58 protein-coding genes (2 of these 58 only partly in view) are annotated in these 55279 nt (G+C 72.2%); 22 read left to right on the forward strand and 36 right to left on the reverse strand.

Annotated features, from left to right (window positions below; all coding sequences use genetic code 11):
* Both ACBJ32_RS14720 and ACBJ32_RS14725 read right to left on the reverse strand, forming a co-directional pair.
* Positions 1–542, reverse strand: partial view of an ABC transporter ATP-binding protein gene (locus ACBJ32_RS14720; RefSeq protein WP_357868961.1) — the 5' portion only. Its footprint begins 223 nt before the window's first position; only the first 542 of its 765 coding nucleotides appear in the window; its start codon is at positions 540–542; its stop codon lies off the left edge, out of view.
* Entirely contained in the window at positions 530–1291 is a 762-nt protein-coding gene (locus tag ACBJ32_RS14725; protein WP_357868958.1) for an ABC transporter ATP-binding protein, read from the reverse strand. The genes ACBJ32_RS14720 and ACBJ32_RS14725 overlap by 13 nt, the downstream gene beginning before the upstream one ends.
* Before the next feature lie 127 nt (positions 1292–1418).
* Between ACBJ32_RS14725 and ACBJ32_RS14730 the strand changes: the two genes are divergently transcribed.
* Complete coding sequence (locus ACBJ32_RS14730) at positions 1419–1676, forward strand: UBP-type zinc finger domain-containing protein (protein WP_375127183.1); 258 nt, start codon at positions 1419–1421, stop codon at positions 1674–1676.
* 3 nt (positions 1677–1679) lie between these two features.
* On the opposite strand, the gene ACBJ32_RS14735 is transcribed toward ACBJ32_RS14730, so the two are convergent.
* Positions 1680–3242, reverse strand: a complete 1563-nt coding sequence (locus ACBJ32_RS14735) for a Na+/H+ antiporter (protein WP_375127184.1) — start codon at positions 3240–3242, stop codon at positions 1680–1682.
* 110 nt (positions 3243–3352) lie between these two features.
* The gene (locus ACBJ32_RS14740) at positions 3353–4399 is read right to left on the reverse strand and encodes a hypothetical protein (RefSeq protein ID WP_375127185.1); all 1047 of its coding nucleotides are present in this window, start codon (positions 4397–4399) and stop codon (positions 3353–3355) included.
* A 374-nt stretch (positions 4400–4773) separates the two neighbouring features.
* On the opposite strand from ACBJ32_RS14740, the gene ACBJ32_RS14745 reads away from it, so the two are divergent.
* A complete protein-coding gene (locus tag ACBJ32_RS14745; RefSeq protein ID WP_375127186.1) occupies positions 4774–6768 on the forward strand; it encodes an ATP-dependent DNA helicase in 1995 nt (664 codons plus the stop codon).
* A gap of 425 nt (positions 6769–7193) precedes the next feature.
* Here the strand turns inward: ACBJ32_RS14745 and ACBJ32_RS14750 are convergent, their stop codons facing one another.
* The 10 genes from ACBJ32_RS14750 to ACBJ32_RS14795 form a co-directional block, all read right to left on the reverse strand.
* Entirely contained in the window at positions 7194–7949 is a 756-nt protein-coding gene (locus tag ACBJ32_RS14750; protein ID WP_375127187.1) for an SGNH/GDSL hydrolase family protein, read from the reverse strand.
* Positions 7946–8380: a type II 3-dehydroquinate dehydratase gene (aroQ, locus tag ACBJ32_RS14755; protein ID WP_375127188.1), complete on the reverse strand. Its 435-nt coding sequence runs from the start codon at positions 8378–8380 to the stop codon at positions 7946–7948. Before aroQ ends, ACBJ32_RS14750 begins: the two co-directional genes overlap by 4 nt.
* On the reverse strand, positions 8377–9471 hold the full coding sequence (gene aroB, locus ACBJ32_RS14760) for a 3-dehydroquinate synthase (protein WP_357868939.1): 1095 nt from the start codon (positions 9469–9471) through the stop codon (positions 8377–8379). The genes aroQ and aroB overlap by 4 nt, the downstream gene beginning before the upstream one ends.
* Complete coding sequence (locus ACBJ32_RS14765) at positions 9468–9968, reverse strand: shikimate kinase (RefSeq protein WP_375127189.1); 501 nt, start codon at positions 9966–9968, stop codon at positions 9468–9470. Before ACBJ32_RS14765 ends, aroB begins: the two co-directional genes overlap by 4 nt.
* On the reverse strand, positions 9965–11146 hold the full coding sequence (gene aroC / locus ACBJ32_RS14770; protein WP_375127190.1) for a chorismate synthase: 1182 nt from the start codon (positions 11144–11146) through the stop codon (positions 9965–9967). The genes ACBJ32_RS14765 and aroC overlap by 4 nt, the downstream gene beginning before the upstream one ends.
* A 43-nt stretch (positions 11147–11189) precedes the next feature.
* On the reverse strand, positions 11190–11783 hold the full coding sequence (locus tag ACBJ32_RS14775; protein WP_375127191.1) for a prepilin peptidase: 594 nt from the start codon (positions 11781–11783) through the stop codon (positions 11190–11192).
* A 140-nt stretch (positions 11784–11923) separates the two neighbouring features.
* Complete coding sequence (locus tag ACBJ32_RS14780; protein WP_375127192.1) at positions 11924–12460, reverse strand: SseB family protein; 537 nt, start codon at positions 12458–12460, stop codon at positions 11924–11926.
* Between the two features lie 74 nt (positions 12461–12534).
* A complete protein-coding gene (locus ACBJ32_RS14785) occupies positions 12535–13590 on the reverse strand; it encodes an HD domain-containing protein (protein ID WP_375127193.1) in 1056 nt (351 codons plus the stop codon).
* Positions 13587–13928, reverse strand: a complete 342-nt coding sequence (locus tag ACBJ32_RS14790) for a PadR family transcriptional regulator (protein ID WP_375127194.1) — start codon at positions 13926–13928, stop codon at positions 13587–13589. Before ACBJ32_RS14790 ends, ACBJ32_RS14785 begins: the two co-directional genes overlap by 4 nt.
* A gap of 84 nt (positions 13929–14012) precedes the next feature.
* Positions 14013–15104 (reverse strand): ring-opening amidohydrolase, encoded by a 1092-nt coding sequence (locus ACBJ32_RS14795; RefSeq protein WP_375127195.1) that lies wholly within the window; start codon positions 15102–15104, stop codon positions 14013–14015.
* Positions 15105–15309: 205 nt separating this feature from the next.
* On the opposite strand from ACBJ32_RS14795, the gene ACBJ32_RS14800 reads away from it, so the two are divergent.
* The 3 genes from ACBJ32_RS14800 (at position 15310) to ACBJ32_RS14810 (ending at position 18325) form a co-directional block, all read left to right on the forward strand.
* Positions 15310–15963: an alpha/beta fold hydrolase gene (locus ACBJ32_RS14800; RefSeq protein ID WP_375127196.1), complete on the forward strand. Its 654-nt coding sequence runs from the start codon at positions 15310–15312 to the stop codon at positions 15961–15963.
* Between the two features lie 86 nt (positions 15964–16049).
* A complete protein-coding gene (locus ACBJ32_RS14805; RefSeq protein WP_375127754.1) occupies positions 16050–17198 on the forward strand; it encodes an aromatic acid exporter family protein in 1149 nt (382 codons plus the stop codon).
* A gap of 20 nt (positions 17199–17218) precedes the next feature.
* Positions 17219–18325 (forward strand): aromatic acid exporter family protein, encoded by a 1107-nt coding sequence (locus tag ACBJ32_RS14810; RefSeq protein ID WP_375127197.1) that lies wholly within the window; start codon positions 17219–17221, stop codon positions 18323–18325.
* 15 nt (positions 18326–18340) lie between these two features.
* Here the strand turns inward: ACBJ32_RS14810 and ACBJ32_RS14815 are convergent, their stop codons facing one another.
* Both ACBJ32_RS14815 and ACBJ32_RS14820 read right to left on the reverse strand, forming a co-directional pair.
* Positions 18341–18712: a type II toxin-antitoxin system death-on-curing family toxin gene (locus ACBJ32_RS14815; protein ID WP_375127198.1), complete on the reverse strand. Its 372-nt coding sequence runs from the start codon at positions 18710–18712 to the stop codon at positions 18341–18343.
* Positions 18709–18912, reverse strand: coding sequence for an Arc family DNA-binding protein (locus ACBJ32_RS14820; protein ID WP_375127199.1), 204 nt, complete (start codon positions 18910–18912; stop codon positions 18709–18711). The genes ACBJ32_RS14815 and ACBJ32_RS14820 overlap by 4 nt, the downstream gene beginning before the upstream one ends.
* Positions 18913–19116: 204 nt before the next feature.
* Here ACBJ32_RS14820 and ACBJ32_RS14825 point away from each other — a divergent pair, with 204 nt between their 5' ends.
* On the forward strand, positions 19117–19455 hold the full coding sequence (locus ACBJ32_RS14825) for an Atu4866 domain-containing protein (RefSeq protein WP_375127200.1): 339 nt from the start codon (positions 19117–19119) through the stop codon (positions 19453–19455).
* Positions 19456–19509: 54 nt separating this feature from the next.
* Here ACBJ32_RS14825 and ACBJ32_RS14830 read toward each other — a convergent pair whose 3' ends face one another.
* Both ACBJ32_RS14830 and ACBJ32_RS14835 read right to left on the reverse strand, forming a co-directional pair.
* On the reverse strand, positions 19510–20025 hold the full coding sequence (locus tag ACBJ32_RS14830) for a GNAT family N-acetyltransferase (RefSeq protein ID WP_357868902.1): 516 nt from the start codon (positions 20023–20025) through the stop codon (positions 19510–19512).
* 147 nt (positions 20026–20172) lie between these two features.
* Positions 20173–21339 (reverse strand): pyridoxal phosphate-dependent aminotransferase, encoded by a 1167-nt coding sequence (locus ACBJ32_RS14835; RefSeq protein ID WP_375127201.1) that lies wholly within the window; start codon positions 21337–21339, stop codon positions 20173–20175.
* Between the two features lie 25 nt (positions 21340–21364).
* On the opposite strand from ACBJ32_RS14835, the gene ACBJ32_RS14840 reads away from it, so the two are divergent.
* Genes ACBJ32_RS14840 through ACBJ32_RS14870 form a run of 7 tightly spaced genes read left to right on the forward strand, consistent with a single transcriptional unit; the run spans position 21365 to position 28099 of the window.
* Entirely contained in the window at positions 21365–23095 is a 1731-nt protein-coding gene (locus ACBJ32_RS14840) for an alpha/beta fold hydrolase (protein WP_375127202.1), read from the forward strand.
* Positions 23071–24027 carry a DUF418 domain-containing protein gene (locus ACBJ32_RS14845; RefSeq protein WP_375127203.1) on the forward strand — a complete coding sequence of 319 codons (957 nt, stop codon included), beginning with the start codon at positions 23071–23073 and terminating at the stop codon, positions 24025–24027. The genes ACBJ32_RS14840 and ACBJ32_RS14845 overlap by 25 nt, the downstream gene beginning before the upstream one ends.
* Positions 23987–24763 (forward strand): carbon-nitrogen hydrolase family protein, encoded by a 777-nt coding sequence (locus tag ACBJ32_RS14850; protein WP_375127204.1) that lies wholly within the window; start codon positions 23987–23989, stop codon positions 24761–24763. The genes ACBJ32_RS14845 and ACBJ32_RS14850 overlap by 41 nt, the downstream gene beginning before the upstream one ends.
* 46 nt (positions 24764–24809) lie before the next feature.
* Positions 24810–25256 (forward strand): hypothetical protein, encoded by a 447-nt coding sequence (locus tag ACBJ32_RS14855; protein ID WP_357868890.1) that lies wholly within the window; start codon positions 24810–24812, stop codon positions 25254–25256.
* Complete coding sequence (locus tag ACBJ32_RS14860) at positions 25253–25648, forward strand: hypothetical protein (protein ID WP_357868888.1); 396 nt, start codon at positions 25253–25255, stop codon at positions 25646–25648. Before ACBJ32_RS14855 ends, ACBJ32_RS14860 begins: the two co-directional genes overlap by 4 nt.
* 34 nt (positions 25649–25682) lie before the next feature.
* On the forward strand, positions 25683–26180 hold the full coding sequence (locus ACBJ32_RS14865; protein ID WP_357868886.1) for a sigma-70 family RNA polymerase sigma factor: 498 nt from the start codon (positions 25683–25685) through the stop codon (positions 26178–26180).
* The gene (locus ACBJ32_RS14870) at positions 26177–28099 is read left to right on the forward strand and encodes a hypothetical protein (RefSeq protein WP_375127205.1); all 1923 of its coding nucleotides are present in this window, start codon (positions 26177–26179) and stop codon (positions 28097–28099) included. Before ACBJ32_RS14865 ends, ACBJ32_RS14870 begins: the two co-directional genes overlap by 4 nt.
* Here the strand turns inward: ACBJ32_RS14870 and ACBJ32_RS14875 are convergent.
* Positions 28096–29580, reverse strand: coding sequence for a carboxyl transferase domain-containing protein (locus ACBJ32_RS14875; RefSeq protein WP_357868881.1), 1485 nt, complete (start codon positions 29578–29580; stop codon positions 28096–28098). The genes ACBJ32_RS14870 and ACBJ32_RS14875 overlap by 4 nt on opposite strands.
* Before the next feature lie 74 nt (positions 29581–29654).
* Positions 29655–30812 (reverse strand): CaiB/BaiF CoA transferase family protein, encoded by a 1158-nt coding sequence (locus ACBJ32_RS14880; protein WP_375127206.1) that lies wholly within the window; start codon positions 30810–30812, stop codon positions 29655–29657.
* A gap of 78 nt (positions 30813–30890) precedes the next feature.
* Here ACBJ32_RS14880 and ACBJ32_RS14885 point away from each other — a divergent pair, with 78 nt between their 5' ends.
* A complete protein-coding gene (locus tag ACBJ32_RS14885) occupies positions 30891–31421 on the forward strand; it encodes a uridine kinase (RefSeq protein ID WP_375127207.1) in 531 nt (176 codons plus the stop codon).
* Here ACBJ32_RS14885 and ACBJ32_RS14890 read toward each other — a convergent pair.
* Complete coding sequence (locus ACBJ32_RS14890; RefSeq protein ID WP_375127208.1) at positions 31411–32079, reverse strand: histidine phosphatase family protein; 669 nt, start codon at positions 32077–32079, stop codon at positions 31411–31413. The two genes, ACBJ32_RS14885 and ACBJ32_RS14890, sit on opposite strands and share 11 nt — an antisense overlap.
* Before the next feature lie 39 nt (positions 32080–32118).
* Here ACBJ32_RS14890 and ACBJ32_RS14895 point away from each other — a divergent pair, with 39 nt between their 5' ends.
* On the forward strand, positions 32119–33057 hold the full coding sequence (locus tag ACBJ32_RS14895) for an NAD(P)-dependent oxidoreductase (protein WP_375127209.1): 939 nt from the start codon (positions 32119–32121) through the stop codon (positions 33055–33057).
* Between the two features lie 8 nt (positions 33058–33065).
* Here the strand turns inward: ACBJ32_RS14895 and ACBJ32_RS14900 are convergent, their stop codons facing one another.
* Genes ACBJ32_RS14900 through ACBJ32_RS14910 form a run of 3 tightly spaced genes read right to left on the reverse strand, consistent with a single transcriptional unit; the run spans position 33066 to position 37257 of the window.
* Positions 33066–34874 (reverse strand): hydantoinase B/oxoprolinase family protein, encoded by a 1809-nt coding sequence (locus tag ACBJ32_RS14900; RefSeq protein WP_357868867.1) that lies wholly within the window; start codon positions 34872–34874, stop codon positions 33066–33068.
* Positions 34867–36867 carry a hydantoinase/oxoprolinase family protein gene (locus ACBJ32_RS14905; protein ID WP_375127210.1) on the reverse strand — a complete coding sequence of 667 codons (2001 nt, stop codon included), beginning with the start codon at positions 36865–36867 and terminating at the stop codon, positions 34867–34869. Before ACBJ32_RS14905 ends, ACBJ32_RS14900 begins: the two co-directional genes overlap by 8 nt.
* A gap of 6 nt (positions 36868–36873) precedes the next feature.
* Entirely contained in the window at positions 36874–37257 is a 384-nt protein-coding gene (locus tag ACBJ32_RS14910) for a hypothetical protein (RefSeq protein WP_357868861.1), read from the reverse strand.
* 78 nt (positions 37258–37335) lie between these two features.
* On the opposite strand from ACBJ32_RS14910, the gene ACBJ32_RS14915 reads away from it, so the two are divergent.
* Positions 37336–38055: a thymidine kinase gene (locus tag ACBJ32_RS14915; protein WP_375127211.1), complete on the forward strand. Its 720-nt coding sequence runs from the start codon at positions 37336–37338 to the stop codon at positions 38053–38055.
* On the opposite strand, the gene ACBJ32_RS14920 is transcribed toward ACBJ32_RS14915, so the two are convergent.
* From ACBJ32_RS14920 to ACBJ32_RS14935, 4 genes are read right to left on the reverse strand one after another with little or no spacing between them, the layout of a single operon-like run.
* Positions 38044–38466, reverse strand: a complete 423-nt coding sequence (locus ACBJ32_RS14920; RefSeq protein ID WP_375127212.1) for a MarR family winged helix-turn-helix transcriptional regulator — start codon at positions 38464–38466, stop codon at positions 38044–38046. The two genes, ACBJ32_RS14915 and ACBJ32_RS14920, sit on opposite strands and share 12 nt — an antisense overlap.
* A gap of 26 nt (positions 38467–38492) precedes the next feature.
* Positions 38493–39161: a DsbA family oxidoreductase gene (locus ACBJ32_RS14925; protein ID WP_357869677.1), complete on the reverse strand. Its 669-nt coding sequence runs from the start codon at positions 39159–39161 to the stop codon at positions 38493–38495.
* 41 nt (positions 39162–39202) lie between these two features.
* On the reverse strand, positions 39203–40099 hold the full coding sequence (locus ACBJ32_RS14930) for a hypothetical protein (RefSeq protein ID WP_357868852.1): 897 nt from the start codon (positions 40097–40099) through the stop codon (positions 39203–39205).
* Between the two features lie 50 nt (positions 40100–40149).
* A complete protein-coding gene (locus ACBJ32_RS14935; protein ID WP_375127213.1) occupies positions 40150–40851 on the reverse strand; it encodes a carbon monoxide dehydrogenase subunit G in 702 nt (233 codons plus the stop codon).
* Positions 40852–40924: 73 nt separating this feature from the next.
* Here ACBJ32_RS14935 and ACBJ32_RS14940 point away from each other — a divergent pair, with 73 nt between their 5' ends.
* The 4 genes from ACBJ32_RS14940 to ACBJ32_RS14955 all read left to right on the forward strand — a co-directional run bounded on the left by ACBJ32_RS14940 (position 40925) and on the right by ACBJ32_RS14955 (position 45298).
* Positions 40925–41770, forward strand: coding sequence for a polysaccharide deacetylase family protein (locus ACBJ32_RS14940; protein ID WP_375127214.1), 846 nt, complete (start codon positions 40925–40927; stop codon positions 41768–41770).
* 226 nt (positions 41771–41996) lie between these two features.
* On the forward strand, positions 41997–43343 hold the full coding sequence (locus ACBJ32_RS14945; protein WP_375127215.1) for a cytochrome ubiquinol oxidase subunit I: 1347 nt from the start codon (positions 41997–41999) through the stop codon (positions 43341–43343).
* 13 nt (positions 43344–43356) lie between these two features.
* The gene (gene cydB / locus ACBJ32_RS14950) at positions 43357–44238 is read left to right on the forward strand and encodes a cytochrome d ubiquinol oxidase subunit II (RefSeq protein WP_375127216.1); all 882 of its coding nucleotides are present in this window, start codon (positions 43357–43359) and stop codon (positions 44236–44238) included.
* 85 nt (positions 44239–44323) lie between these two features.
* Positions 44324–45298: a 5'-nucleotidase C-terminal domain-containing protein gene (locus ACBJ32_RS14955; protein WP_375127217.1), complete on the forward strand. Its 975-nt coding sequence runs from the start codon at positions 44324–44326 to the stop codon at positions 45296–45298.
* A 48-nt stretch (positions 45299–45346) separates the two neighbouring features.
* Here the strand turns inward: ACBJ32_RS14955 and ACBJ32_RS14960 are convergent, their stop codons facing one another.
* Genes ACBJ32_RS14960 through ACBJ32_RS14980 form a run of 5 tightly spaced genes read right to left on the reverse strand, consistent with a single transcriptional unit; the run spans position 45347 to position 49873 of the window.
* Positions 45347–46078, reverse strand: coding sequence for an ABC transporter ATP-binding protein (locus ACBJ32_RS14960; protein ID WP_375127218.1), 732 nt, complete (start codon positions 46076–46078; stop codon positions 45347–45349).
* Positions 46071–46799, reverse strand: coding sequence for an ABC transporter ATP-binding protein (locus ACBJ32_RS14965; RefSeq protein WP_375127219.1), 729 nt, complete (start codon positions 46797–46799; stop codon positions 46071–46073). Before ACBJ32_RS14965 ends, ACBJ32_RS14960 begins: the two co-directional genes overlap by 8 nt.
* Positions 46796–47785 (reverse strand): branched-chain amino acid ABC transporter permease, encoded by a 990-nt coding sequence (locus ACBJ32_RS14970; RefSeq protein WP_375127220.1) that lies wholly within the window; start codon positions 47783–47785, stop codon positions 46796–46798. Before ACBJ32_RS14970 ends, ACBJ32_RS14965 begins: the two co-directional genes overlap by 4 nt.
* Entirely contained in the window at positions 47769–48650 is an 882-nt protein-coding gene (locus ACBJ32_RS14975; RefSeq protein ID WP_357868830.1) for a branched-chain amino acid ABC transporter permease, read from the reverse strand. Before ACBJ32_RS14975 ends, ACBJ32_RS14970 begins: the two co-directional genes overlap by 17 nt.
* A complete protein-coding gene (locus ACBJ32_RS14980) occupies positions 48644–49873 on the reverse strand; it encodes an amino acid ABC transporter substrate-binding protein (RefSeq protein WP_375127221.1) in 1230 nt (409 codons plus the stop codon). The genes ACBJ32_RS14975 and ACBJ32_RS14980 overlap by 7 nt, the downstream gene beginning before the upstream one ends.
* A gap of 174 nt (positions 49874–50047) precedes the next feature.
* On the opposite strand from ACBJ32_RS14980, the gene ACBJ32_RS14985 reads away from it, so the two are divergent.
* Positions 50048–51043, forward strand: a complete 996-nt coding sequence (locus ACBJ32_RS14985) for a LacI family DNA-binding transcriptional regulator (RefSeq protein WP_375127222.1) — start codon at positions 50048–50050, stop codon at positions 51041–51043.
* Positions 51044–51120: 77 nt separating this feature from the next.
* The gene (locus ACBJ32_RS14990; protein ID WP_375127223.1) at positions 51121–53430 is read left to right on the forward strand and encodes a PQQ-dependent sugar dehydrogenase; all 2310 of its coding nucleotides are present in this window, start codon (positions 51121–51123) and stop codon (positions 53428–53430) included.
* Here ACBJ32_RS14990 and ACBJ32_RS14995 read toward each other — a convergent pair.
* The 3 genes in view from ACBJ32_RS14995 to ACBJ32_RS15005 are tightly spaced (at most 43 nt apart) and all read right to left on the reverse strand, a layout consistent with a single transcriptional unit that may run on beyond the window.
* Positions 53427–53846 carry a hypothetical protein gene (locus ACBJ32_RS14995; protein ID WP_375127224.1) on the reverse strand — a complete coding sequence of 140 codons (420 nt, stop codon included), beginning with the start codon at positions 53844–53846 and terminating at the stop codon, positions 53427–53429. The two genes, ACBJ32_RS14990 and ACBJ32_RS14995, sit on opposite strands and share 4 nt — an antisense overlap.
* Positions 53847–53889: 43 nt before the next feature.
* Complete coding sequence (locus ACBJ32_RS15000) at positions 53890–54315, reverse strand: hypothetical protein (protein WP_357868817.1); 426 nt, start codon at positions 54313–54315, stop codon at positions 53890–53892.
* A gap of 32 nt (positions 54316–54347) precedes the next feature.
* A protein-coding gene (locus ACBJ32_RS15005; RefSeq protein WP_375127225.1) for a leucine-rich repeat domain-containing protein crosses the window boundary here: on the reverse strand, positions 54348–55279 show its 3' portion. 70 nt of this gene lie beyond the right edge of the window; the window shows 932 of its 1002 coding nt (coding positions 71–1002); its start codon lies beyond the right edge, outside the window; the stop codon is at positions 54348–54350.

Genomic DNA, 55279 nt, shown 5'->3' on the forward strand with positions numbered 1-55279 from the left:
CCGGCCACGGGCTCGTCCAGCAGGAGCAGCCGGGGCTCCATGGCCAGCGCCCGGCCCAGCTCGACCCGCTTCTGGATCCCGTACGGCAGCAGCCGCACGGGATGGCGGCGCCACGCCTCCAGCTCCAGGAAGTCGATGATGTCCTCGATCCTGGCGCGGGCGGCCAGCTCGGCCCGCCTGGCTCGGCCGTACCAGGCGAGCGCCGGCAGCACGCCGTAGCGGAAGTGGTGGTGGCGGCCGAGCATGAGGTTGTCCAGGACGGTCAGGTTGTGGAAGAGCTCCACGTTCTGGAACGTCCGGGCCAGGCCCATGGCGGCGATCTCGTGCGGCCGGCGGGCCAGCAGGTTCTCGCCGAGGAACGTGACCCGCCCGCGCTGCGGCCGGTAGACGCCGGACAGCACGTTGAAGATCGAGGTCTTGCCCGCGCCGTTCGGGCCGATGAGGGCCAGCAGCTCCGCCTGCCGCACCTCGAAGGAGACCCCGTCGATGGCCTTCACCCCGGCGAAGCTCAGATGCACGTCCTCGAACGTCAGGAGAGCCATCTTTTTCTCCGCTTGTAGTGCTTGACCTCGCGGAACGACCGGACGGCCCCCAGGTAGAACTCCTTGATGTCCTCGTCGGCGAGCAGCTCGCGCGACGGCTTGTCCATCACGATCTTCCCGGTCTCCATGACGTAGCCGTGCGAGGCGATGGACAGGGCCATCGTGGCGTTCTGCTCGACCAGCAGGACCGTCGTGCCCTGGCGGTTGATCTCCACGATGAGGTCGCGCACCTGGCCCACCAGCGACGGCGCCAGGCCCAGGCTGGGCTCGTCCAGCAGCAGGTACTTCGGGCCCGCCATCAGGGCGCGGCCGACGGCCAGCATCTGCTGCTCGCCGCCCGACAGGTAGCCCGACACGCTCCTGCGCCGCTCCCGCAGCACCGGGAACAGGCCGTAGACGCGGTCCAGGTGGGACTCGGCGGCCGTGTGGCCGCCGACCTTGAGGTTCTCCTCGACGGTCAGCTCGGCCAGGATGCGCCGGCCCTCCATCACCTGGCTGACGCCGCGCCGGACGATCTGGGCGGGCCGCAGCTCGTGGATGGGCTCGCCCTCCAGCGTGACCTCGCCCTTGGTGATCTCGCCGTCGTGCACGCCGAGCAGCCCCGACAGGGCCCGCAGCAGGGTGGTCTTGCCCGCGCCGTTCGCGCCGAGCAGCGCCACGACGGAGCCGGGCGGCACGCGGATGCTCACACCGCGCAGGACGAGCATCACGTCGTCGTAGACGACTTCGAGATTGCGTACCTCCAGCACGCGCGGCTCCCCGGGATCGTGTGGCCTACATCACTCCCCCCGATGAGGCCAATGTCCACGCTTGCTCAGCGACCGACAAGAGGCCCGGCCGAAATTCGCACGGCACGGTGCGCCTAGGATTTCCGGTATGGCAATTTGTGAGCATCTTTCCGAGGCCGACGACCCCGCCGCGAAGACTCCGGAGGGCTGCGAGGAGTGCCTGGCCGTGGGGGGCCGCTGGGTGCACCTGCGGCGCTGCCTGGAGTGCGGGCACGTCGGATGTTGCGACTCCTCCCCGGCCAAGCACGCCACGGGGCACTTCCACGAGACGGGTCACCCGGTCATGCAGTCGTACGAGCGCGGCGAGGACTGGCGGTGGTGCTTCGTGGACAACCAGATGGGGTGAGGATCACCTTTCGAGGATCGCCTCCTCGAAGTCGAGCTGCGCCATCACCTCGCGCAGCACCTCGTCGTCGAGGCGGCGCTCGTCACGCAGCCGGACGAACACCTGTCGCTCGGCCTGCAGCATGTCGCGGCGCAGGCGGCGGTAGAGGGCGCTCGGCGTCTCGGCGCCGCCCGCGCCCGTGCCGCCGCCCAGGCGCTCCCACGCCGACAGCGAGCGGCGCCACGACTTCTCCCTGAGCTGGTCGATCACCTGGCGCTGGATCTCGTCGGGCTCGCCGTCGAGCTCCCCGACCAGCCGCTCCAGCTCCGCCAGGCCCGACTCCAGCGCGGCCTGCTGCGCCGCCGCCTCGGCCAGGCGGTCCTCGTACTGCTCCTGCTCGCTCGACACGCCCAGCCGCCTGATCAGCGCGGGGAACGTGGTGCCCTGGATGAGCAGGGTGCCGATCACGGTCGTGAACGTCAGGAACAGCAGCAGCGCCCGGTCCCGCGGGGCCACCCCCGAGATCGAGAACGCCGCCGCCAGCGACACCACGCCCCGCATGCCCGCCCAGCCGAGGATCACCGACTCGGCGGAGGACGGCGCGCTCCCCCTGCGCCACACCTTGATCACGAGTGTCACCGTGAACACCCACACGAACCTGCTGACGATCGTCACCGCCAGCACCGCCACCGCGTACCCGGCGACCGCCCAGGCGCTGTAGCCGGTGATGCCCTCGATCACGGTCACGAGCTGCAGCCCGATGAGCGCGAACACGATCGCCTCGAGGAAGAAGTCGGTGACCTTCCACACCGCGTCGGACACCAGCCGGGTGCCGAACCCCCGCAGATGCATGCGGTTGCCCAGGTAGAGGCCGACGATCACGACCGCGATCACGCCCGAGGCGTGCACGCTCTCCGCCGCCAGGTAGGCGGCGAACGGGATCAGCAGCATCAGCGTGTTCTCGACCAGCGAGTCACGGGTGCGCTGGAAGATCCAGGCGAAGGCGAACGCCAGCGCCAGCCCGATCACCACCCCGCCTGCGGCGGCGAACAGGAACTCCCCCAGCCCCTCCCACAGGCTGACGGCCCCGCCCACGGCCGCCCCGATGGCCACGCGGTAGAGCGTGAGCGCGGTGGCGTCGTTGAACAGGCTCTCGCCGATGAGGATGGTCAGCGACCGGCGCGGCAGCCCCAGCCGGCGGCCGACCGCGACGGCCGCCACCGCGTCGGGCGGGGCGATGATGGCGCCCAGCGCGAACGCCAGCGCCAGCGGCAGATCGGGCAGCATGAGGTGCACGACCAGCCCGACGACGGCCGTGGTGAACAGCACCAGCCCGATCGACAGCAGCCCCACGGCCCGCTTGACGTCACGCAGGCGCAGGTAGGAGCTGTCGAGCGCGGCGGAGTAGAGCAGCGGCGGCAGGAACACGTACAGCACCAGCTCCGGCTGCAGCGGCACCGACGGCACCAGCGGCGAGACCAGCAGCCCGGCCGCCACCAGCAGCAGCGGCGCCGGCCAGCCCTTGCGCCGCGCGATGGCCGCCACGCCGACCGCACCCCCGGCAAGCAGCAGCAACTGCAAACCCATGCTCGGATCCACCGGCGCCCCTCCAGCCCCCAGCCGGGCGATCGCGAGCCGACGACCGCCTCAGCCCAATCGTCCCGCCGAGAGCGTACCTGCCGCGCCGAGGCGGGGCGTCACCACTCCCTGCGGTCGCTTCTCTCGTGGTAGTCGGGCTGCTCGGGGCGCAGGCGCTCGCCCGTGGAGAACATGGGGTCCCCGACGTACGGGCGGGACATGCCCGCGTCGGGCTGCTGCGTGTACTGGTCCTGCCCGTACTGGTCCTGCCCGTACTGGTCCTGCGGCGGGTACTGCTCCTGGCGGCCGAGCGCCAGCAGCGGGTCCACCGGGTTGGGGGGCTGCTGCGGGCTCTGCTGCTGGTAGGAGCCGTAGTCCTGGACGGGCTGCTGCGGCTGCTGGGGAGCGGCGCGGCGGCGGCCCGCCCCCGGGATGCCGTGCATGGGCGTGCCCAGCCCCGCCGTGCTCGGCTGGGGCTCTGGCTGGGCCGGCTGGTAGCCGTCGGAGCGCCGGCTCCCGTACGGGTCGGAGGAGTACGGGTCCTGCTGGTACGGCTGCTGCTGCGCGGCGGGCTGGTACGGCTCGGCGGCCTGGGAGGGGAAGCCGAGCGGGTCGGTGCTGATCGGCGACTGCCTGCGCTGGTCGCCGCCGGGCATCTGGTAGACGGGCTCGGCGCTGTCGATGTACTGCGGGCCGGTGAACGGCTCGGCGGCCGGCGGCGGCTGCTGCGTGTAGTGGGGGCCGCTCAGCGGGTCGGAGGTGTACTGGGGGCCGCTGAAGGGGTCGCCGGTGTACCTCGGCTGCGGCCCCGTCGTCTCCACGTACTGCGGGCCGGTGAAGGGCGTGCGGGGCTCGCCGTACGCCGGGGTGGTGTCCCTGGGGGCCGCGGTCTCGCCGTACGAGGCCACCAGCTTGTCCTGCGGGGCCGGGCCCCTGGCCACGAGGACGTCGTTGGGCGACAGGGCGGCCGTGGGCCGCTCGTCGAGCTGCGGCGGCGGCGGCGGTGGCTGCTGCTGGCTGTGCTGCTGGGGCCGGTGGTACGTGCCGGTGCCCGGCATGACCTCCGTGCCGGGGTCGTGCGCGGGCACGGCGGGCTGCTCGCCCGTCGCCTCCGCGAACCCCTCGTCGAGGGTGTCGAGCAGCCGGCCGACATCCTCCATCGGCATGCGGAAGCTCGCTGTGCACATCTCACCGCGCCACAGGCTGAGGACCAGTGTCCCCTCATGCCACGTGACGCGGAGGCACCGCTCCTGACCTCGTGCATCGAAGAAGACTTCGCCGAACGACGGCAACGGGACAACTTCCGACATGGCAGACATACTGCTTTAACCAGCCTTTATTCGTCCACTCAACCCCGGAAAACCCAGAGGAACCGGCCTGACCATCTACACCCGGACTCCCTCCGGTCACACCCTGTGAGGCACTTCCGCGACCAGTTGGAGTTCCGATCGCCCAGTGTGCCACGCAACCCGCCGGGAGTATCCGGGAACGCCGGGATGCGTCTGGCCGATCACACCGCGTTCGGCGCGGCGACCCCGGAATGCAGGTAGCGTTTACTGCCGTGCCGGACTCCCATCTCCCACCAGTGGACGAACTGCTCAGCATCGCGGTCAACGCTCTCGGCGGGAGCGAACGGCAGGGCCAGCTCACCATGGTCCGCGCGGTGCAGAAGGCCATCGACGACGGAGAGCACCTGGCCGTCCAGGCGGGCACGGGCACCGGCAAGTCCCTGGCCTATCTCGTGCCCTCGATCCGGCACGCCATGGACAGCGACTCCCCCGTCGTCATCTCCACCGCCACCATCGCGCTGCAGCGCCAGCTGGTCGACCGCGACCTGCCCCGGCTGGCCGAGACGCTGGCCAAGGAGCTGCCGCACGAGCCGACGTTCGCCATACTCAAGGGCCGCCGCAACTACCTGTGCCGCTACAAGGCGACGGCGGGCTGGCCCGAGGAGGACGAGCAGGACCAGCTCTTCGACCCGCGCGAGGTGAGCGCGACCGGCCGCATGGTGCAGCGCATCCAGGAGTGGGCCGAGCAGACCGAGACCGGCGACCGCGACGAGCTGGTGCCGGGCGTCAGCGAGCAGGCGTGGCGGCAGTTCTCCGTGAGCGCCCAGGAGTGCCTGGGCGCCACCCGCTGCCCCAGCGGGGCCGAGTGCTTCGCCGAGCTGGCCAGGGCGCGGGCCGGCGAGGTCGACGTCGTCGTCACCAACCACGCGCTGCTGGCCATCGACGCCATGGGCGACCTGCCGGTCCTGCCCGAGCACGAGGTCGTGGTGGTGGACGAGGCCCACGAGCTGGTCGACCGGGTCACCTCGGTGGTCACCGCGGAGCTGTCGGAGGCGTCGGTCATGCTGGCCGTGCGCCGGGTCGGCCGCCTGATCGACCAGCCCATCGCCGACCAACTCATGGAGGCCGGCGAAGACCTCAAGGCGCTGCTGGCCGCCGCCCCGCCCGGCCGCATCGACGAGCTGCCGCAGGTGCTCGGGCTGACCCTGCAGCTCATCCGCGACACGGCCTGGCGCTGCATCACCGCCATGGGCCCGCGCAACGCCGACAAGGACGACCCCGACAAGGCGGGCCAGCGCAAGGCCGCGTTCACCGCGCTCGACGAGGTGCACGACACGGCGGTGCGCATGCTCGACGCCTACGGGCACGCCTCCGAGGCCGACCGGGCCGAGGTGGTCTGGCTCGACGGCGCCACCGACCGCCGCCCGCCCTCCCTGCGCGTCGCGCCGCTCACCGTCAGCGGCATGCTCCGCGACAAGCTGTTCGGCGAGCGCACGGTGGTGCTCACCTCGGCCACCCTGGCGCTCGGCGGCACGTTCGACGCGCTGGCGGCGCAGTGGGGGCTCGCCGAGGGCAAGTGGCAGGGCATCGACGTCGGCTCCCCGTTCGACCACCCCCGCGCCGGCATCCTGTACGTCGCCAAACACCTGCCCCAGCCCGGCCGCGACGGGCTCCCGCAGCAGTACCTCGACGAGATCACCGAGCTCATCGAGGCCGCCGGCGGCCGCACGCTCGGCCTGTTCTCCTCCATGCGCGCCGCCAAGGCCGCCACCGAAGCGCTGCGCGACCGCCTGGACGTGCCGCTGCTGTGCCAGGGCGACGACTCGACGATGCTCCTGGTCAAGCAGTTCTCCGAGGACGAGCCGACCTGCCTGTTCGGCACGCTGTCGCTCTGGCAGGGCGTCGACGTCCCCGGCCCGTCGCTCAGGCTGGTCATCATCGACCGCGTCCCCTTCCCCCGCCCCGACGACCCCCTCACCTCGGCCAGGCAACGCCACGTGGCGGCCAGGGGCGGCAACGGCTTCATGGCGGTGGCGGCCAACCACGCCGCGCTCCTGCTGGCCCAGGGCGCCGGCCGCCTCCTGCGCGCCCAGGACGACAAGGGCGTCATCGCGGTCCTGGACCCCCGGCTCGCCACGGCCCGCTACAGCGGCTTCCTGCTGAACTCCCTCCCCCCGTTCTGGCGCACCACAGACCCGTCCGTCCCCCGCGCCGCCCTGAAGCGCCTCACAGCCGACCCCTCCTGACCCGCCGGGGCCTGGCAGGCCCATCGGGGCAGAGCGAGCACGCGCAGGGGCTCCACGGCACCGGCTCGAACAGCGGGCCGCGTTGTGTCGCACGACGGGCTTCGCACGCCACGCGGCATCACGCGTCTCAGCGTCGCGTGGCGGGTGCGGCGAGGCTCCGGGGCGTGCGTCCGATTGCGGAGCGAGCCGCGCCGCACGGCGACCACGGCACGACCGCGCGCCTCCCGGCGCCGGTACGGCGAGCAGCCGTACCGGCGGACCCGGCGCGACGTGTGCGGCGGGAAGGGGTTGAACCACGGACCCGGTCAACGACGCGCCGTGACGGCCGGCCGGCCCCGTGCGGGTCCAGAGGCGTCCCCCTGGAGGCCCTCAGCCCCGAACGGCGGGTGGCGCCACGCCGGCCTGCCGTAACAAAAGAAAAGGTTCTACGACCAGGGAGCGAGATCGGGACGCTTCGGAGACAGCCCATCCCCCGAAGACACCCCTCGGAGTCGGCGGGACACCCACGGCACCAGATGCTCGCGAAGCCACTGAGCGTCCTCGCGCCGCCGCGCCCGCGGATCCACCGCCCGGTCCGGCCACTCCTTGCGCCAGTCCTCGAACGGCACCCCCAGCACATCGAGCACCCGGGCGGCCACGAGCCGGTGCCCGTCCTCGTTCATGTGCAGCCGATCGGGGCTCCACGCCCGCCAGTCACGCAGCCCCTGCATGGACCACTGATCGACGAGCCGGCACCCGTACAGGTCGGCGATGGACCGCACGTGCAGGTAGAAGACGGCGAACCGGCCGCGCAGCCGCCGCATCAGCGGCGTGTCCCGCGGGTCCACGCCCGTGAACAGCACCACCTCCGCCCCGCAGCCCCGCAGGTCCCGCACGGCCCTGGCGAGCTTCTTGGCCATCACGTCGGGGTCGCTGCCGGGCCGCAGCAGATCGTTCCCGCCGGCGCAGAAGCTGACCAGGTCGGGCGCCATGTCCACGGCCAGCGGCACCTGCTCGGCCACGATCTGGTCGATCAGCTTGCCGCGCACGGCCAGGTTGGCGTAGCGGAAGGAGGGGTCGTCGGCGGCGAGCCGCTCGGCCACCCGGTCGGCCCAGCCACGGTAGTGCCCGTCCGGCCCGGGATCGTTCAGTCCTTCTGTGAAGCTGTCGCCGAGGGCGACGAAGGACTTGTAGTGCCTCATGAGGTGGTGTTCATCTCCGAGATAGCGTGCAGCGCAAGGACGTACGACTGTAGTCCGAACCCCGCGATGGTGCCCGTCGCCACCCCGGCCACGACAGAGGTATGGCGAAACTCTTCCCTGGCCGCGGGGTTGGAGATGTGCACCTCGATGAGCGGGGCGGTGCGCTGGGCGATGGCGTCGCGCAGCGCGTAGGAGTAATGCGTGAAAGCGGCCGGATTGAGCACGACCGGGATCTGGCCGTCGCACGCCTCGTGGATCCACCCGATCAGCTCGGCCTCGGAGTCGGTCTGGCGCACCTCGACGTCGTGGCCGAGCTTCCCGCCGGTCTCGCGGCAGAGGTCGACGAGGTCCTCGTACGTGCCGGCCCCGTAGACGGAGGGCTCACGCTTGCCGAGCCGGCCCAGGTTGGGCCCGTTGAGCACGAGGATCATGCCGAGATCTCCTTGTAGGCGGCTTCGAGCAGCTCTTCTGCCGGGCCTTCGAGGCGGCCCGGCCTGGCCAGGTCGTCGAGCACGACGAACCGCTGCTTGGCTCCGCGGTTCTTCTTGTCCAGGCGCATGTGGTCGCGCAGCCGGGGCCAGGCGTCGGCGTGGTAGGTGGTGGGCAGGCCGACGGCGGTGAGGATGGCGCGGGTGCGGGCGACGACGTCGGCGCGGCCGGAGAGCCTGGACAGCTCGGCGGCGTAGACCATGCCGATGGCGACGGCCTCGCCGTGGCGGATGCCGTAGTGCTGGTCGCGTTCGATGGCGTGGGCGAGCGTGTGACCGTAGTTGAGGATCTCGCGCAGCCCGGCCTCGCGCAGGTCGGCGCCCACGACGTCGGCCTTGACCTGGATCTTGCGTTCGATCAGCTCGCGGGTGTGGGGGCCGTCGGGGCGGGTGGCGGCCTCCGGGTCGGACTCGATGAGCCGCAGGATCTCGGGGTCGGCGATGAAGCCGCCCTTGATGATCTCGGCCAGGCCCGCGACGTAGTCGGCCTTCGGCATGCCGGCCAGCGTGGACAGCTCGCACAGCACGCCCGCGGGGGGCAGGAAGGTGCCGACGAGGTTCTTGCCCTCGGGCGTGTCGATGCCGTTCTTGCCGCCGACCGCCGCGTCGACCATGGCCAGCAGCGTCGTGGGCACGAGCACGACCTGCACGCCGCGCAGCCACGTGGCGGCCACGAACCCGGCCAGGTCCGTCGTCGCGCCGCCGCCCACGCCGACCACGGCGTCGGAGCGGGTGACGCCGTGGCGGCCCAGCTCGGACCAGAGCCGCGCGGCCACCTCGACGGTCTTGGCCTGCTCGCCGTCGGGCACGGGCAGCTCGACGACCTCGTAGCCGCTGCCGGACAGCGCCTCGCTCACCGGCCGGGTGATCCCGGGCAGGGTCTGCGGGCCGATCACCGCGACGGTGCGCACGCCGGGCTTGAACAGCGTGGTCAGCTCCGCCAGCACGCCGGTGCCGACCACCACGTCGTACGGGCTGTCGCCGCGTACGTGGATTCGCGTCGCGGCCGTCGCGCTCTCGTCCGGGGTCGTCATGCGGGCAGGCCCTTCATGATCTCGTCGGCGAGCTCTTCCGGCTCGCGCTTGTCCGTCACCACGGTCGTCACGGCCAGCCGCTCGTAGACCGGCCGCCGCTCCTCCATGAGCTTCTTGAGCTGGCTGCGCGGGTTGAGCACCAGCAGCGGCCTGGCCGCCGCGAGCCCGACCCGCTGGACCGCGTCGGACAGCCCGACCTGGAGGTAGACGACGTGGTGACCGGCGAGCAGGGCCTGGGTCTCCTCGTGCAGCACGGCGCCGCCGCCGAGGGACAGGATGCCGTCGTGCTCGGCCAGCGCGCGGCGTACGGCCTCGTGCTCCAGCTCGCGGAAGCGGGCCTCGCCGTCCTCGACGAAGATGTCGGCGACGGACTTGCCCGCCACGGCCTCGACGTCGGCGTCGGTGTCGCGGAATTCGACGCCGAGCCGCTCGGCCAGCAGCCGCCCGAGCGTGCTCTTGCCGGACCCGGGCGGGCCGATCAGCACAGCGCGTGTCATTTGATCACCATGGAAGAGAGGTATCCGGACAGGTTGCGGGCGACTTCCTCGACGGAGTCGCCACCGAACTTCTCGATCGCCGCGTCGGCCAGCACCAGCGCGACCATCGCCTCGGCCACGATGCCCGCGGCCGGGACGGCGCACACGTCGGAGCGCTCGTGGTGGGCCTTGGCGGCCTCGCCGGTCTTGACGTCGATCGTGGCCAGCGCCCTGGGAACGGTGGAGATCGGCTTCATCGCGGCGCTGACCCGCAGGATCTCGCCGTTGGTCATGCCGCCTTCGAGGCCGCCCGCGCGGTTGGTGATGCGGCGCACCCCGTCCTCGGTGGTGTACTCGATCTCGTCGTGGGCGCGGGAGCCGGGCCTGCGCGCGGTCTCGAAGCCGTCGCCGACCGCGACGCCCTTGATCGCCTGGATGCCCATGAGCGCGCCGGCGAGCCTGGAGTCGAGCCTGCGGTCCCAGTGCGTGTAGCTGCCCAGGCCGGGCGGCAGGCCGTAGGCGAGGACCTCGACGACGCCGCCGAGCGTGTCGCCGTCCTTGTGCGCCTTGTCGATCACGGCGACCATCGCGGCGCTGCCCTCGGGGTCGGAGCACCTGACCGGGTCGTCGTCGATCCTGGCCAGGTCGCCGGGGCCCGGCAGGGTCTCGGCCGGGGTGCGCGCGCCGCCGATCTCGGTGACGTGGCTGACGATGTCGACGCCGAGCGCCTGCTTCAGGAAGCGCCTGGCGACCTCGCCGAGCGCCACCCGGGCGGCGGTCTCGCGGGCGCTGGCCCGGTCGAGCACGTTGCGGGCGTCGTCGAAGCCGTACTTCTGCATGCCCGCCAGGTCGGCGTGGCCGGGGCGGGGGCGCGACCGCGGGGCGTTGCGGGCCAGGCCGTCCAGCTCGTCCGGGTCGACCGGGTCGGCCGCCATGACCTTCTCCCACTTGGGCCACTCGGTGTTGCCCACGCGGACCGCGACCGGGCTGCCCATCGTGCGCCCGTGGCGGACGCCTCCGACGATCGTCACCTGGTCCTGCTCGAACTTCATCCGCGCGCCGCGCCCGTAGCCGAGCCTGCGGCGGCGCAGGGCCTCGTCGATGGCGGCCGTGGTCACCTCCACCCCGGCCGGCAGGCCTTCGAGGATGGCGACGAGTTCGGGGCCGTGGGACTCTCCGGCGGTCAACCAGCGCAACATACGTACAAGTCTTCCACGTACGGCCTAGTGAGATGTCCCTCGGTCACGATGCGAGACAGAGTGTCGGCAGCGTCCCGAGCAGCATGAAGGTGCCGAAGGGGAACTGGGTGTGCCTGGTGGCGCGCCCCGTCACCAGCAGGCAGAGCGCGTAGAGCGCGCCGAGCAGCTGCCCGCAGAACGCCGCCGCCACCAGGGCCTGCCAGCTCAGCGCGGCGCCGGCCATGCCGATCAGCCCGGCGATCTTGACGTCGCCGAGGCCCATCGCCTCCGGTCGCAGGAGCCACAGCAGCCCGTACACCGCGGTCAGCGCCGCCCCGCCGGCCAGCGCCCTGGGCAGTTCTCCCGTCGGGAGCAGCGCCAGCGCCATGATCGGGTACGCCGGGAGCGTGATCGCGTCGGGCAGCGTGCTGGTACGCCAGTCGATGACGGCCAGCGCGACGGCGATCACGGCGAAGCACACGTACGGCGGCCCGGCCCGCCAGGCGACCAGCGCGGCCACGGCGGCGCTGACCAGCTCCAGGGCCGGCCACCGGCGGGCGGGGGCCAGGGCTTCGCCGTCGCCGGCTGAGTAGGAGGCGGCCAGGGCCCTGATGCGGTCTCCGCAGACGAGGCCGGCGAGCGCCATGAGTGCCACCATCCCGCCGACGCTAGCCGCGCCCGGCCGTCACCCTCGCGCCGCCATACACATCCGGCATGAAGATCCGGGAAAGAGACCAGGAGGCCGAGCGGCAGGGCGCGGGGATCGCCGCCCCGCCAAGGCCCCCGGGCGTGCCGCTGTCAGCGTCGCCGCGAGAACCAGCGGCGTTTGCGCGGCGGCGCGGCCTCCACCCTGGCCACCGTCACGCCGGACAGCTCGTTCACGGTGCCGGACTCGACCGCGGCCAGCGCCGCCAGCACCTCCCCCTCGATCACGAACTGCACCGGCCCCGCCACGTCCACCACGACGGCCGCCGCCCGCTCCTGCACGGCGGCCTGGCAGACCTGCAGCGTGGTGGCCTGGATCGGCCGCGCGTCGGGCCGCCACCGGGTGAGCGCCTCCGTGCCGGTGAACGCGAGCACCGCCTGCCTGCCGTCCTGCCCGACGAGCTTGGGCAGCGCCATCTCGCTCTCCTTCTCCTGCCGCAGCCCGTGCTCGCCCACCTCGGACTCGGTCAGCAGCGCGACGACGGGCACCAGCAGGCGGGCGCCGCCGAGCGCGTTCAGCACTTCGGCGGGGCCGGCCGTGCCGTCCTGGTAGGCGGCCAGCGCGGCGGCGACGGCGGGGGCGGCGCTGCCGTCGTCGTTCGGGTCAAGGGGTTGCGGGATGCTCGGCACAGCGTCCGAGACTACCCGCGCCCGCCACCGCCCCCGATCCCGGTCACCTTCGCGCCTCACCGCCTCGATTCGGGCTACCTGCGACCGGCACGGCCCCGATCCCGGTTGCTCACGCCGTCGCCGCCCCCGATCCGGGCCCGGATCGCGTGCACCGCCGCGGCCAGCACGGGCGGCACGGTGATCACGATCACCACGGCGTCGGTGATCCGCTCGGCCGCCGCGTCCAGCACCAGCCAGCCGAGCAGCGGCGCGAGCAGCGCCCACGTCCGCAGGTCCGACCGCACGACCCAGCGCAGGCACCGCGTCGCCGCCCGTCCGACCGCTGCGGCACGTTCCGCCACAGCGGTCCGCCGGTCCCGGACGGCCGCACGTCCCCCGCCCGCGAGGGCGGCTTGCCCGCGCAGCGTCAGCGCCATGCGCGGCATGCCCGCCAGCAGCCGGAACGTGAACCTGTACCGGGCTCTCCCGACGGGGAGTGCGAGCAACTCGCCCAGCCACTCCTCCAGCCACCTGGCCCGGGCCGCGGCCGGAAGCATGATCGCCCCCGCTGTGATGGCCCCGAAGAAGGCTCGGGCGCCACCAGCCCCGGACAGGTTCGCCATGGCCAGCCGCCGCAGCTCCTCCTCGACCTCTGGGAGCCCCAGCCGACCCGCAAGGGGAACGAGGACGTCCAGACTCTCCTGGGCCTTGACCCGCCGCTTCTCCCAGGACAGGCCACCGCTTGTGCGCTGGTTGTGCAGCCGGTCCGCGAGCTTCAGCGTGAGCACGCGTTCGTCCGTCGTGACAGGCCAGTCGGGCGGTCGGCGTCCGGCGTCATCGAGCGTCCACATGCCACGCACCAGGTTGGTGATCGACTCGCCGAACTCCGCCGCCAGCTCCTCCTCCGTGCAGGCGGTGTCGTCCAGCACGTCGTGGAGCAGCGCCGCGCAGAACATCTCGTGGTCCAGGTCCAGATCTGCCAGGATCACCGCGACCGCGACCGGATGGGTGATGTAAGGGCTCCCGTCGAGGCGGAACTGCCCGCTGTGCCAGCGGTCGGCGACCTCGTACGCACGTCGCACCAGACGCAGGCGTTCGCCTGTCAGCGAGCCGCCCACGGCCGTCAGCAGCGGCTGCAGGTGCCCGTTCACGACGAGCCTCCTACGGGGCCCGCCACCCAGCCCGGCACCCGCTGCCTGCGCGACCTGTAAGCCTTCGCGATCGCCTCGCGCGCCTGCTGCGCCCCGTCCGTGGTGACCCGGTAGTAGCGGCGCCGCGGCCGTCCCTCGGCCACGTGGGTCCCGGGGTCCTCCCACCGGCTCTCCACCCAGCCGGCCTGCTCCAGCCGCGCCAGGATCGGGTAGAGCGTGCCGCTGGGCAAGCCTGCGAGGTCGCACAGCTCCAGCCCGTAACGTTCGCACAGGGGATCGGCCAGGAAGGCCCGCAGGACCGCCTGTGTCGGCATGGTCATCCGTAACCCGGCCTGCATGTCCCGTACTCTACATAGGTAGATGTACGCAGACCGTCACCCGAACGGTACGAGTTGTGTGACCCCCGCAGCAGGGCCCAGGAGTCACCCCAGGTCGGCGATCGCCGCCACCGGCCCGCCCCCGGACGGCCCCTGGTGCACGGCCGCCACCGACACGAACACCGCGGGATCCCCGGTGACCGCGGCGGCCACCCCGCCCACGGCCGCCTTGATCTGCCGGTGCCAGTGCACGTCGGAGTCGTCCAGCATGATGTTGCGCCGCCCCCGCACCCGCCCCGACGGATCGGCCTCGCACTTCATGAACACGTTCACCAGCCGCCCCCCGAGGTCCGACGGATGCGGCCGCTCGGGCAGCGCGAGGCCGGAGTCGCGGATGGCCTCCCAGATCCCGTCGGCGTCCAGCGCGTCCTTCATCACGCTGTGCCCGATGCGGTACCGCCCGCCGATCCCGCGCACGTTCCCCACCAGGACGATCTGCGCCCGGTCCAGCTCGACCCCGGACGAGCACGAGGCGACGGACGAGTACAGCGACAGGTCCTTGTGGATCTGGCCGGCGGACGGCATCTCGATCTCGCCGAGCGCCACGGCGATGCCGAGGGCGGTGGTGGAGTTGGACAGGTCCATCGAGGGGCCGGTCTCCTCGATGGCGGTGTCCTGGCCGCGGCTCCTGGCGTCGGTGATGGTGGCCAGCGTGAGCAGCGGGGTCTTGGTCTGTACGTAGTGCACGTCGCGCGGGTCGTCGATGCCGGCGGTCTTCATGGCCTCGCGGACGCCGGCGGCGACCTTCTCGACCATGGCCGGCCTGCCGATGTCCTCGGGGAGGATGACCTCGCTCATCGCGACGCCGACCGACAGCCGGGGCTCCTCGGTGGCGGGGGCGTCGGCCGTGGTGGCGAAGATGGTGGCGTGCGGGCTGAGGATGCCGTCGGTGCCTCCGGACCACACCAGCGGCACGCTCTCCGGGGCGGGGTGCCCGTGCTCGGCCAGGACCTCGCGGAAGGCGCGGTCGGCGAGGATGCGCGTGTAGTCGTTCACGCCGCCGTTGCCCTCGGTCTTGCCGATGACGGCCAGCACCCGGTCCGCCTCGATCACGCCGTCGGCGATCAGCCTGGACAGGCCGGAGGCGTCGGTGACGCTCTCGATCGGCACCTTGCGTACTTCGATCGGTTCCGGCATGCGTACGCCCTTTCTGCTGGCGGCGGGTCCCCACGCTACCGAGCCGGCCGGCGGGGTTCATGGTCAATGTGTGCCCAGGAACCCCGCCGGCGATGTCAAGGTGCGCTGAGCGCGATCGTGGGCGGCAGGCGGGCGGCGTGGGCTCCGTGGACGATCGGGCCGCCCACCGATCGGCAACTCCGGATGAACGCCATAGGGTCGGGCTGTGATTCGCGAAGCGCACGTCAACGGGATCAGGCTCGTCTACCGGGAGGAAGGCGCCCCCTCCGCTCCTCCGCTGCTGCTGCTGCACGGCCGCACCGCCGACCACAACGACTGGAACGGCATCACCCAGCACTTCGCGGCCCGCTTCCACGTCTTCGCGCCCGACCTGCGCGGCCACGGGGCCAGCGACCATCCCGGCGAGTACGCGCTGCCCGGCATGGCCGCGGACGTCGTCGCCCTGCTCGACCACCTGGGCGCCGAGCGGGTCAGGCTGGTCGGGCACTCGCTCGGCGGCGTGATCGCCTGTCTCGTGGCGGCGGACCGTCCGGACCTGATCGAGCGGCTCGTCCTGGAGGACCCGCCGCCCGCGTACGCGCTCACGGGGCGCCCGCCGATCGTGGAGGACGGCTCGACCGGGTTCGACTGGCGGATGGTGCACGAGACCGAACGGCAGATGCTGGAGCCCGTGTGGGGCGAGGGGCTCGCGAAGATCACGGCGCCCACGCTCGTGCTCTCGGGGACGCTCAGCCCGTTCGAGCCGGACGTGGCGGCGCGGATCCCGGGGGCGGCGCTGGTCAGGATCGAGGCGGGGCATCTGGTCCACATGGACGCCCGCAAGGAGTTCCTGCGCGCGGTGGACGCCTTCCTCGACTAGGCCCGCGGGACGGCCCTGGCGCGCCGTTCTCATCGGGCCGTAACCCGGGTGTCACGTTTCCCGGCCAGGGTAAGTGCGTGGTTGACATGCACCTGCACCAGCGCCTGAGCAGGCTCCGGCTGATGGCGCCCTCGATCGGCCAGTGCGCGGCGGGAGCCGCGCTGGCCTGGCTGGTGGCCAAGGAGCTGCTCGGTCATGCCAGCCCGTTCTTCGCGCCGATCGCGGTGGTGGTGTGCATCGGCGTGGGGCTCGGGCAGCGGCTGCGGCGGGTCGTCGAGCTGGTCGTGGGGGTCAGCCTGGGCGTCGGCGTGGGTGACCTGCTGGTGTCGTGGATCGGCTCGGGCGCCTGGCAGATCGCGCTGGTGGTGGCGCTGGCCATGGCCGTGGCGGTGCTGCTCGACAGCGGCTCGCTGATCGTGCTCCAGGCGGGCTCGTCGGCCGTGCTGGTGGCCACCCTGCTGCCGCCGTCGGGCCTGGGCGGCCTGAACCGGATGCTCGACGCCCTGGTCGGCGGCCTCATGGGGCTGCTGGCCGTGGCGTTGCTGCCCGCCAGCCCGTCGGCGCTGGCCACGCGGCACGCGACCGGGATGTTCGGCGCGCTGGCCGACGCGCTGCGGCAGATCGCCGAGGCGATCGAGCGCTCCGACTCGGCGCTGGCCGCTCGGGCACTGGAGGCGGCGCGGGGCACGCAGACGAGCGTGGAGGAGTTCAAGCAGGCGCTGGAGACCAGCCGCGAGATCGCCACCATCTCGCCGCTGCACCGCCACCGCCGTCCCAGGCTGGAGGGGTACGAGACGGCGGCCGTGCCGCTCGACCACGCGCTGCGCAACGCCAGGGTGCTGGCCAGGCGGGCGATCGTGGCGCTCGACGGCTCCAGCGCGCTGCCGCCCTGGCTGCCGGGGGCGCTGCGCGAGCTGGCCGACGCGACCCTGCTGCTGCGCGATGAGCTGGCCACCGGCAGGCCTCCCGAGCGGGCGGGCCTGGCGATCCTGTCCGTGGCGTCGCGGCAGGGGGCGCAGCGGTGGGGGTTCTCGGCGGACGTGATGATCGCCCAGCTCCGGTCGATCATCGTGGACCTGCTCCAGGCGACGGGCACCGAGCGCGAGGAGGCCGTCGCCGCGCTCCCGCCCCTCGACGTCGCGCCCGAGCCGCCTCCGGCGGACCCCCAGGGGCCCTCCACCCCCACACCTGACGAAAAGGACTTAGCCGGGGCAAACGTGACCTTACTGTCATAAAGATCCGCCATGGTGGAGAGGTGCTAACCAGGCTCAGCGATCTTGTGAAGGAACGGCTGGGCACGTTCGGCCTGACGGCGCCGTCGATCGCGCAGTGCGCGGTGGGCGCCGCCCTGGCCTGGACCGCCGCCGTCGAGCTGCTCGGCCACCCCGCCCCGTTCTTCGCCCCCATCTCCGTGCTGATCTGCGTGGGCGTCGGCCTCGGGCAGCGGCTGCGGCGGGTCGTCGAGCTGGTCGTCGGGGTCAGCCTGGGGGTCGGGGTCGGCGACCTGCTGGTGTCGTGGATCGGCTCGGGCGCCTGGCAGCTCGCGCTGGTGGTGGGGCTGGCCATGACGGTGGCCGTGCTGCTCAACAGCGGAGCCCTGTTCGTCGCGCAGGCGGGCTCGTCGGCCGTGCTGGTGGCCACCCTGGTGCCGGGCGACGGCGTCGGCGGGCTCGACCGCATGGCCGACGCGCTCACGGGCGGCCTCATCGGGATCGCGGCGGTGGCGCTGCTGCCCGCCAGCCCGTTCACCCTCGCCGCCAAGCACCTGTCGGGGGTGCTCGACGCGCTGTCCACGGTGCTGGAGCGGGCGGCGGAGGCCATCGAGAAACGCGACGCGGACCTGGCGGCCGAGGCCCTGGAGGAGGCGCGCACGACGCAGGCGGCGGTGGAGGAGTTCGAGGCGGCCCTGGAGACCAGCAAGGAGATCACGATGATCTCGCCGCTGCACTGGCACCGGCGGGCCCGCCTGGCCCGCTACGAGACCGCGGCCGTGCCCGTGGACCTGGCGCTGCGTAACGCCAGGGTGCTGAGCAGGCGCACCCTGGCCTCGCTCGGGGAGGCCAGCCCGCCCCCTGCCGCGCTGGCCGAGGCGATGCGCGAGGTCTCGGAGGCGGCGCTGCTGCTGCAACTGGAGCTGGGCGCCGGCCGGGAGCCGACCCTGGCCCGGCAGGCGCTGCTGGCGGTCGCGGCCCGGGAACGGCCCGAGGGCCTGGGGTTCTCGGCACACGTGATCATCGCCCAGTTGCGGTCCGTGGTGGTGGATCTGCTGCAGGCGACGGGGATGGAACACGAGGAGGCGACGGCGGCGCTGACGCCGCTGGACGAGGCAGGGGTCGGCGACGAGGCCACGCGGCGCGGCTGAGGAGCCCGCGCGTGCTCAGGTGAAGGTGCGCAGGACGTCGGCGATCTCGTCCACCTCGGCGAGCTTGCCGGAGGCGACCGCGATGACGAGGTCGTAGGCGGAGTCGTCGTCGGTGTCGAGCTCGACGCCGTTGTAGCGGAGGAAGACGTCCGTCACGAGCCACGACAGGCGCTTGTTGCCGTCGATGAGCGGGTGGTTGACCGCCACCGACTGCAGCAGGGCGGCGGCCTTGGTGATCAGATCAGGGTAGGCCTCCTGCCCGAACATGGACGAGCTCGGCCGGTGCACCGCCGAATCGAGGAGGCCGAGGTCCTTGACGACACGGACGTCGCCGAGCTCGGCCTCCACCAGCTCGAGAACCTGCTCGAGCGTGAGGTAGCGGGTCATTCGCCGAGCCGATCGAGGACCGTCCGCCAGCGCTCCCTGGACTTGGCCCCGAGGCGGCGTACCTCCTCGTCGGCGCTGTGCCGCGCGAGATACTCCTCGACGGCTGCCAGCACGACTTGCTGCATGCTCCGCCCTTCGGCCTCCGCGCGCTTGCGGAGGGCTTCGGTCTGCTCGTCACTCAAGCGAAGGGTCATGGCCATGCCCCCATCGTAGACGCGAGGTGGTATCACCGCGATACCATGACGGAGAGTTTACCATCGGCTACTTTCCGTTGAACAAGTTTTCGCAAGCCTGGGTGCGTTCCTCCTAGGAACTTCTCACCGCTCCCTCAACCCCTCCGGCCTCGGCAGACTCGTCGTCGTCGCCACCCGGCGGCGGCATGACCACGGAGGTTGGAAGCGAACATGATCGGCAAAGTGCTGCTCGCCATCGGCGTGCTCACCGCGATGACCGCCTGCGCCGACGGTGGCCGCGGGTCCAAGCAGGCGCCGCAGCGCGCGAGCGCCGCCCCGCACCCGTACGTCGGCATGTGGGTCACCGCCGACGGGCGCATCAGGCAGGAACTGCTGCCCGACGGCCGCTACGAGGAGGAGCGCGACGGCCGCAAGCGCGCCTACACCGGCCGGTACACCGTCACCGGCAGCCACCTCGACTACTTCGACGACGCCGGGTTCACCGCCACCGGCGACGTCCGTGACGGCGTGCTCTACCACGAGCACCTCGTGCTCCACCGGGAGCGGTGACGTCCGGCGGGCACGCGGGCCGGCGGCGGGTGGGGGCCGCCGCCGGCCGCGAGGTCACGGCAGGGCGGGGTACGGTTCGGTGACGCGGTACAGGGCCGTGTCACCGTCGGAGCTCACCCGGCGGAACCCGGCCTTCTCGAGCACGCGGACCGACGGCGGGTTCGACAGTTCCACGTTGGCGAACACCGTGTGCACCCCCTGCGCGGTCAGGGCGAACGCCGCCAGGGCCCGGGTGGCCTCGGAGGCGTAGCCGCGGCCCCGGCGGGAGGCGACGATGCCGTACCCGAGCTCGACCGCGCCGTCCTGGGGAGGCCAGAACAGGCCGATCGAGCCGACCACCAGCCCGCTGTCGCGCTCGACGATCTGACGGTGGCCGTGGACGTCCAGCCAGGCCGGGTGCTCGGCGAACAGGCCGGCGATGACCTGGTCGCCTTCGGCCGGGAAGTCCCCGGCCCAGTGCCCGGGCCGGGCGCCGTCCAGGACCGCCGCCACCTCATCGGGTGTCCAGACCCGAAGGAGGAGACGGTCGGTGGTCAGGTCGGCGCCGGCCGGGGTAAGGAAAGAACTCACGTGACACTCCTGGTCGTTGAGAGGACGACCGGGCCGCGAGCGACCTGCTCAAGCGGACCGGCCGAGGGCATGCTGAACACAGCCGTCGGCAGCCATATTCATCAGCCCCCTCTCCTCCAGAAGTGATCCGCCCCACCTTAACAGGGGTCAGGAGGACAGGCGCTTCAGCCGGGTGACCGCCTCGTCGATGACCTCGTCCTTCTTGCAGAAGGCGAACCGTACGAAGTGCCGCCCCCGCTCCGGATGGTCGTAGAACACCTGCGTGGGAATGGCCACCACCCCGGCCAGCTCGGGCAGCCGCCGCGTCAGGTCCAGGCCGTCGGAGAAGCCCAGCGGCCGGATGTCGGTCTGCACGAAGTACGTCCCCGCCGGCCGCAGCACCGAGAAGCCCGCCGCCGACAGCCCCTCCATGAGCCGGTCGCGCTTGTCCTGGAGCCCGGCCCGGAGCGCGGCCACCCACTCCAGCTCGTGCCGGAGCCCGTACGCCACCGCGAGCTGCCACGGCGCGCTCGCCGTGAACGTGAGGAACTGCTTGACCGTCTGCACCGCCGTGACCATCGCGGGGGGCGCGCACACCCAGCCCGTCTTCCATCCGGTGACCGAGAACGTCTTCCCCGCGGACGAGATCATGACCGTGCGCTCCCGCATCCCGGGCAGCGTGGCCATCGGCACGTGCTCGACCCCGTCGAAGGTGAGGTGCTCGTACACCTCGTCCGTGATCGCGATCAGCCCGTGCTCCTGGCAGAGCTCGGCGATGACGGTCAGCTCGGCGCGGGTGAAGACCGTGCCCGTGGGGTTGTGCGGGGAGTTGACCAGGACGGCGCGGGTGCGCGGGGTGACGGCGGCGCGCAGCTCGTCGGGGTCGAAGGTGAAGCGGCCGTCGACCGGCCTGAGCGTGACGGCCACCAGCCGGGCCTGGGCCAGGGCGATGGAGGCGGCGTAGGAGTCGTAGTAGGGCTCGAAGGCGATCACCTCGTCACCCGGCTCGCACAGGGCGAGCACGCTCGCCGCCACCGCCTCGGTGGCGCCCACCGTGACCATGATCTCGCCCACCGGGTCGTAGGTGAGGCCGTAGTGCGCCGCCCGGTGCTCCGAGACCGCCTGCCGCAGCTCCAGCACGCCCGGCCCGGGCGGGTACTGGTTGGCGCCCGCGCCGATGGCCTGGACGGCGCGGTCGAGCATCGCGGCCGGCCCGTCGGTGTCGGGGAAGCCCTGGCCGAGGTTGATCGACCCGGTCTGGACGGCGAGTGCGCTCATCTCCGCGAAAATGGTCGTACCGAAGGTGCGCATCCTGCTGACAAGTGGTTCGGTCACGGCTCCACACTATTAGTCTCGTCCCGTGATCATTCGGGTCGTGCTCGCCCTCGCCCTGTCCGCGCCTCCCGTCATGACCCCGGCCGGGGCACCGCAGAGCCCCTGCCCCGTCCCCGTGCCCGCCCGTACGAGCTGCGGTTTCCTGGAGGTCCCCGAGCGCAGGGACGCCCCCGAGCGGAAGATCAAGGTCGGGTACGCCGTGCACCTCTCGACGGCGGCCGGCCGCAAGCCCGACCCCGTGGTCTACATGAGCGGCGGCCCCGGGTCGGCGTCGATGCAGCTCATGGGGTTCCTGAGCCAGATGTTCCCCGACCGTGACGTGGTGACCGTCGAGCAGCGCGGCAGCAGGTACTCCCAGCCGGTGCTGGCCTGCCCCGAGACCGCGCAGGCGCTGCTCGGGCGGCTGCGGCAGCCGCAGGCCGACGTCGCCGCCTCCGCGAACCGGTGCCGCGAACGGCTCACCGAGCAGGGCGTCGACCTTCGCGGCTACAACACGAAGGAGATCGCGGCCGACGTGGTCGCGTTGCGGCAGAAGCTCGGGTACGCCTCGTGGAACCTGTTCGGCGTCAGCTACTCGACCAGGGTCATGATGGACGTGGCCGCGGCCGACCCCGAGGGGGTGCGGTCGGTGGTGCTCGACTCGTACCTGCCCGCGGGCGTCGCCTGGTACGACGACGCCGACCGGAACCTGGGCGACACGATGGCGCTGCTGGGGGTCCGGGAGCGGTACGAGACCATGCTGGCGCGGCTCAACCGGACGCCGGCCCTGGTCCCGGTGCTGGATCCGCTGGCGGGCCGGGAGTTCAGGGCGCGGATGAGCGGTGACGACGTGGCCACGATCCTGGCGGAGGCGCTGCACGAGGCGGAGGTGGCCGCCGTGGTGCCGGCGATGGTGAGCGCGCTGGCCGAGGGGCACGACGAGCTGCTGCGGCCGCTGGCGGACGCGGTGGGCGAGGGGCTGACGTCGCACGAGTTCGGGCTGTATCACGCGGTGCAGTGCCAGGACGAGGTTCCGTTCAACACCTTCGGCCGGGGGTCACGGCTTTTCACCGTAAATGCGGATAAGGCGGTGTGTGATGCTTGGCGGCTGCCCAAGAGCGCGCCCACGACCGCCACAGGTGGCACGTCCAGCGCCGCCGTGAACACCGTGCAGGCCCCTGTGTACGTGCTCGCCGGCCAGTACGACCCGACGACGCCGCCGAGGACCGCGGGGCCCGCCGCCGAGTCCCTGCCCGGAGGGCGTTTCCAGCAGTTCGCCGGCCTCTCCCACGCCGTCTTCCTGGCGAGCGGCTGCGCCCGCAGCCGGATCGCCGGGTTCGTCGGCGACCCGGCCGGCCAGTCGCTCACCCCGTGCCCCGCGCCCGAGCTCCGGCCGGGCGGCCTGCACGTGACCGGCGCGCCGTACCAGATCTCCCGCTCGCCCTGGCCGGCCGCGCCCTTCGCCCTGTACGCGCTGGCCTCCCTGATCCAGCTCGTGACGGCCGCGCTGAGGGGCAGGGCACTGGCCGCCTTCGGCGGGCTGGCGGGCGTGGCGTTCACGGGCGTCGTCGCCCAGTCCGTCCTCACCCTGGCGAGCAGGAACGAGACGGCCCTGGCCGTCGGCGTCCCGGACCTGGTGGTCCCGTACAGCTCGATCGCGGCGATCTCCGCCATACTGACTGCGGCGGCGCTCTTCCACGACCGCAGATGGCCGCAAATCGCGGCAACCGTCATCAACGGCGGATTCCTCGTATGGTGGTTCACCTGGGTCCTGTAAAGACGCGCGTCCATGAGCTCGACGCCCTACGCGGCTTCGCGGTGGGCGGCATCATGCTGGTCAACACGTGGCAGCACATCGAGCTCAAGAAGACGCATCCGGTCGGGCTCGACTGGTTCGTCGAGGGCCTGTTCCAGAGCCGGTTCTATCCGATCTTCTCGTTGCTGTTCGGCATCGGCTTCCTGCTGTTCCTGCGCGGCAACAGCCGCTGGGCGCTGCTGAGCAGGCTGTTCTGGCTGTTCTGCTTCGGGATGATCCAGCACCAGTTCTACGAGGGCGAGGTGCTGACCGACTACGCCTTCTACGGCGCGCTGGTGCTGCTGCCGGCCTCGTTCCTGGCCGAGGGGCTGCCCGTGCTGCTGCTGGGCGTGGCGGGCGTCGGGTGGGCGCTGATGCCGGGGGTGGGCGGCGGGCCGCTGCTGATCCCGGGGCTGTTCCTGGTCGGCATGGGCGTGTGGCAGTTGCGGCCGCCGAGGTCCCTGCTGCTGCCCGGGTTCGCGGTCGCCGCGCTGGCCTCGGTGCTGCTCACCATGGCGTGGATCAGCACGAACGACTGGACCGTCTACAGCGTGGCCGCCCTGGCGGGCGCGGCGGCGTACGTGCTGGGCCTGCTGCTGATCCTGCGGCCGTGGTTGTCGGCGCTGCTGGAGCCGCTGGGGAAGATGGCGCTGACGAACTACGTCTCCGGCACCGCCGTGATCGCCCTGGCCCTGCCGCTGCTGGAGACCGACCGGAGCCGGTGGTCGGTCGTGGGGCTGACGGCGGTCACGCTGATCGTGCAGGGTCTGTTCAGCCGATGGTGGTTGTCACGGTTCAGATATGGCCCGCTCGAATGGATATGGCGGTGCCTGACCTGGTTTCGTCTGGTGCCCAACCGGCTACAGTCGAGCCGTGACCAGAATCGCCCTCTGCCAGATCCCGGTGTCCCCTGACCCCTCAGCCAATCTCAAGAGGGTCCGAGAGGCACTCGCGTCCGCCGAAGGCGCCGACCTGGCGATCTTCCCCGAGGCCACGCTGACCCGGTACGGCCGGCGCATCTCCACGCTCGCCGAGCCGCTGGACGGGCCGTTCGTGTCGGGGCTGGCCGAGTCGGCCCGCGAGCACGGGCTGGCGGTGATCGCGGGCGTGTTCGAGCCCGGCGAGGATCGCGTGCACAACACGGCGGTGGCGATCGACGCCCGGGGCGAGCTGAAGGCGGCCTACCGGAAGATCCACCTGTTCGACTCGTTCGGCGCGAAGGAGTCCGACCTGGTCGCGCCGGGCGCGGAGCCGGCCGTGGTGGAGCTGGCGGGCGTCAGGGTGGGGCTGATCACCTGCTACGACGTGCGCTTCCCCGAGCTGGCCAGGGCGCTGGTCGACCGGGGCGCCGAGCTGTTCGCGGTGATCGCCGCCTGGGGCTCAGGGCCGCTCAAGGAGGACCACTGGGTGACGCTGGTCAGGGCGCGGGCACTGGAGAACACCATGTGGACGGCGGCGGTCGGCCAGGCGCCCAACCCGGCGGAGTCGTCCGACGGGTTCGGGGTGGGCCGCAGCATGCTGGTCGACCCGCTCGGCGTGGTCCGCTCCGACCTGGGCACCGGCCCCGGCGTGCGGGTCGTCCAGGTGGACCGCGAGTGGACGGCCACCGCCCGGGCGATGCTGCCGTGCCTCGAACACCGGGTGCTGTGACCCTGACCCGGTCCACCCCGGGGTCAAGCGATCGTAAAGTAGGACTGTGAGCGGAACGCAGATGCAGAAGGTGGTCCCGCCGCGTCTGCTCGTGCCATATCTGTCGGGCAAGCGCACGGTCATCTCGGGTTACGTCTACCGGGTGCAGGATTGTGTCAGGCTGACCACCCCCGAAGCCCTCTACTACGGGCTCGACCTGTCCTTCGACGGATCCGAGCTGTTCGCCGAGGTGCCCGAGCTGTACATGATGCGATGGTTCGCCCGCGACGTCGACACCTACGCGGTGCCGTACGGGCCCCACATGGGCGGCGACTGGAGCGACGCGCCGCCGTTCGCCGGCAACGGGTTCACCACGTCGTCGGAGCACGTGGTGCCGCAGTTCCACACCGTTCCGATGCCGATCCCGGCCGGGGCGGAGATCGTGCACGTCACCGGCGAGGGCGAGCGGCCCTTCGCCGAGTACGACGGGCTGACCTGGCGGCCCGCCGCATGAGCGACGAGATCATGCCGGTCGCCTCCGGCTTCGTGGCCCGCTTCGGCGAGAGCACGCTGCCTGCCGCCCTCGGCCCCGACAACGACCAGGTGGTGCTGTTCAGCGAGACGGAGCTGGAGGGGTTCGAGGCCGCCTCCGGCTACTGGCGGCGGGTGGTGCCCAGGGCGCAGGTCGAGTGGCTGGTGCTCATCCGCACGGTGGGCGCGTTCGGCGGCGAGCCGTGCATCGTGCTCGACGAGGACGACGACGGGCTGCACATCGCCTACACCGGGCACAGCGGGATGAAGGCCGAGGCGCTGGGCTACTGGATGGTCGACCACGGCGCCTACGAGGTCGTGGTGCCCCGCGAGGAGGTCTTCTCGATCCGGGTCGAAAGGATTCCGGTCCCGTAGTCAACCTTCGGCGCGTCCGTGTGTCTGTAGGGATGTGACCGAAACAGCGACCATGGCGCAGCCGTCGTTCGCCGAGCTGTTCGCGGCCCAGTACCACTCCCTGGTACGGCTGGCCGGGCTGCTCGGCGCGGACGACCCCGAGGACATCGTCCAGGAGGCGTTCGCCCGGCTGCACTCGCGGCGGCTGCGCGACGACGGGGCCGCGATGGCCTACCTCCGCGCGACCGTCTGCAACCTGACCCGCAACCGCCTGCGGCATCTCCGCCTCGTCCGGCTGCGCCGTCCCGATCCTCCGGAGCACGTCCGCAGCAGCGAGCACGCCGTGCTCGTCTCCGAGGAGCACCGGGAGCTGCTGGCGGCCGTGGACCGCCTGCCGCGCCGCCAGCGCGAGGCCCTCGTCCTGCGTTACTGGCTGGAACTGTCGGAGCGCGAGATCGCCGACGCCATGGGCGTCTCGCCAGGATCGGTGAAGACCCACGCCAGCAGGGGCCTGGCGGCCCTGGGCAGGGCGCTGAAGGAGGAGGACCGGTGAACGACCTGGAAGAGCGCCTGCGGGCGGCCCTCGACGCCCGCGCCCAGACCTTCGAGACCAGCCCGGACGCCTGGCTGCGCGTGCGCGAGCGCAGGCCGCGCCGCTACCGCGCGCTGCGCCTGGCGGCGGCCGCGCTGCCGGTGGCGCTGCTGGCCGTGTTCGTCCCCGTCCTGATCGGCGGGGGCCTGGGCAGGAACACCGCGGCCGACGCCGACGCGATCTACCAGGGGCTCATGCGTGGCAGGACCGCCGCCGGCGAGCAGGTCACGGTGGACAACCCCACCGAGGGCAAGCCGCTGCGGCTCTGGTTCGCCAAGGGCAGGCTGGGCAATCCCGAGCTGTGCTACGTCGTCGAACGGGTGGACGCCGAGGGGTACGGGGGCTGCTCGCGCATGCCCACGATCGGCTCCGACGCCTGGTTCGCGGGCAGCACCGTCCGCGACCAGGCGGAGAGCGCGCTGGACTGGGGCGTGGCGGTCGACGACATCGGGACGGTCACCGGGGTCGCGGGTGACGGGCAGAGGTTCCCCGGACAACTGTGGCGGCCCGCGGGGGCGCCGTACCGGATCTGGACCGTGACCTACCCCGCGCGGCAGCCGCTGTCGAAGATCGAGATCTCCGACGACCGGGGCAGGGACCTCGGCGAGCGCTCGCGCGACATGTTCGCCGCTCCCCAGCCGGGACAGGCTCTCGGGGCGGCCCACGACCTGCCCGCCGGGGTGACCGCGCGGCCGTTCCGGACGAAGGAGGGCACGGAGCTGCGCCTCACGCGCGGCGGCGCGGAGCTCGGCACGGTCCTGCTCGGCCAGGCCATGCAACCGGTCGACGCGCGCATGCGGGAGAACGTGATCACCGGGGTGGCGGCAGGGAACGTCTCCAGGATCGCGTTCTCCTTCGAGGACGGAACCACCGCCCAGGTCGGGACGCGGCCCGATCCATGGGGCCTGGGCATCACGCTGTTCGCCGCCGAGGGCGCCCCGGACGACGGCCAGGAGCGCCATCGCCTGGTCGCCTACGACGCGTCGGGCGCGGAGGTCTGGCGCGACGAGGCCAAGGACCCGCAGGAGGGGATGCCGCCCGTCGGCGAGGTGATGAGCCTGCCCGGCACCGGAGCGGCCGGTGAGCCGGTGCGCGTCTGGTTCACCGACGCCGGCCCCGACACGGGCCGCCCCAGGGTCACGCTCTGCTACTCCGGCGGCGTGGACCCCGACCTGTCCTGCATCGGCGGTGGCCGGGACCCGGACCACCTCGGCAGCCCGCTGCGGGCCGTCCAGTACCTGCCGGAGCCCGGCACCGTCAGCTACTTCGGCGCGGCAGGCGACGACTGGGAGTCGGTCGAGGCCGTGCTCTCCGACGGGCGGCGCCTGCCCGCCACGTTCCGGCGCGGCACCGGGACCCCGGCCCCGATCTGGTACGTCACGATCCCGTCCAGCGACGCGGAGGTCGCGGGCTTCACCATGAAACGCAAGGACCGGCCGCTCGGGCTGTTCCCGGAGACGCGCAAGGACTGCGGGCAGCAGGCCATGCGCTCCGACACCCCCCGCCACCCGCTGCCCGCGGGCGTCACCGCGCTCGTGAGCGAGCCGAACTGCCTGGCCTTCTGGGAGAACGACGAGCTGGTCATGGGGCTCGCCGGGCCGCTGCCCGGGACCAGGCTGAGCGACCTGCTCAGCGCCGAGCAGCCGGTGAGGTGGGGCCGCGGCACCCACGCCTGGTACGGCTACGCGCTCGCCGGCACCGCCAGGATCGAGGTCACCTCGTCGAACGGCGTCACCGGCACCGCGCAGGCCGCCCCCGATCCGTGGGAACAGGGGGTGGCGCTGTTCGCGGCGCCGATCCCCGAGGGCGCCGACTTCTCCGCCGGCATGGTCGTCAAGGGGTTCGACGCCGGCGGCAAGCAGCTCTGGCAGCAGGACTAACCCAGGTTGCGGTACCGGGCCCGGCGGGCCGCGAAGCGGTCGGCCGGGCCCACCTGGAGCAGGCCCGCGATCTCGTACTCCAGCGCCCGCCCCACCCGCTCGCAGAACTGTCTCGGCTCGTAGGCGGCGTCGGGCAGCTCGGGGATCACCCGGTCCACGATGCCGTCGCGGCGCAGGTCGGTGGCGCGGATGTGCTGCGCCTGGGCGATCTCGGGGGCGAAGTCGACCGAGCGGTAGAGGATGGCGGAGGCGCCCTCGGGCGGCAGCGGCGCCAGCCAGGCGTGCTGCGCGCAGAGCACCCGGTCGGCGGGCAGCAGCGCCAGCGCCGCGCCGCCCGCGCCCTCGCCGAGCAGCAGGCAGACGGTCGGCGCGTCGAGCATGAGCAGCTCGGCCAGGCAGCGGGCGATCTCGGCGGCCAGCCCGCCCTCCTCGGCCGCCTTGGACAGGTCGGCGCCGGCCGTGTCGATCACGGTGACCAGGGGCAGGCCGAGCTCGGCGGCCAGCCGCATGCCGCGCCTGGCCACCCGCAGGCCGGCGGGGCCGAGCGGCGAGTTGGCGCGCTGGAGGCGCCGGTCCTGGCCGAGCACCACCGCCGGCGCGGTGCCGAACCTGGCCAGCGCGAGCAGCAGCCCCGGCTCGTTCTTGCCCGTCCCCGTGCCGCTGAGCGGCGTCACGTCCGTGGCGGCGAGCTTGAGCAGGGTGCGCACGCCCGGCCGGTCGTCGCGCCGGGACCGGGTGATCGCCTCCCACGCCTCCACCGGCCGCAGGTCCTCCTCGGGCGCCTGGCCGGCCTCGATGGCCGAGCGGTCGGCGGCGAGCACGGCCAGCGCCCTGATCGCCACCTCCCGCGCGTCCTCGGCGGACACCACCGCGTCGAGCAGGCCCTTGCCGTGCAGGTTCTCCGACACCTGCACGCCCTCGGGGAACGGGTAGCCGTGCAGCGACTCGAACACCCGCGGCCCCTGGAACCCGATCAGCGCTCCCGGCTCCGCCACCGTGACGTGCCCGAGCGACCCCCAGGACGCGAACACCCCGCCGGTCGTCGGATGCCGCAGGTACACCAGGTACGGCAGGCCGACCGCCCGGTGCTCCTGGATCGCCGCGGTGATCTTCACCATCTGGACGAACGCGAGCGCGCCCTCCTGCATGCGCGTGCCGCCCGAGGCCGGCAGGGCCAGCAGCGGCAGCCGCTCCCGGGTGGCCCGCTCGGCCGCGGTCACGAACCGCTCGGCCGCCACCACCCCGATCGAGCCCGCCATGAACGAGAACTCGCACGCCACGACGGCCACCCTGCGCCCGTCGAGCAGCCCCTCGCCGGTGATCACGGCCTCGTCGTAGCCGCACTTGACGCGGGCCGCGGCCAGCTCGTCTGCGTAGGAGGAGCCGGGCTCGGCCGGATCGGCGGGCGGCGCGTCCCACGACTTCCACGACCCCCGGTCGAGGATCGTTTCGATCAGTGTGCGCGCGTCCGGACGGCTCACTATCGCTCCCTAGATGTCAGCCAACGTTGCAATGTTGACGCATGAGCGCCCCGGCCGGTGCCACCCGTTCGCGATCATCGTTCGCACTCTTCCAGCCAGGCGAGCACGGCGTCGCCGTCCTGGCCGAGCATGGGCGGCGCGGTGTGCTCGACCCCGGTCAGCCCGTCGAAGCGCAGCGGCGGCCCCGGCAGCTCGATCGGGCCGAGCACCGGGTGCTCCACCTGGACGACCAGGCCCTGCGAGCGGGTCTGCTCCCACGCGTAGACCTCGTCGAGCGTCCTGATCGCGCCGGCGGGCACGCCCGCCCCGGCCAGCTCCGCCAGCCAGTGGGCGCGGTCGTGGGCGGACAGCGCCTTCTCCATGTCGGCGATCAGCTCGTCGCGGTGCGCGAACCGGTCGCGGTTGGTGGCGTAGCGCGCCTGGCCGGGGTCGATGCCGAGGAGCGCCGCCACCTTGCGCCACTGGCCGTCGTTGGCGGCGGCGATCTGCAGCATGCCGTCGGAGCAGCGGAAGGCGCCGTAGGGGGCGATGGAGGCGTGGTGGTTGCCGCCCGCCGCGGGCACCTGGCCGCCCACCGTCCAGGCGGTGCCGTGGTAGGCGTGCACGCCGGTGATGGCGGCGAGCAGCGAGGTGCGCACGACCCGGCCCCTGCCGGTGCGCTCGCGCTCGTAGAGCGCGCTCACCACCCCGTACGCGCCGTACATGCCGGCCAGCAGGTCGCCGATGGAGGCGCCGACGCGGTACGGCTCGTCGGGCGAGGGGCCGGTCAGCGACATCAGCCCGGCCTCGCCCTGGGCGATCTGGTCGTAACCGGGGCGGCCGCCCTCGGGGCCGTCGTGGCCGAAGCCGGTGATCGACAGGACGACCAGGCGCGGGTTGAGCTCGTGCAGGCGCTCGACGGAGAAGCCGAGGCGGTCGAGCACGCCGGTGCGGAAGTTCTCGACCAGGACGTCGCTGTGGCGCACGAGGCGCTCGATGAGCTGCTTGCCCTCGCCGGACTTCAGGTCGACGGCGATGGACTGCTTGTTGCGGTTGGCCGACAGGAAATAGGTCGAGATGTCGTGATCAGGCCCGACGAACGGCGGGCCCCAGCCCCGCGACTCGTCCCCCCCGTCCGGATGCTCGACCTTGATCACCCGAGCGCCCAGGTCACCGAGCATCTGCGCGGCGTGCGGCCCGGCCAGGGCCCTGGACAGATCGAGTACGACGATGTCACCGAGGGGTCCGAGCAAGATCCAACCTCCTCCTTGCGTCCGGGGTGAAAGAACATTCTCTCAGGCGTCCGCCCCCCGTCACCTACCCTGGGTCCGGTGAAAGACCTGGCCTCTCGCATCTCGAACCTGCGCCCCTCGTGCGGCCCGGTCCGCCTGGTGGCCGTGGACGGGCCCGCGGGGTCGGGCAAGACGACGTTCGCGGGGCGGCTGGCGGCGGAGCTGGGGTGCCAGGTGATCCACAGCGACGACTTCCCCGTGCCGTGGGAGGAGGGGCCGGGCGGCTGGTTCCACGCGCTGGAGTCGCAGGTGCTGCGGCCGCTCCAGCGCGGGCTCCCCGGAGGTTTCCGCAGGTACGACTGGGTGCGCGGCGGCTATGCCGAGCCGGTGGCGGTGCCTGTCGCGCCCGTCCTGGTCGTCGAGGGCGTCGGGACGGCGCGGGCCTCGGTGGCGGACCTGCTGGCGTACACCGTCTGGGTGGAGGCCGCCGAGCCGGTGCGCCTGCGGCGGGTGCTGGAGCGGGACGGCGCCGCGCTGGAGCCGCGATGGCGGGAGTGGTTCGAGGCGGAGCGCGCGTGGTTCGCCGGGGACCGTACCCGGGAGCGGGCCGACCTCGTGGTCACGACGTGAGGTGCGCGACGTCGTTGAAGCTGACGAGCTCGCCCCCGGTGCGCCAGAGCGACACCGAGGCGTTCAGCACCGGCGCGAACTCCAGCACGGCCGCCAGCTCCGCGTCCGGCCGCTTGCCGAGGACGTGGCGCAGCGCCAGCACCACCGAGTCGTGCGCGACGATCAGCACCCGACGCCCGGCTGCCCGCCCGTCCAGGTCCCGCAGGAAGTCGCGCAGCCGCACCACGACGTCGGCCAGCGACTCGCCGCCGGGCGGGCGGAAGGCGTAGGCGCCCTCGGCCTCGCGCCGGACCAGCTCCTCGGGGTGCCGCTCCCGGATCGCGGCCAGGTTGAGGCGCGCGAACGCGCCCCCCTCCTGGTCCCTGAGCCGCTCGTCCACGGTGACGGGGAGCGGCTCGACGCCCCACGCCTCCTGGGCGATCTTCCAGGTGTCGAGCGCGCGCAGGTACGGCGAGCACCACACCAGCTCGGGCGCCTCGCGGGCGGGCTGGGCCGCCAGCAGCCGGCCCAGCGCCGCCGCCTGCGCCCTGCCCAGCTCCGTCACCGTCACCTCGTCGTCGCCGCGCTCGTAGACCAGCGGCGTCTCCCCCGCCTGCCGGTGGGCGAGGTTGGCCTCGCTCTCGCCGTGCCGCACCGCCATGATGCACTCAGGACCCATGTCCCCATCCTCACACGGCGGTGATCGTACGGTGGTGGCATGACTGGTGTCGCAGTACTCGGAACGGGGCTCATGGGGCTGCCCATGGGCCGGAACCTGGCCAGGGCCGGCATGCGGGTGACGGCGTGGAACCGTACCAGGGACAGGGCCCTGCCGCTGGAGGCCGACGGCGCGGTGGTCGCGCACTCCCCCGCCGAGGCGGTCGCGGGCGCGGACGTGATCGTCACGATGCTGAGCGACGGTGACGCCGTGCACGAGGCCGTCACCGCCGCCGCTCCCGGGCTGCGGGCCGGGCAGGTGTGGGCGCAGATGAGCACGGTCGGCCTCGCCGCCGTCGAGCGGCTGTCGGCGCTGGCGGCCGAGCACGGGCTGACGTTCGTGGACGCGCCCGTCCAGGGCACCCGGCAGCCGGCCGAGCAGGGCAGGCTGGTCATCCTCGCCTCCGGCCCCGCCTCGGCCCAGGGCGCGCTGGAGCCGGTGTTCGGCGCGCTCGGACAGCGGACGCTGTGGCTCGGGGACGCCGGAGCGGGCACGAGGCTCAAGATGGCCACGGTCAGCTTCGGCATCTCGCTGACGGCTGTCGTGGCCGAGGCGCTCTCGCTCGCCCAGGGGCTCGGGCTCGATCCCGATCTGGTCCGCCAGGTGATCAGCGGTGGGCCGATGGACAGCGCCTACTTCCAGGCCAAGTCCGCCGCCATCCTGTCGGGCGACTTCACGCCCAGCTTCACCGTGCGCAACGCCGAGAAGGACACGCGGCTGATCGGGGAGGCGGGTGAGGCCGCCGGGGTGCGGCTGGACGTGGTGGCCGCGGCCGGGGAACGCTTCCGGCGGGCGGAGGCGCAGGGGCACGGCGATGAGGACATGGCGGCCACGTATTTCGCGAGCTTCGGCAAGGGGCAGGCCGGCGGGGTTCCTGGCGTGCCGCCCGCCCGCGGGGAGGACGGGAGCGGGCCCGGGGCCCGCGACGGTGAGGCGTGATCAACGCCTCACCATTCGTCCACCTCCGCGTAGGCCCTGCCACCCGAGAGCTTCGCGTACCCGGGCCCCCGGTCGAAGAACCGGTCCGCCGGAGGCCGCAGGCGGGCGCGGAGCTCGGCCGTGCCCTGCTCGTCGATGCGGTCCCCGTCCAGGACCACGCCGTAGTCGCCCAGCGCCCCCGCGATCGACACCTTCCCGTCACGCACGTCGGCCGCCACCGCCCGGGGGTCCCGGTCGTAGGGGGAGCCCCAGCCGCCCCCGCCGGTGGTGCGGATCCTGATCAGGTCCCCCGCCTGCACCGGGTGGTCGTCCACCAGGCCTTCCATCTCCTTGCCCGCGATCTCCACCCGGAACGGCCGCCCCGCCAGGCCGCCGTTGACGCCCCAGCAGGACAGGATGGACCGGTCGGCGATCGACATGTACGAGGCGTCGCGCAGCATGCGGATGTGCTTGTCGTAGCCGAGCCCGCCCCTGAACATGCCGGGCCCGCCCGAGTCGCAGGCCAGGGCCAGCCGCTCCACGCGGAACGGCCAGCGCGCCTCGGCGAACTCCACCGGGATGTTGCGCGAGTCGGGCACCACGTGGATGGTGTCCTCGCCGTCGGCGTACCAGCGCCCGCCGGAGCCGCCGCCCAGCACCTCGCGCATGAGGTACGGCTGCCCGTCGGCGTCCGTGCCGTACACGCCCGTGTAGCGGATGGTCTCCTGGTCGGCGGGCATGCGCCCGCCGGTGGCCTTGGCCAGGACGCCGGCCAGGACGCCGAGCAGCCGCAGGATGACGAACGTTCGGGCGTTGGTCGGGGCGGGGAAGACGGGGGTGAGGAGGGTGCCCTTCTCGGGGAAGATCATTTTGATGAGGGGCACCACTCCCTCGTTCACGTCCAGCTCGGCCATGCGGTCCGGCGTGTCGGCCAGGTTGCGCAGCACCGGGGCCAGCCACTTCTTCAGGAACACGCCGTCGGCGTAGTCGCCGGCGTGGTTGATGGGGCCCTTGGCCTGGGGTGAGGTGCCGGTGAAGTCGATGGTCAACGGCGCGTCGGCCGCGTGGTCCACGCTCAGCGTGATGCGCTGGGCGTGCAGGCGGGGCTCGTCCACGCCGTCGTGCTCGGCGTAGTCCTCCCACACGTACGTCCCCTCGGGGATCTTCGCCAGCAGCTCCCTGCGGAACGTCTCGGTCGTCTTGGCGATGATGGCGTCGAAGCACTCCTGGACGGCCTGCTTGCCGTACCGCTCGAACAGCTCGCCCAGCCGGCGCGCGCCCATCAGGCAGGCCGAGCACTCGGCGTCGAGGTCCCCGGCCAGGGAGTCGGGCATGCGGGAGTTGCGGGTCATGATGCGCAGCGCGGCCTCGTTGGGCACGCCCTGGTCCCGCAGCTTGATCGGCGGGACCATCAGGCCCTCTTCGTAGACCGAGCGGGCGTGAGAGGGCATGGAGCCGGGGACCGAGCCGCCGATGTCGTCGTGGTGCCCGAAGGCCTGGACGAAGGCGACCACCTCGCCGTCGTGGAAGACCGGGACGGTGACGCACAGGTCCGGCAGGTGGCCGATGCCGCCTTCCGACAGGTAGACGTCGTTGTGGAAGTAGACGTCGCCGGGCTTCATGGTCTCGACCGGGAAGTCGCGCACGACGGGCTGGACGAGCGCGCTGTAGGAGCGGCCGGTGAGCTTGCGCAGCCGTACGTCGTGGATGCCCGCGCGGAAGTCGTGCGCGTCGCGGATCATCGGCGAGCGGGCCGTGCGCGCGATGGCGGTCTCGACCTCCTTCTCGACGGAGGCGAGCGTGCCCTCGACGATCTCCACCAGGATGGGATCAGTCACGACTTATCTCCACATTTCCGTATTCGTCGATCTTCGCGGTGAAGCCGGGGTGGATGGGGATCGTCGAGCCGTACTCCTCGATCACCGCCGGCCCCCGCACGGTGGCGCCGGGGCCCAGGGCGGCGCGCTGGTGGATCGGGGTGTCGCGGGTCTCGTCGAAGTGCACGGGGCGGACCGACGTGGCGCCCTCGCCGGCCTTGTCCAGGCGGCGGACGGCCGGGCGGGTGATGGGGCCGATGCCGGAGACGCGCAGGTTCACCCACTCCACGCCGTGGCGGGGGTCGTCGCGGTAGGCGTAGCCGTACAGCTTCTCGTGGGCGTCGTGGAAGCGGGAGATCACCTCGGCGTGCCAGTCGTCGTCGATCTCCCCCGCGGGCGCGGGCACGCGGACCTCGTAGGCCTGGCCGTAGTACCGCAGGTCGGCGCTGCGCTGGTAGATCGGGTCGTCGAAGCCCTCGCGGTCGAGCGCCTCGCCGGCCTGATGCTCCAGGTCGTGGAAGATCTCGACGGCCTTGCCGAGGGACAGCTCGCGGGTGACGTACGTGCGCACGTAGTCGTTCCTGACGTCCACCGTGAGCAGCCCGAACGCCGAGACGTTGCCCGGGTCGCGCGGGACGATCACGGACGGCAGGCCGAGGATGTCGATCAGCCGGCAGGCCAGCAGCGGCCCCGACCCGCCGAACGTCACCAGCGGGAAGTCCCGCACGTCCAGCCCGCGCTTGACGGTGAGCTGCCTGATCGCGTTGCTCTGGTTGAACGCGCTGATCTCCAGGATGCCGGTCGCCGTGCGCTCGGGGGTGAGGCCGAGCTTGTCGGCCAGGGCCTGGATGCCGGTGCCGGCGGCGTCCACGTCCAGCGGGATCTCCCCGCCGAGCAGGTGCGGCGGGATCCGGCCGAGGAACACGTGCGCGTCCGTCACCGTCACCTCGGTCCCGCCCTTGCCGTAGCAGAGGGGGCCGGGGTCGGCGCCGGCCGAGCGGGGGCCCACCTTGAGCGTGCCCTCGGGCGAGATCCACGCCACCGAGCCGCCGCCCGCGCCGACCGTGATGATGTCGATCATCGGGATCTTGCACGGGTAGCGGCCGACGGAGCCCTCGGTGGTGATGGAGGGCTCGCCGTCGATCACCACGGCCACGTCGGTCGAGGTGCCGCCGCCGTCCAGCGTGATCACCGACTCGTGGCCCGCCGTGGAGGCGATCAGCGCGGCGCCCAGCGCCCCCGCCGCCGGGCCCGACAGGACGGTGCTGATGGGCTGGTTGACGACCTCGCGGGCGGACAGCACGCCGCCGTTGGACTTCATCACGGAGAACGGCATGCCGAGCCGGGTCGACAGGGTCGCGATGTAGGTGCGCATGGCCGGCTTGACGGCGGCGTCGACGAGGGTGGTGACCGAGCGCTCGTACTCGCGGTACTCGCGCAGCACGTCGCTGGACAGCGAGATCACCGCCTCCGGGTGCTCGCGCCAGAGCACCTCGCGCATGCGCCGCTCGTGCTCGGGGTTGGCGTAGGAGTGCAGGAAGCAGACCCCGATCGCGGTGATGCCCTTGGCGCGGAACCAGCGGGCCACCTCGACGGCCTGCTCGTCGGAGAACGGCCGCACCTCGTTGCCGAGGTGGTCGAGCCGCCCGCCGACGGTCTTGACGAGGTGGACGGGCACGATCCTGGGCGGTTTGACCCAGAAGTAGGAGTTGCCGTAGCCGTCAGGCACGCTCTGCCTGGCGATCTCCAGGATGAACTCGAACCCCTCGGTCGTGATGAACCCGAGGTTCTCGATGCGGTCCTCCAGGAGCCGGTTCGTGGCCACCGTCGTCCCGTGCACGATCGAGCCGACGTCGAGCCGGCCCAGCTTCTCGATCCCCGCGAGGAACCCGTCGGCCGGGTTCGCGGGGGTCGAGGGGGTCTTGGTGGTGAGGATCTCACCCGTCTGCTCGTCCACCGCCACCACGTCGGTGAACGTTCCTCCGGTGTCCACTCCGATACGCACGCTACGCATGGCTCCTCAGCTCCGGCGACGGCCGAGCACTTCGTCGATGACTCGTGGCGCGTTCGTGGGGCCCACGTACGCCGCCAGGCGCACCACCATCTCCTGCGACCTGGCGAGCTCGGCCTCGACCCTGGCCTTGCCCGACTGGCCGGCCTGGACTCCGAAGTAAGCCCCGATAATGGTACCGATCACCCCCGCCACCCCGGCGAACAGCGCGGCCAGCTCCCCCGTGGCGAACACGGCGGCGCCGAAGGCGACGAGGAGCGCGACGATGCCCGTCACCACGACGAGGAAGCCGTAACGCCAGCGGGTGGCGTCCGCCTGGGCCGCCGTGAGGTCGTCCTGCCTCATCAGCGCGTCCAGCGGCGACGTCTCGGACGGTGGTTTTTCGGTGACCACAGATTCCTCCTGAACAACTACAGGGGAGAAATGTCCCACGAGGTCATGGAACAAGCCAAGCCACTAAGCTGGCGGCCCGTGACCGAACTGTCTGCCTTGTCTGCCGTGCCGTCTGGCGCCCGGGATGCCGTACTGAAGTTCTACTTCGGCCCCATGGACTGCGGGAAGTCCACCCTGGCGCTGCAGATGAACTACAACCACGGACGGCAGGGCAGACGCGGCCTGGTGCTGACCAAGCACGACCGCTCGGGAGGGCCGAAGGTCACCAGCCGGATCGGGCTCGGGCTGGAGGCGATCGAGGTGGAGGACTCCCTCGACCTCGTACGGCTGGTGACCGCGCACGACCGCATCGACTACCTGATCTGCGACGAGGCCTGCTTCTACACCGTCGAGCAGATCGAGCAGCTCGCCGACCTGGTGGACTCCCACGGCGTGGACGTCTACGCGTTCGGCCTCGCCTCCGACTTCAGGTCGGTGATGTTCCCGGCGGCGCAGCGGCTGTTCGAGCTGGCCGACGAGGTGTGCCGGCTGCAGGTCGAGGTGCTGTGCTGGTGCGGGCGTCCCGGCCAGCTCAACGCCCGGATCGTGGGCGGGACGATGGCGCGAACGGGCGAGCAGGTCGTGATCGGCGACACCGACCACGCGCCCGTGCGCTATCAGGTGCTCTGCCGCCGCCACCACCGCGCCGGCCAGCTCGGCGAAGGCGGGAACGCGGGGGCGGGCACGCACGCCGGCGCGAGCGCGCGTGCGGCTGCGGCTGCGGCTGCGGCTGCCCCGGACGAGGGCTCAGCCGCTTGAGCGCGGGGGGACCAGGCGCTCCAAGGCGTCCCTGAGCAGCCTGGCGTCGCCGTCGGGCAGCGGCGCCAGGAACTCCGCCTCGGCCGCCGCCACCACCCCCACGGCCTCGGCCAGCACCTCCCGGCCGCGCTCTGTCGGCTCCACGATGTTCTTGCGCCGGTCGGCCGGGTGCGGCCGGCGCCCGACGAGCCCCTTGCGCTCCAGCCCGTCGACCATGGCGACCATGGTCGTCCGGTCGATCCCCATCCGCTGGGCCGCCTCGAGCTGCGACAGCGGCTCGGACCCGCCCAGCACCGACAGCACGCCGAACTCGCGCCCGTCGATGCCGCACGGCTCCAGCGCCGGGCCCATCAGCTCCGACAGGCGCAGGTTGGCGTGCTTGAGCAGGTAAGCAAGGCTGCGACTCGACACCTTGTGATTCTCCCACCACGCCCGGCTCAGACGGCGCAGTACCCGTCGTCGCACCCGTCGCCCGGCGCCGCGAGCTGGGTGATCGGCGTCTGCCCGGTCCGCTCGGCCACCTCGTCGATGGCGGCGGCGAAGGCGTCCTCCGGCTGCGCGCCCGACACGGCGTACTTGCCCTCGAACAGGAACAGCGGCACCCCGGAGATGCCCAGCGAGCGCGCCCTGGCGAGCTGCTCGCGGACCTCCTCCGCGCCCTCTCCGGAGTCGCGCACGCCCACCTCTCCGGCCAGCCTGTCCAGCACGCCGGGGTCGGCCACGTTCAGCCCTTCGGTGAAGTACGCGCGGAAGAGCCGCTCGGCCATCTCCTTGCCGAGCCCCTGCCGGGTGGCGACCTCGATCAGGCGGTGCGCCTCGAACGTGGCGGCGTTGACCGCCTTGTCGTAGTGCAGCTCCAGCCCCTCGGCGGTGGCGGCGCCGACCACCCGCTCGACCATCTGGCCGGCGTTCGGGCCGAACTTGCGCTCCAGCGCCGGGATCAGCGGCTCACCGTCGGACGGGGCGTCCGGGTTGAGCTGGAACGGCCGCATCGTGACCTCGATGGTGCCGCCCTTGGCCCGGAACCGCTCGGCGGCCCTGGCGAACCGGACATGCCCGATGTAACACCAGGGGCACACGACATCCGAAAAAATCTCGACCTTCATATCGGGGGACAACCCGATCGGGTACGCGGTGATTCCGGGCCCTAGCCGGCCGCCAGCTCCTCCAGCCGGTACGGCAGGTACGCCGAGTCGTCCACCAGCGCCGACGCGCCCCGCCACCAGCCGAACCACTCGCCGCTGCGCCACATCCAGTCGACCCGCTCGATGGCGGCCACCACGTCGCCCACCGTCTCCCACCGCTCGCCGAGCTGCTCGCCGGAGGCGCCGTGACGCGTCGCCCACGCCATGAGGATGCCGACGGCCTCGGCGGGCACCTCGCGCGCGTACGGGTCGGGGGTCTCGCCGGGCAGCCGGTGCGGCCCGAGCCCGGCCGCGACGCCCCAGCTCCACTGCGCCTCGGCGGGCCGCGAGTAACGCAGCGACTGGAAGTCGAGGTTGGAGCCGAGCTCCTCGTCGGGCCGCCGGGCGACGACCGCGTCGAGCCGCCCTCCGGCGTCGAAGTGCACGACGAGGCGCTGCCCCGGCTTGACGCCCGGCGGCAGCTCGAAGCGGTCCTCGGCCTGCCAGGAGTTGAGGTCGACCTGCGCGACGGGCGCGCCCCACATCTGGTCGGCGGCGTCGTCGGAGATCCAGGCCGCCAGCATCTCCAGCGCGGTCAGGTCGGTCCACGGCTCGATGGCGACCGCCGTGCGCACCACCTCGTCGGGTGCGGGCAGCTTGCCGCCCCTGGGCTTGGACCACCAGCCCTCGCCCAGCTCGCGGGTGCCGACCAGCAGCGCGGCGATGGCGGCCAGCTCGGCCGAGCGCCTGGTGAGCTGGGCACCGAGGGCCAGCTCCAGCGTGCGGTCCGTACGCTCGTCACCGAGCACGGGACGCACGTCGCCGATCAGCATCTCCGCTGTCGGGCGTTCCTCGCCCAGGAGGTTGCGTACGACTCGCCTGGCCTCGGTCCGTGCGTCTTCAGCATGTGCCTGCCGCATACCGCCACGCTACGCCGGGAGATCCTTTTCCGCGAGAGCCCCCGAGGCCATCAACCCCTCCGGCGCGACCCGCGTCCCAGCAGCCAGCCCAGGGTGACCCCGCCGAGCGCGACGCCGGCCCCCATGCCGAACGCCGCCAGCATCACCCACGGGCGTGTCTCGGTGTGCCGCTTCGCGGGCCGCTCGAAGACGGCGCCCGGCGCCGGGCGGCTGTCGGGAAACAGGTGCGTCCCGGCGTACGTCCCGGCCTCGGCGGGCACGGGCTCGGCGGGCAGGCCGAGCCCCGCGGGCAGGCCCGGCTCGGCGGTCGGGACCGAGGTCCGCAGGTGCTCCTCCACGGCCGAGAAGAACTCGCCCGCCGTCCGCTTGGCCACGGAGCCGAGCATGCGCTGCCCCACCCCGCCGATCATCCCGCCGACCACCGCCTCGGCGTCGTAGTCCACCCGCGTCCCGCCGTCGAGCTCGCTCAGCCGCACCAGGACGGTGGCGTCCACGGTCCCCGGCGCGCCCTGCCCGCGGGCCTTGAGCGTGAAGCTCTCGGGCTCCAGCGGGTCGGACAGCGCCACCTCGCCCTGGTAGACGCCCGTGATCGAGCCCACGCCCGCGTTGATCGTCATCCGGTACGTGTCCGGCCCCGTCTCCTCCAGCCGCTCGCACCCGGGAAGGGTGCGCACCAGCACCGCCGGGTCCCTGAGCGCCGCCCACACCCGCTGCCTGTCCACGCCGATCTCGGCACTGCCCGCCAGTTTCATGCGGCCACTCTAGGCAGCGCCGGGCGCGTGGGATAAGGGCAACACCTCACAGAGGCTGGCAAGATGGTGCCTCATGTTCAGGGGACACCGGATGATCGGCGTGGCGTGCGTCCTGGCGCTGGCAGCCTGCGCCCCGGCCGGGACCGCTTCCAGCCCTTCGCCCGGCACCCCCGCCCCCACCGCGGCGACGCCCGGGAAGAAGACCCCTGAACCGGCGGAGCCGCCGGGCGCCAAGCCCCGCAAGGGCGAGGTGCGCCCGATCCCCCGCACCGGCGGCCTCCCGCCGGTGATCAGCTCGATCCCGACCGGGCGCAAGGTCGTCTTCCTGACCATCGACGACGGCTGGGAGCAGGACCCGGGCTTCGTCAGGCAGGTACGCGACCAGCGCATCCCGATCACCGCCTTCGCCATGCGCGACGCCGTCGAGGCCAGGGGCACCCCGGACGAGTCGGGCGGCCCGGCCCGGTACGTAGGTGCCGGTAAATGGGGATATTTCCGGCAGCTTCGCGACGCCGGCGTACCCGTCGAGAACCACACCCTCACCCACCCGAACCTCCGCCTGCTCGGCTACCCCGCCCAGCGCCGCGAGCTCTGCGGCTCCTCGAAGCTGATCGAGAAGGAGATCGGGACGCGGCCCACCCTGTTCAGGCCGCCGTTCGGCAACTACAACACCGACACGCTCAGGGCCGCCAGGAGCTGCGGCATGTCGGCCGTGCTGCTCTGGACCGCCACCGTCCAGCCGGGCGGCAAGATCGCCTATCAGGTGCCCGACAAGAAGCTGCGCCCCGGCGACATCCTGCTCCTGCACTTCCGCCCGAACCTGGCCAGGGACTTCCGCGTCCTGGTGAACAAGATCAAGCGCCGCGGCTACGAGCTGGGCGACCTCCAGGCGTACCTGGCGGCGGCGCAGCCCCGCTGAGGTCCGCAGCGAGGTCCGCAGCGAGGCCCGCACCGAGGTCCGCCGGGCGGCGTACGCGGTGATCAGCCGGGCGGGTGACGCGCCCCGGCGCCCCCGCGCGCCATCCTCGACAGGGCAACCAGCACAGGCGATGTGACCAAGCTCGCATCGCATTGCTCTACGGCTTGTAGTACTACTACGGGTAGATGTACTACAGCGTGTAGAGCTCAGGGAGACGACGGGGAAGATGGACGCACTTGACCTGGCGCGGTGGCAGTTCGGGGTGACCACCGTGTACCACTTTCTGTTCGTGCCCCTGACCATCGGTCTAGGGATCTTCGTGGCCGGCCTGCAGACGGCCTGGCACCGCACCGGCAACGAGCAGTACCTGAAGCTCACGAAGTTCTTCGGCAAGCTGTTCCTGATCAACTTCGCCATGGGCGTGGTGACCGGCATCGTGCAGGAGTTCCAGTTCGGGATGAACTGGAGCGAGTACTCCACGTTCGTCGGTGACGTCTTCGGGGCGCCGCTGGCCATGGAGGCGCTGCTGGCCTTCTTCATGGAGTCCACGTTCCTGGGATTGTGGATCTTCGGCTGGGACCGGCTGCCGAAGCGGGTGCATCTGGCGACCATCTGGGCGGCGGCCATCGGGTCCAACCTGTCGGCCTACTTCATCCTCGCGGCCAACGCCTGGATGAAGCACCCCGTCGGCTACGAGGTGGTGGACGGCAAGGCCAGGATGACCGACCTGTGGGCGGTGCTGACCAACTCCACCGCGCTGGCCCAGGTCCCCCACGTGATCGCGGGCTCGTTCGTGGTGGCGGGCGGCTTCGTGCTGGCGGTGTGCGGTTACTGGCTGCTGCGCACGCGGGCGGAGATGTGGCGCAGCGCCGCCCGCGCCGCGCTGGTGATGACGGCCATCGCGGGGGCGGTCGTCGCGGGCACCGGCGACCACTCGGCCAAGCTGATGCACGAGCAGCAGCCCATGAAGCTGGCCGCCGCCGAGGGCCTGGAGCGCGACACCGAGGGCGCCGCGTTCAGCATCGTCCCCGGCATCGAGATCCCGAAGCTGCTGAGCTTCCTGTCCACCTACGACCTCGAGGCCCCCGTCCAGGGCACCGAGGACCTGCAGCAGCGCTTCGAGCAGCAGTTCGGCCCCGGCGACTACCGCCCGGACGGCACCGTCGTCTTCTGGTCGTTCCGCGTGATGATCGTGTTCGGCCTGGCGACGGTGGGCCTGTCGGTGCTCGGCCTGTGGCTGACCCGCCGCAGGCGGCCGTTCCCCGCGTGGTTGTCGCGGGCGATGCTGCTGGCGCTGCCGCTCCCGCTGATCGCGGTGATCGCCGGCTGGCTGCTCAGCGAGATCGGCCGCCAGCCCTGGACGGTCGCGGGCGAGCTCCTCACCGCCTCCAGCGTGTCCCCGAGCGTCTCGCTGGCCGAGGTGGCCACGTCCCTGACGATCTTCACGCTCCTGTACGGCGCGCTCGCGGTGGCCGAGACCGTACTGCTGGCCAGGCACGTCCGCAAGGGCGCCGAGGAGCAGGCGCCGGTCCAGGCGGCCGAGGCGCCGCGCGAGCCGTCCCTGATGTACTGAGGAGCCTCCCCCAATGATCGAGTTGTGGTTCGCCATCATCGCCTTCCTCTGGACCGGCTACTTCGTCCTCGAAGGCTTCGACTTCGGCGTCGGCATGCTGGCGCCCCTGGTGAGCAGGAACGCCGCCGAGCAGCGCGCCGGCCTGCAGACCATCGGCCCGGTGTGGGACGGCAACGAGGTGTGGCTGATCACCGCGGTCGGCGCCATGTTCGCCGCCTTCCCCGCCTGGTACGCGGGCGTGTTCAGCTCCTTCTACCTGCCCGTGACGCTGATCCTGGTGGGGCTCATCGTGCGCGGCGTGGGCCTGGAGTGGCGCGGCAAGGTGGACAACCCGCTCTGGTGCGACCTGGGCATCGTGGTGGGCAGCGCGCTGCCGGCGTTCCTGTGGGGATCGGTCTTCGCCGACCTGCTGTTCAACAGCGCGCTCGCGGCCGTCGTGGGCGGCGTGTTCACGCTGGCGGTGTGCGTCCTGCACGGCGCGGTGTTCCTCACCCTGAGGACCACCGGCCCGGTACGCCGCCGCGCCCGCGTCGCCGCCCTGATTGCGGGCGGCGTGACGATCCCGGTGGCCGTGGCCGCCCTGTCGAGCCTCGGCACGATCCCGGCCCTCGCCTCCATGGCGGCCCTCGCGGCGGCCACGGCCCTGATCTGGCGCCGCCGCGAGGGCTGGGCGTTCGCCGCCACGGCGAGCGCGATCGTGCTGGCGACGCTGGCGGTCTTCATGGAGCTGCGGGTCCGGCCGCTGCCGGGGCTGACGCTGGCGGAGGCGGCCTCGGCGCCGTACACGCTGGGGATGCTGACGTGGATCGGGCTGATCGCGCTGCCGTTCGTGCTGGTGTACCAGGGGTGGACGTACTGGGTGTTCAGGAAGCGCGTGCTGGTCGCCGGCCACTAACCCGGTAATGGGACAGGACGTTATCCCTCGTTGACCATCGCGTGTCAAGATCGCTTGGTCCAAGATCGTAAGCGAGAGGAACGTTGTGGGCTTATTCACCACGGCGGGGCGGCGGATCGGGAGCCTGGTGGCCACGGTCACCCTCGCGTCCGTCGCCTTCGTCCCGGGAGCGCACGCCGCCCCGCAGGAACAGAGCTCGGTAGGCAAGGCCACGATCGCCTTCGAACGCACCACCGCGTCGAAGTGCCCGCTGACCTTCAACGTGCACGGCTACTTCGAGGGTCTGCCCGCGGGAGCGCAGACTGTCCGGTACCGCCTCGTCGGCGCCGAGGAGTGGAAGACCGTCGAGGTGCCGGCCGACCACGGCGCCGTCCACAGCACCGTCCTGGAGACCCTGAGCTGGGAATGGGACTGGGAGTCGGGGCAGAACTCGGTCCAGATCGAGCTCGACCAGCCGGGCGGGCTCACCTCCAACGTCATCTACTACTTCGAGTGCTACCAGGGCGGAGGGCCGTTCGGCGTGGCCGCCGAGGACATCCCGCTCACCAGCGCGGGCGGCCCGCTGGCCGAGCTGGTCGCGGACGCCATGCTGGAGTCGGTCCAGGCCGTCACCGGGGCGGACACGGCGCTCGTCAGCAAGAACGGCATGCGGGACGTGCTGAAGGCCGGCCCGGTCACCTACGACCAGGTGTTCAACGTCCAGCCGGCGGGCCTGGCGGTGGACGTGAAGGCGATGACGGGCGCCCAGCTGAGGAAGCTGCTGGAGACGCCCGTCGACCCGCGGCTGGGCGTGCTGACCCCGGCCTCCTCGCTCCGCTACACGATCACCTCGGGGAAGGTCACCTCGCTGACGCTCAACGGGGTGCCCGTGTCGGACACCCAGGTGATCAAGATTGCGGCCAACTACATCCTGAGCGGCGGCGGGTTCGGCTTCCCGAAGTGGGAGGGAGCCGTCGACGTCGCCCGCAGCGGCCCGGACGACAGGGGCGCGCTGGCGTCGTACCTCGCCAACCACTCGCCGGTCCAGGCACCGGCGGGTGACCGCGTGACCATCCAGTAGGCACGGCCGATCGCCGGGCGGGGTGTGCTCCCGCCCGGCGATCCCCGGTCAGGTCGCCGGCGCGCCGCCCAGATAGAGGCGTCCCAGGCGCGGGTCGGCGGCCAGCTCCCGGGCGGGCCCCGAGATGTGCACCCGGCCGAGGTCCAGCACGCACCCCAGATCCGCCATCTCCAGCGCCCGGCGGGCGTTCTGCTCCACCAGCAGCACCGCCACGCCGGCCCGGCGCATGAGGTCGATCTGCTCGAAGACGACCTGCGTGTTGCGCGGGTCCAGCCCCATGGACGGCTCGTCCAGCAGCACCACCGACGGCTCCAGCATCAGCGCCCGCGCGAACTCCACCTGCTTCTGCTGCCCGCCCGACAGCAGCCCCGCCAGGCTCCCCCACCGCTCCCCCACGACCGGGAACAGTTCCTTGACGGCCTCGATCCGCGCGTTCAGCCGGGCCTGGTCGCGTACGGTGAAGCCGCCGAGCCGGACGTTCTCGGCCACCGTCATCTCGCGGAAGACGCTGTGCCCCTGCAGCACGTGCGCCAGGCCGAGGCCGAGCAGGCGTTGCGGCGGCAGGCCCGTCACGTCGCGGCCGGCCAGGAGCACCCGGCCCGAGCGGGGCGCGAGCAGGCCGCTGGCGACCCTGAGCGCGGTGGACTTGCCGGCGCCGTTGGGGCCGACGAGGCAGACGACCTCGCCGGCGCGGACGGTGACGGTCAGGCCGCGCAGCACGGGGGCGGCCCTGCCGTAGCCGGCCACGACGTCCTCCAGGGAAAGAACCGCCTCAGACACCGAGATACGCCTCCAGCACGCGCGGGTCCTGCCTGACGGTGGCGGGCGGGCCCTCGGCGATGGGCGCGCCGCGGTCGAAGACGATGACGTGGTCGCACATGCCCATCACCATGTCCATGTTGTGCTCAACGACGAGGAACGTGCGGCCCTCGGCGTTGAGGTCGCGGACGAGGGCCGTGATGCGGTCGATCAGCGCCGGGTTGACCCCGCCAGCCGGCTCGTCGAGCAGCACCAGGTCCGGCTCGGCCATGAGCACGGCGGCCAGTTCGAGCAGCTTCTGCTGCCCGTACGACAGGTCGCGCGCCTCGGCCTCCTCCAGGTGCTCGATGCCCATGCGGCGCAGCCAGTGGCGGGCCCGCTCGACCTCGCCCGAGTCGCGCAGGCCGGCCAGCAGCTCGCGCAGGCGGGTGCGGCGGACCGCGACCAGCATGTTCTCCAGCACGGTCAGGCGCGGGAAGATCCGGCAGAGCTGGAAGGTGCGGCCGATGCCCGCGTGCGCGATGCGGTGCGGCGAGTGCCGGGTGATGTCGCGGCCCCGGTGGAGCACCCGCCCGGAATCGGGCCTGATCATGCCGGTGACGATGTTGAAGAACGTGGTCTTGCCGGAACCGTTCGGCCCGATCAGGCCGTTGATCGCGCCGTCGCGCAGCTCGACGGTGGCGCCGTTCACGGCGAGCACGCCGCCGAACGCCTTCGTCAGCCCTTCCGTGCGCAGGCTCACCGCGTCACCCCCTGGAGTCTCTGGTCCGCGCTCTCGTCGGGGATGGACGGGCCGGTCCGCTTGCGGGTGAAGCGGGCCAGGATGCCGTCCGGCATGAACAGCACGACCAGCACCAGCACCAGGCCCGTCGCGGTCAGGTGGATCTGCGTCTCGCCCAGCGCGATCAGGAAGTACTCCCCCGCCGGGGCCACGATGAGCGCGCCGAGCAGCGGGCCGTACAGGTGCCTGACGCCGCCGAGCAGGCTCATCAGGACCATGTACGAGGCGATCAGGATCGAGAAGACGAAGATCGGGTCGAGGCTGCCGAACCAGAGCGCGTAGAGCCCGCCGGCCAGCGCCACGAACAGGGCGGACAGCGCGAAGGCCGCCACCTTGTACGCCCCCGTGGGCACGCCCAGCGACTCGGCCTTGTCCTCGTCCTCCCTGATGGCGCGCAGGCCCGCGCCGAAGCGGGAGCGGGAGACGTACCACCAGGACACCAGCGCGAGCGCGAGCAGCGCCAGGAACAGGTAGAAGAAGACCATGTGCGTCTGGCCGCGGTGCAGGCCGGGGAAGGGCGTGGGGACCTGCAGGCCCGTGGAGCCGCCGGTCAGGGAGCGCCAGCCCTGCACGATGAGGTTCATCATGGACACCAGCGCGATGGACACGATCACGAACGAGGCGCCGCGCACGCGTACCGCCGCGATGCCGACGCCGACGGCGAACGCCGTGACCAGCAGCGCCGACGCGAGCAGGGCCACGGCCCAGGGCACGTCCAGGCGGACGACGAGCAGCCCGGTGCCGTACGCGCCCAGGCCGAAGAACGCCGAGTGGCCGAGCGAGACGTAGCCGGTGAAGCCGCCCAGGAGGTTCCAGGAGGTGGACATGGCGGCGTACATGACGGTCAGCGCGCCCGCGTACACCAGGTAGTAGTTGGGCGCCAGCCACGGGTAGGCGATCGCCAGCGCGGCCAGCAGCAGCGGCAGCCCCCTAGAAACGGTGTGCAAGCCGGCCTCCGAAGAACCCCTGAGGGCGCGCGAGCAGGGTCAGGAAGAGGAAGACGTAGAACATCATCGTGGCCCAGGTGGCGTCCACGGTGACCAGCACGAGGCCCTCGACCACCCCGAGCAGGACGGCGGCCAGCGCCGCGCCCACCACGCTGCCCAGCCCGCCGACGACGATGATGGCCATGAGCTTGCCGATCCACACCCAGTGCGAGGCGGGGAAGAACGGCGTGATCAGCGCCAGCACGGTGCCGCCCACGGCGGCGGTGGCCAGGCCCACGCCGAAGCCGTACCCGGCCACGCGCTCGGTCCGGATGCCGACCAGCCTGGCCGCCTCGCGGTGCTGGATCGTGGCCCGCAGCGCCTGCCCGAACCGGCTCCTGATCAGCACCGCGAACAGCACGGCGAGGGTGAGCCCCGCCACCCCGAAGGCGATGATCTTGTCGTACGGCAGGTGCACGCCGCCGACGCTCAGCGACCGGGTGGCGTACTCCATGCTGACCGACTTGTAGGAGCCCGTGTAGAACGTGCCGAGCAGCCCCTCGATGGTGAGCGCGATCCCGAACGTCAGCAGCACCGACATCATCGCCAGGTTGTCCGGCGCGAGCCGGGCGATGAGCAGCCGCTGCACGGCCACGCCGAGCCCGAAGAAGAGCGGCACGGTCAGCGGCAACGCCAGGAACGGGTCCACGCCGAGCGTGGTGTGCACGGTGTAGGTGAGGTAGGCGGCCAGGAACAGGAACGCCGGGTGCGCCACCATGACCACCCGCATCACGCCGAAGTACAGCGACAGGCCGGAGGCGAGCAGGGCGTAGAGCCCGCCCGTCAGCACGCCCAGGGCCAGCCCCTGCAGGAGCAGGCTCACCATTCCCGCTTCGGGTAGACGAGGCCGGCGGTCTTGGCCTGCTCCGGGAGGACGATCTCGATCTTGCCGTTGACGTACTGCTGGATCATGTGCGCCTGCTCCGGCCTGCCCTTGTCGTCGAAGGACAGCGGCCCCACGACGGTCTCGAACGTGCCCTGCCTGATGTGCTCGGTCAGCTTGTCCTGGCACTCCTTGGTGGGGTCGACGCACTTGACGGCGTTCACGGCGGCCTCGACGATCTGCCCGACGGTGTAGCCGTTGGCGGCGTCCTCGTTGGCGTCGCCGCCGAACAGCTCCTTGTAGCGCTTGACCATCTCCTGGTTGCCGGGGAACGTCGCGGTGGCGGACCAGCCGACCGGCGAGAGGATGTGCTCGGCCGCCCCCTTCACCGCGGCCGGGAACTCCGCCAGCGTCGGCCCCGTCGAGAACGCCGCCAGCTTGGGCTGCACCCTCAGCTCCTGCAGCGCGCGCACCAGCCCGACCGAGTCCTCGAACTGCGTGCCGCCCACCACCAGGTCCGGCTTCGCGGCGGCGATCTTGGCGGCGATGGGGGCGAAGTCGGTGGTCTCCGGCGGGTACACCTCGTCCACGACGGTCTTGATGCCGGCCGCGGCCAGCTTGTCCCGCAGGCCGTACGCGGTGCCCTGCGCGAACGGGTCGTCCAGGCTGGCGTACGCCGCCGTCTTCGGCCTCCGGTCGGCCGGCAGCTTGATGATGTAGTCGGCCAGGTAGTTGTAGTGGTCGCTCGCGATCGCGGGCGCCGCGTAGAACAGCCGCCTGAAGCCCTGCTCGAACACCTCGGCGGCGGCTCCGGCCGGCTCCACGAAGAGCATGCCGTACGACTCGGCGACCTTCGCCGCGGGGATCACCAGGCGCGAGGAGAACGGCCCGAAGACCAGGTTGACCTTGTCCTGCGTGATGAGGGACTCGTAGTCGGAGCTGACCCGGTTGGGATCGGAGGCGTCGTCGCGGAAGATCAGCTCGACCTTCCTGCCGAGCAGGCCGCCCTTGGCGTTCACCTGGTCGGCCCAGACCTTGTACCCCTCCTGGATGCCCTTGCCCGGCTCGGAGAAGTCGCCGGTGAGCGGGAGCGAGATGCCGATCTTGACCGGCCCCTGCTGCTGTCCCGGCGACTGGGCCGCGCCGGGTTCGTCGGTCTTCGCGCACGCGGTGAGCGCCAGTGCGCAGATGGAGATGGTCGTCAGGCCCTTGCGAACTCTTGCCATCGAGGAGACCCCCGTCAGAAGAGGCTGAGCGAAAGCGCTTTCGGAAGCGCTTTCGGTTACGATTACACGGGATTCCGCCCTGGACAAGGGGGTCCGCACCACATGGCCAAGCGACCTTCTCTACCTGGCCCACCCCGTCTCGCTTCCCCGCCCCGCCCGCCCCGTCTGGTCGACGTGGCCGAGGCCGCCGGGGTCTCGCTGGCGACGGCCTCGCGGGCGATGAACGGCAGCACGGGGGTGAGCGCCGAGGTCGCGGCGCACGTCCAGGCGATCGCCACCCAGGTCGGGTACGTGCCCAACAGCCACGCGCGGGCGCTGGCCGGCGGGCAGGCGTCCATGGTCGGGCTGATCGTGCACGACGTGGGCGATCCGTACTTCGGCGAGATCGCCAGGGGCGTGCTGCGCGAGACCGACAGCCGCGGCTACCTGGCGCTGATCAGCCAGACCGAGCGCGACCCGCGGGCGGAGCTGGCCCGCATCCGCGCCCTGCGCGCGCACCGGGTGACCTCGATCGTGCTGGCCGGGTCCGGCTACGTCGAGGCGAGCACGGAGACCGACATCGCGGCCGAGCTGCGCTCGTTCACCGCGGCGGGCGGCCGGGTCGCCGTGATCGGCCGCCACCACCTGCCGGTGGACGCGGTGCTGCCCGACAACGCCGCCGGTGGCGCCACGCTTATGCGGCACCTGCTCGACCTGGGCCACCGCCGCCTGGGGGTGCTCGGCGGGCCCGCCAACCTGACCACGGTGGAGGACCGGCTGGCCGGGCTGCGGGCGGCGTTCGGCGCGGCCGGGCTCGACTGGGGCTCGGTGCCCGTCGTCCACGGGGACTTCACCAGGGAGGGCGGCGCGGCGGCCACCGCGCGGCTGATGCGGGCGCATCCCGGCCTGACGGCGGTGGTTGCGCTGAACGACCCGATGGCGGTGGGGGCGCTGTCGTGGCTGCTCAACCACGGGCGGCGGGTGCCGGACGAGATCTCGGTGGCCGGGTTCGACGACGTGCCGGTGGCTCGGGACGTGTACCCGGCGCTGACCACGGTGCGGCTGCCGATGGTGGAGATGGGCAAGCAGGCGCTGGAGCTGGTGCTCAGGCCGCCGGCGTCCCGGCCGCGGCGGCGGCGCACGCGGCACGAGCTGGTGCTCCGCGCCTCCACCGCCCCGCCGCCCCCTTGACATGACCTTGTGCCGGGTTACGATCCGAACGTCCCGAAAGCGCTTTCGCCCCCCGGGGCGCCGCGAGAGGACCCCCGATGCCAGCCTTTCGCACCCGAACCCGCACCGGCGCCACCGTCCTCCTCCTGATCGCCGCGCTCTGCACGCCCCCGTCGCCCGCGCTGGCGCAGCCGGTGCCCGTCGAGGACCCCATCCCCGAGAAGCCGATCGCCTCGCCGCTCACCCTCACCCTGGAGGAGTTCGCCTCCTTCCCGGAGAGCGAGCCGATCCCGCCTCCGAGCAACGACCCGCGGCTGGTGCGCCACGCCAGGATCAACTACCTGGGCGAGCTCCCCGACGGCTCCCGCCGCCTGTACGTCAACGACCTCAACGGCAAGCTGTACCTGCTCGGCCAGGACCGGCAGCCGGTGGAGTACCTGGACGTGGCCGCCGCGTTCGCCCCGGACTTCGTCTCGGGGCGCGGCCTGGGCAGCGGTTTCGGCTTCGCCGCCTTCCACCCGGAGTTCGGCGGGAACGGCAGGTTCTACACGGTCCACACCGAGTGGGGCGCCGCGCTCACCACGAAGACCCCCGACCTGCCGCCCCAGCCCGGCACCAGGTTCCACGGCGTGATCATCGAGTGGACGGCCGCCGACCCGCGCGCCGGCGTGTTCTCCGGCACGCGCAGGGAGGTGCTCAGGCTCGGCTTCTCCGGCCAGTCCCACGGCATCCAGCAGATCGACTTCAACCCCGGCGCCCGCCCCGGCGACGCCGACTACGGCCTGCTCTACATCGCGGCGGGCGACGGCGGCCGGGGCGCCTCCAGCGACGACCCGCAGAACCTGGCCATCCCCCAGGGCAAGATCCTCAGAATCGACCCGACGGGCACGGACGGCCGCAAGTACGGCATCCCGCCCGCGAACCCCTTCGCCGGCCAGGAGGGCAGGCTCGGCGAGATCTACGCGTACGGCATGCGCGACCCCCACCGCTTCAGCTGGGACGGCGACCGCATCCTGCTCGGCCACATCGGCGAGCACGCCATCGAGGCCGTCTACGACGTCGGCCCCGGCGACAACCTGGGCTGGAGCGAGCGCGAAGGCTCCTTCGTCTTCGACAAGGCCGACCGCTGCCACCTGTACACGCTGCCGGACGACGACGCGCGGTACGGCTACACCTACCCGGTGGCCGCCTACGACCACGACCCGCCGCCCGGCCACCCCTGCAACGCCGACAGCGGCCACGCGATCGTCGGCGGCTTCGTCTACCGCGGCGAGCGGCTGCCGCTGCTGTCCGGGACGTACCTCTTCGGCGACATCGTGGACGGCCGGGTGTTCTCCTCCGTCGCCGCCCACCTGCGCGAAGGGGCCGGCCGCGCCGCGATCTACGAGCCCCGCCTGGTGGACGCCGCCGGAAACGCGGTGACCATGCGGGACCTGGCCGGCGACACCCGCGTGGACCTGCGCTTCGGCCGGGACGGCAGGGGCGAGCTGTACGTGCTGTCGAAGGCCAACGGCAAGATCTGGAAGGTCACGCGGGCCGACTACGCCCCGGCCGGCGTGCTGCCGTCGTTGCGGCGCGACCTGGTGGCCGCCTACGACTTCGAGCACCCGCTGCCGGGCGACCCGGCCCGCGAGCAGGACCAGGGCCTGTCAGGCACCAGCCTCACGCTGGTCAACGGCGGCGCCGCGATGCGCGTCGAGGACGGCGCGTACCGGGGCAGCGTGCACGCGCTCCAGACCCGCCAGGTCGAACCGGCCGCGGCGGGCAACGACGACTGGAAGGCCGGCGTGTACGCCGAGTCCGGCGTGCCCACCCTGCGCTCCTTCAACGCGGTCGCGGGCACCACCGTCATGGGCTGGTTCAAGCTGCGGTCCGACGGCCCGGCGCTCAACTCGAACACCCCGGACCCGGCCGACCGTTACAACGCGATCGGCCTGGCGGGCGTCCTCAGCGGCACCTCCCAGGGGCACGACGTGCGGGCCCTGCTGGAGCTGATCACGGTGAACGGCGAGCTGAAGGTGGTGGCGCTGGCCAGGAGGGTGGACGGGTCCGCCTCCCAGACCTTCGCCGCCGGCCTGCCGTGGCAGCGCGTCCTCCCCCGCGACCAGTGGGTCTTCCTGGCCGCCACGTTCGACTTCGACACCGGCGCCATGCGCCTGTACCGCAACGGCCGCCCGCTGGACGGCTCCTACACGGTCACCGGCGACCCCTGGGGCGTGGCGGGCGCCCCGGAGCCCGATCTCACCTCACCGACCGACCCTCGGGGCATCAAGATCGGCGGCAGCTACCCGCAGAACACCAGGGAGCAGAACCCCTGCGACTGCCGCATGGACGGCCTGCTGTTCCTGGACCGGGTGGCCACCCCTGGCGAGATCAGGGCACAGTACGAGCTGCTCCGCCACCGCTAGCCGACGACCTGCATCTTCTTCGTCCGATGGTCGGTGAGATGCAGGTCTCCGCCGAGCCGCTCCCTGAGCAGATCGAGCACCTTCCTGCTGGACAGCACGGTCCAGAGCGGTCCCACCAGGTGCGGGTTGTACTCGGGGGCGGCGTCCATCCAGGCGTCCTTGCCTGCCTGGCTCATGAACGTCGTGACGAAGAACTCGCCGTCCGGGGTCTTGCAGTACCCCGTGCGGAGCTCGGTGGCGTTCACCTGCATGCGCGGCGTGCAGCCCACCTTGGCGGAGAGCTGCTCGACCGTGAGGGGGGCGGCGCCGGCCCGCTGTCCGGCTGCCGCGACCTGGCCGCCGCCGCTCCCGGAGGAGCAACCGGCGACCAGCCCGGCCAGCAGCGCGAAGGCGGCCAGACGTGGAATCGTCGTCATGTGCGGAGGTACGCAGGTTCCGCGGGGGGAGTTCAGACACCGGCTACTTCGGTTGGGGTGTCATCGAGACCCGGTGGTCGGTCAGGTGCAGGTCGCCGTTGAGCGGTCCGCGCAACGTCTCCAGCACCTTCAGCGGCCCCAGCACGGTCCACTTGGGCCCCACCAGGTGCGGGTTGTACTCGGGCGCCCGGTCCATCCACTCGTTCTTGAGCTGCTCGGTCTTGAAGGTGTTGACGAAGAACTCGCCGTCCTGCGTCTTGCAGTACGCCGTGCGCACCTCGTCGGCGTCGACCTGCATCTTCGGCTTGCAGCCGACCTTGTCGGAGATCTGCTCGACCGTCATGGGGGCGGCGGTGGCGGGCTGGGACTTGCCTGCTGCGACGTAGTCGCTCCAGCCGCCTCCTGAGGAGCAGCCGGCGACCAGTCCGGCCAGCAGCGCAAGAGCGGCCAGACGTGGAAATGTCGTCATGTGCGAGGGTACGCAGCCCCGCGCGACCCGGTTCACCGCAAGACGACGCAACCTCGCGCTTCCAGGCGGCGCAGCACCTCGGGCTCGCCGTCGAGCTTGTTCCACCGCAGGTCGAGCTTGTCCAGGTCGGGCAGGTCGGCAGGCAGCTCCCGCAGCCGGTTGTTGCGCAGGTCGAGCTGCTTGAGCCCGGCCGGCAACGTCGCGGGCAGCTCGCGAAGCAGGTTGTTGCGCAGGTCGAGCTGCCTCAGCCCCGGTGGCAGCGTCGCGGGCAGCTCGCGCAGCCGGTTGCCCTGCAGGTGCAGCTCGCGCAGCCGCGACAGGCGGCCGATCGAGCCGGGCAGCCGCTCCAGCCGGTTGTTGTAGAGCCGCAGCTCGACCAGCGAGGCCATGGAGCCGATCGAGTCGGGCAGGGCCCGCAGCCGGTTGTCGGTCAGGTTGAGATAGGCCAGCCGGTCCAGCCGGCCGATCGAGCCGGGCACCTCGGTGAACAGGTTGTCGCTGAGGTAGAGGTAGTCGGTGAGCGGCAGGTCGCCGAGCTCGGGCGGGATCTCGGTGAGCCGGTTGTGCCCGAGGTCCAGCATGCGCAGCCGGGTCAGGCCGCCGATGGCGGCGGGGATGCCGGTGAGGGCGTTCTCGGCCAGGTTGAGCGATTCCAGGCCGGTCAGCTTCCACAGCGTGTCCGGCACGCCGCTCAGCCCGTTCCCGCCGGCGGCCAGGTGGCGCAGGGCCGGGGGCAGCCGGTCGGGCAGGGCGGCGACGCGGTTGCCGTACAGGAAGAGGGTCTGCAGGCCCGGCGGGAGGTCGGGCAGGGCGGTCAGCTCGTTGCCGTCGAGGTGCAGCGCGCGCAGCGCGGCGAGCCCGGACAGGGCCGGCAGCTCGCGCAGGCGGTTGCCGTCGAGCCGCAGCTCCTCCAGCCCGGCGAGCCCGGCCACCCGCTCCGGCACCTCCGTGATCGCGTTCCACG

It is taken from the genome of Nonomuraea sp. GTA35, assembly GCF_041950525.1.
Classification (GTDB): Bacteria; Actinomycetota; Actinomycetes; order Streptosporangiales; family Streptosporangiaceae; genus Nonomuraea.

Excerpts from the sequence above, each read along its gene's own strand:
- ACBJ32_RS14730 (WP_375127183.1), top strand. The coding sequence starts at position 1,419 with ATGGCAATTTGTGAGCATCTTTCCGAGGCCGACGACCCCGCCGCGAAG.
- ACBJ32_RS14735 (WP_375127184.1), bottom strand. The coding sequence starts at position 3,242 with ATGGGTTTGCAGTTGCTGCTGCTTGCCGGGGGTGCGGTCGGCGTGGCG.
- ACBJ32_RS14740 (WP_375127185.1), bottom strand. The coding sequence starts at position 4,399 with ATGCCGATGGAGGATGTCGGCCGGCTGCTCGACACCCTCGACGAGGGG.
- ACBJ32_RS14745 (WP_375127186.1), top strand. The coding sequence starts at position 4,774 with ATGCAGGTAGCGTTTACTGCCGTGCCGGACTCCCATCTCCCACCAGTG.
- ACBJ32_RS14750 (WP_375127187.1), bottom strand. The coding sequence starts at position 7,949 with ATGAGGCACTACAAGTCCTTCGTCGCCCTCGGCGACAGCTTCACAGAA.
- aroQ (WP_375127188.1), bottom strand. The coding sequence starts at position 8,380 with ATGATCCTCGTGCTCAACGGGCCCAACCTGGGCCGGCTCGGCAAGCGT.
- aroB (WP_357868939.1), bottom strand. The coding sequence starts at position 9,471 with ATGACGACCCCGGACGAGAGCGCGACGGCCGCGACGCGAATCCACGTA.
- ACBJ32_RS14765 (WP_375127189.1), bottom strand. The coding sequence starts at position 9,968 with ATGACACGCGCTGTGCTGATCGGCCCGCCCGGGTCCGGCAAGAGCACG.
- aroC (WP_375127190.1), bottom strand. The coding sequence starts at position 11,146 with ATGTTGCGCTGGTTGACCGCCGGAGAGTCCCACGGCCCCGAACTCGTC.
- ACBJ32_RS14775 (WP_375127191.1), bottom strand. The coding sequence starts at position 11,783 with ATGGTGGCACTCATGGCGCTCGCCGGCCTCGTCTGCGGAGACCGCATC.
- ACBJ32_RS14790 (WP_375127194.1), bottom strand. The coding sequence starts at position 13,928 with ATGCAGGCCGGGTTACGGATGACCATGCCGACACAGGCGGTCCTGCGG.
- ACBJ32_RS14795 (WP_375127195.1), bottom strand. The coding sequence starts at position 15,104 with ATGCCGGAACCGATCGAAGTACGCAAGGTGCCGATCGAGAGCGTCACC.
- ACBJ32_RS14805 (WP_375127754.1), top strand. The coding sequence starts at position 16,050 with ATGCACCTGCACCAGCGCCTGAGCAGGCTCCGGCTGATGGCGCCCTCG.
- ACBJ32_RS14815 (WP_375127198.1), bottom strand. The coding sequence starts at position 18,712 with ATGACCCGCTACCTCACGCTCGAGCAGGTTCTCGAGCTGGTGGAGGCC.
- ACBJ32_RS14820 (WP_375127199.1), bottom strand. The coding sequence starts at position 18,912 with ATGGCCATGACCCTTCGCTTGAGTGACGAGCAGACCGAAGCCCTCCGC.
- ACBJ32_RS14825 (WP_375127200.1), top strand. The coding sequence starts at position 19,117 with ATGATCGGCAAAGTGCTGCTCGCCATCGGCGTGCTCACCGCGATGACC.
- ACBJ32_RS14845 (WP_375127203.1), top strand. The coding sequence starts at position 23,071 with ATGGTGGTTCACCTGGGTCCTGTAAAGACGCGCGTCCATGAGCTCGAC.
- ACBJ32_RS14860 (WP_357868888.1), top strand. The coding sequence starts at position 25,253 with ATGAGCGACGAGATCATGCCGGTCGCCTCCGGCTTCGTGGCCCGCTTC.
- ACBJ32_RS14890 (WP_375127208.1), bottom strand. The coding sequence starts at position 32,079 with ATGGGTCCTGAGTGCATCATGGCGGTGCGGCACGGCGAGAGCGAGGCC.
- ACBJ32_RS14895 (WP_375127209.1), top strand. The coding sequence starts at position 32,119 with ATGACTGGTGTCGCAGTACTCGGAACGGGGCTCATGGGGCTGCCCATG.
- ACBJ32_RS14905 (WP_375127210.1), bottom strand. The coding sequence starts at position 36,867 with ATGCGTAGCGTGCGTATCGGAGTGGACACCGGAGGAACGTTCACCGAC.
- ACBJ32_RS14925 (WP_357869677.1), bottom strand. The coding sequence starts at position 39,161 with ATGAAGGTCGAGATTTTTTCGGATGTCGTGTGCCCCTGGTGTTACATC.
- ACBJ32_RS14930 (WP_357868852.1), bottom strand. The coding sequence starts at position 40,099 with ATGCGGCAGGCACATGCTGAAGACGCACGGACCGAGGCCAGGCGAGTC.
- ACBJ32_RS14935 (WP_375127213.1), bottom strand. The coding sequence starts at position 40,851 with ATGAAACTGGCGGGCAGTGCCGAGATCGGCGTGGACAGGCAGCGGGTG.
- ACBJ32_RS14940 (WP_375127214.1), top strand. The coding sequence starts at position 40,925 with ATGTTCAGGGGACACCGGATGATCGGCGTGGCGTGCGTCCTGGCGCTG.
- ACBJ32_RS14945 (WP_375127215.1), top strand. The coding sequence starts at position 41,997 with ATGGACGCACTTGACCTGGCGCGGTGGCAGTTCGGGGTGACCACCGTG.
- cydB (WP_375127216.1), top strand. The coding sequence starts at position 43,357 with ATGATCGAGTTGTGGTTCGCCATCATCGCCTTCCTCTGGACCGGCTAC.
- ACBJ32_RS14975 (WP_357868830.1), bottom strand. The coding sequence starts at position 48,650 with ATGGTGAGCCTGCTCCTGCAGGGGCTGGCCCTGGGCGTGCTGACGGGC.
- ACBJ32_RS14980 (WP_375127221.1), bottom strand. The coding sequence starts at position 49,873 with ATGGCAAGAGTTCGCAAGGGCCTGACGACCATCTCCATCTGCGCACTG.
- ACBJ32_RS14990 (WP_375127223.1), top strand. The coding sequence starts at position 51,121 with ATGCCAGCCTTTCGCACCCGAACCCGCACCGGCGCCACCGTCCTCCTC.
- ACBJ32_RS14995 (WP_375127224.1), bottom strand. The coding sequence starts at position 53,846 with ATGACGACGATTCCACGTCTGGCCGCCTTCGCGCTGCTGGCCGGGCTG.
- ACBJ32_RS15000 (WP_357868817.1), bottom strand. The coding sequence starts at position 54,315 with ATGACGACATTTCCACGTCTGGCCGCTCTTGCGCTGCTGGCCGGACTG.